Source organism: Methylobacterium oryzisoli, from assembly GCF_046557895.1.
GTDB lineage: Bacteria > Pseudomonadota > Alphaproteobacteria > Rhizobiales > Beijerinckiaceae > Methylobacterium > Methylobacterium oryzisoli.
In genome coordinates this window covers 1-57,671 of the sequence record NZ_JBKIBX010000035.1, presented here as the reverse complement: position 1 = coordinate 57,671, position 57,671 = coordinate 1, and the positions used below count along the sequence as shown (strand labels likewise).

Genomic DNA, 57,671 nt, shown 5'->3' with positions numbered 1-57,671 from the left:
GCAGCATGGTGCCGCGCTTCCTGATGCCGCCCTGGCTGCAATCCCTCGGCTGGCTCACCCCGAACGCCTGGGCGATCGAGGCCTACCAGACCGCGCTCGGCGAGGGCGCAGCCGCGGCGTGGCCGTCCTGGGCCGTGCTCGCCGGGATCGCCGCGGCGGGCCTGGGCGCGGCGGTGGCGCTGGTGTCGCGGCGGACCGCATGAGGATGGCGCGATGATCCGAACTCTCACGCTCGCCCTGCTCGTCGCCCTGCAAGTGCTCCCCGCCCGCGCCACGGACCTCGCTTGGCAGGCCCTCAAGACCGACGGCGCCGTCGCGATCCTGCGGCACGCCCGGGCGCCCGGGACCGGCGATCCGCCGGAGTTCCGGCTCGGAGAGTGCGCGACCCAGCGCAACCTGTCGGAGGAGGGTCGCGCACAGGCGCGGCGGATCGGCGCGGCCTTCCGCCAGGAGGGCGTGCGGGTCGGCGCGGTACTGTCGAGCCGCTGGTGCCGGGGCCTCGACACGGCGCGCCTCGCCTTCGGGGAGGCCACCCCCTTCCCGCCCCTCGATTCGTTCTTCGCCGCGGGCGACCGCGCGGCGCAGACGGCGGCCCTGCGCGAGCGCATCGCCGCCTGGAACGGCCCGGGCGCCCTCGTCCTCGTCACGCATCAGGTGAACATCACGGCGCTCACCGAAATATTTCCGTCAGAGGGCGAGGTGCTGGTGCTGCGTCCCCGTCCGGACGGCAGCGTCACCGTCGTCGGGCGGGTCACGCCATGAGCCTGCGCGACCGGGTGTAGCGTTGACCGCGCCCGAGGGCGGTCTAGCTTTTCAGGTGTGCGACGGCCCCGAGGAGCGGGCCGCCGCCGCGGGAGACGTCGGTGATGCGGTCTGGGTCGGCGGTGGCCGTGGTCGGCGGGGGATTGGGCGGTCTGGCGGCGGCCTGCGTGGCGGCGGCCCGGGGCCATACCGTGACGCTCTACGACAAGAACGCGTGGCTCGGCGGCAAGGCCGCGGTGCTGCACGAGGGCGGCTTCCGCTTCGACATGGGGCCGACCATCCTCACGGTGCCGCGGGTGCTGGAGCGCATCTTCGCCGAGGCGGGCCGGTCGGTGCACGATTACATGGACCTGCGCCGGCTCGACCCGCAATGGCGCTGCTTCTTCGAGGACGGCAGCCGCATCGACCTCCAGGAGGACGTCACCGCGATGGCGGCGGCGATGGACCGGTTCGTGCCGGGCGCCGGGGCCGGCGAGGGCTACAAGCGGTTCATCGGCGTCTCGGAGCACCTGCACGGCATCTCGGAACGCTTCTTCTTCTGGAAGCCGGTCGAGGATTTGTTCGACACCATCAACATCCGGGCGAACATGAATCCCGGCACGCTGCGCGACGTGCTGTCCCTGCGCATGCACGCCTCCGTGGCCAGCACCATCCGCGGCAAGGTGCGCGACGCGCGCCTCGCGCAGATGCTCGACCACTTCGTGCAATATGTCGGCTCCTCGCCCTACGGAGCGCCGGCCGTGCTCTGCGCCATCGCCCACATGCAGACCGCCGAGGGCGTCTGGTACCCGATGGGCGGCACCCGGGCGGTGGCCGAGGGCCTGATGCGGCTCGCCACCGAACTCGGCGCCACCCTCAAGCCCGACAGCGAGGTCGAGGGCGTGGCGGTGGAGAACGGCGCGGTCGCGGGCCTGCGCACCCGCGACGGGCTCGTGCGCTACGACCGCGTGATCTCGAACATGGATTCGGTGCGTACCTACCGCGAACTCGTCGGCGGCGAGGTCGGCCGGGCTTACGAGAAGAGGAGCTTCGAGCCCGCCTGCTCGGGCGTGGTGCTCTACCTCGGTCTCAACAAGCGCTATGACCACCTCGCCCATCACGACTTCGTCTTCTCGCGCGACCCCGAGGAGGAATTCGACGCGATCTACAAGCGCGGCGAGCCGGCCCCCGACCCCACCGCGTACCTTGCCGCGCCGAGCGTCACCGACCCCTCGGTGGCGCCCGAGGGCGGCGAGGCGCTCTACGTCCTCGTCCACACCCCCTACCTGCGGCCCCACCACGACTGGACGCAGATGCTGCCGGCCTACCGGCGCACCATCCTCGACAAGCTCAAGCGCACCGCCGGCCTGCACGACATCGAGGAGCGCATCGTCGTGGAGCGCCACCTGACGCCCGCCGACATCCATTCCCGCTACAAGGTGCTCAACGGCGCGATCTACGGGCTGGCCTCGCACGGGCGCATCATGGGGGCGTTCAAGCCCGGCAACCGCTCGCGGGAGGTGCGCGGCCTCTACCTCGCGGGCGGCGCCGCGCATCCGGGGCCGGGCATGCCGATGGTGATGATGTCGGGCTGGATCGCCGCCGACGCCATGGACCAGGACGCCCGAAATGTCGGTGCGCGCGACCAGGATGCGCGCGCCGAGGCCACGCGCGGCGAGGCCCTGCGGACCGCGTCGTGAGCGGCCGGGCGCGACCCGATCCGACCGTCCGGCGCTCGCCCGCCCTCTGGCGCTTCATGGCGGATTATTTCGGCCGCTACCTGCGCCGGCACATGAACGCCCTGCGGGTGAGCCGGTGGGGCCTGCCCGAGACCGGCGGCCTGCCCGGGCCGCTGGTGGTCTACTGCAACCATCCGGCGTGGTGGGATGCGGCGGTGATCATCGTGCTCGGCGCGCGGCTGTTTCCCGACCGGGAGGGCTACGCGCCCTTCGATGCCGCGATGCTGGAGAAGTACCGCATCTTCGGCCGGATCGGCGCCTTCGGGGTCGATCTCGACGCCCCGCGCGGCGCGGCGGATTTTGTCCACGCCGCCCGCGCGATCCTCTCGCGGCCCGAGCGCGCCCTGTGGATCACCGCGCAGGGCCGCTTCAGCGACGTGCACGAGCGCCCGCTCGGCCTGCGCCCCGGCGTGGCGCGGCTGGCGGAGATCGCGCCCGACGCCGTCTTCCTTCCGCTCGCGCTCGATTACGCGTTCTGGGAGGAGCGGGGCGCGGAGGCCTGCGCCGCCTTCGGGCCGCCGCTGCGGGCGCGCGACCTCCTGGCGCTGCCGCGGCCCGCGCGGCTCGCGCGGCTCGAAGCCGATCTCACCGCCACCCTCGACCGGCTCAGCGCCGACGTGCGCAGCCGCGAGCCCGGCCGCTTCGTCGCCCTCGTGGACGGGCGCCGCGGCGTCGGCGGCCTCTACGATGCGTGGCGCCGGGTCGGGGCCGCGCTCGCCGGCCGCCGTTTCGAGCCCGGCCACGGCAAGGAAACACCCTCGTGACCGCCCTCGCGCTCGCCGCCCTGGTCCTGGCGCTGATCCCGGCCGCCCTGGCGCTCGGCAACCTGATCGTCCTGCGGGCGCCGAGGCGGGCGGCAGGGGGCGACCTCGTGTCGATCCTGATCCCGGCCCGCAACGAGGCCGCCAACCTGCCCGAAACGCTCGCGGCGGCGCTCGCGAGCCGGGGCACGTCCGTCGAGGTCATCGTGGCGGACGACCACTCGACGGACGGCACGCCCGACATCGTCGCCGCCCTCGCCGCCCGCGATCCGTGCCTGCGGCTCGTGGCCGTGCCGCCCCTGCCCCCGGGCTGGACCGGCAAGAACCACGCCTGCCACGTGCTGGCGCAGGCCGCACGCGGGCGCCGCCTGCTGTTCATCGACGCCGACGTGCGCCTCGGCCCCGACGCCGCCGCCGCGCTGGCCGGCGCGGCGGAACGAAGCGGCACGGCCCTTCTCAGCGGCGTGCCTCGCCAGATCACCGGCACCCTCGGCGAGGGCCTGACCGTGCCGATGATCAACCTGCTGCTCCTCGGATACCTGCCGATCCCGCTCGCGCGCCGCGTGTCCCATCCGGCGCTCGGCGCCGCCTGCGGGCAGCTCGTGCTGATCGACGCCGACGCCTATCGGGCCACGGGCGGGCACGCGGCGGTGCGCCGGAGCCTGCACGACGGCGTGCAGCTGCCGCGCCTGTTTCGCCGGGCGGGCCTGCGCACCGACCTCATCGACGGCGCTCCGCTCGCCACCTGCCGGATGTACACCTCGTTCGGGCAGGCCTGGGCCGGGTTCTCGAAGAACGCCCACGAGGGCATGGCGACGCCGCGCGCGCTGCCGGTCTGGACATTGCTCCTGTTCGGCGGGCACCTGCTGCCCTGGCTGCTGGTGCTGGCGGGCGACACGGCGGGGCTGCCGGCCCTCCTCGCCACGATGGGCACCCGCGCGGCCGTGACCCTGAAGGCCCGCGAGGCGTGGTGGACGATCCCCCTGCACCCGCTCGCGGTCGCGACCACGCTCGCCCTGCAGTGGAACGCGCTGCTGCGCCCGCAGCGGGCCGGCGTCTCGACCTGGAAGGGGCGGACCTATCCGGCCGCGTGAGGAGCCGGGGGCATCCGCCTGGCCCGCAAGCCACCATCGTGACACCGTGCGGGGAGAGGAGACGCGCATGACGGACATCCGGCATCTCGACGGGACGGCCCTCATCGCCGCCTACCGCGCGCGCAGGCTCTCGCCGCGCGAGGTCGTGGCCGACGCGTTGGCCCGCATCGCCCGGCACGAGCCGGCCGTGAACGGCTTCATCCTGGTGGACGGCGAGGCCGCGCTCGCGGCGGCCGCCGCCTCGGAGGCGCGCTGGGCGGCCGGCACGCCGTGCGGTCCCCTCGACGGCCTGCCGATGACCATCAAGGACAACATCGCCTGGGCGGGCCACCCGATGCGGCGCGGCTCGCGCACGACGCCCGCGACGCCGCTCGCCGAGAACGCCCCGGCGGTGGACCGGCTCCTGGCGGCCGGCGCGATCCCGCTCGGCAAGACCACGATGCCGGAATTCGGCTGGAAGGGCCTGGGCGATTCGACGCTCACCGGGATCACCCGCAACCCCTGGGACCTGTCCGTCACCACCGGAGGCTCCTCGGCCGGCGCGGCGGCCGCGGCGGCGCTGAATCTCGGCATCGCGCATCTCGGCACCGACGGGGCGGGGTCGATCCGCATCCCGGCCGCCTTCTGCGGCGTCTTCGGCCTCAAGCCGAGCTACGGCCGCGTGCCGGCCTATCCCCCCTCCCCGTTCGGGCCCGTGGCCCATCTCGGCCCGCTCGCGCACCGCGTCGCCGACGCGGCGCTGATGCTGCAGGCGATCGCGCAGCCGGACGCCCGCGATATGCTGGCGAATCTCGCCGCCCCACCCGATTACGGCGCCGCGCTGGAGGACGGCGTGAAGGGTTTCCGGGTGGCCTGGAGCCCGCGGCTCGGCTTTGCCGCCACGGTCGATCCCGAGGTGGCGGCCCTGACCGAGCGGGCGGTGGCGGCCTTCGCGGATCTCGGCGCCACCGTGGAGGAGGCCGATCCGGGCTTCGCCGATCCGGTCGAGACCCTCAACGGCATCTGGCTCGTCGGCGCCTGGAGCGTGCTGCGCAGCCTCCCGGAGGCGAGCCGCGAGGCGGTGGAGCCGGCCTTGCGCGCGGCGGCGGAGCGCGGCCGCCGCATCGACGCCCCGGACTTCCTCGCGGCGCTCAACGCCCGCGCAGCGGTTTTTTCCGTGATGGCGCGCTTCCATGCCCGCTACGACCTGCTGCTCACCCCCGCCGTGGCCACGCCCGCCTTCACGGCCGGACATCTCACGCCGCCGGACGGCCGCTTCGGGGACGACTGGCTCGCCTGGACGCCCTTCTCCTACCCGTTCAACCTCACCGGCCAGCCCGCCGCCACGGTGCCGTGCGGGCTGACCCGGGCGGGACTGCCGGTGGGCCTGCAGATCGTCGGACCGATGGGCGAGGACGCGCGGGTGCTCGCCGCCGCGCGCGCCTTCGAGGCGGCCCGGCCCTGGCCGGCGCTCGACGCGCCGCGCGGGGCGTGAGGCGCCCGCATGCCCAAGGCATGACCCCATGCTGGCGCTCGCCGCCGCCGTGATCCCCTTCGCGGTCTCGACCTCGATCAGCCCCGGCCCGAACAACGTCATGCTGGCGGCGTCCGGAGCGAATTTCGGCTTCGCCCGCACGATCCCGCACATGCTGGGCGTCGCGCTCGGCTTCCCGCTGATGCTCGTCGCGGTGGGGCTCGGCCTCGGCAGCGTGTTCGCGGCCGTGCCGGCGCTCCATCTCGTCCTCAAGGTCGCGGGCGCCGCCTACCTCCTCCACCTCGCGTGGCGCATCGCCACCGCGGACGCGAAGACCGGCCCGGCCGCGCGTCCGGCCGCACCGCTCACCTTCGGGCAGGCCGCCGCCTTCCAGTGGGCGAATGCCAAGGCGTGGATCATGGCGCTCGGCGCGGTCACGACCTACACGACCCCGCAGGGCGACGCGGTGACGGAGATCGTGGTGATCGCCGTCATCTTCGACCTCGTGTGCCTGCCGACCGTGGCGCTGTGGGCCGGGTTCGGCGTCGTCATCGGCCGCGTGCTGGAGCGCTCGCCGCGCGGCTTGCGGGCCTTCAACGTCGCGATGGGCCTGCTCCTCGTCCTCTCGGTGGTCCAAGTGTTCTGACGTCGTGGGCGCGGATGATCGGGCCGCCCTCAATCGGTGCCGACGGTGCCGAGCACGGCCTGGTTGCGGTACCAGCGGCTCGCCCCGTTGTGGAACGGCAGGAACGTGTTGCGCACGAAGTTGGCCGGCACCGTCTCGCCGGCGGCGGAGTGGATCTCCATCATCCGCTCGTGCTCCGCAAAAACGGCCGCCACGATCGCGTAGACCAGATCGTCCGGCAGGCTCTGGTGCGCCACCGCGAAGTTGTAGAGGCCGACCGTGACGTAGCGCTGCGGCAGCGAGGGATAGAGTCCGGCCGGCACGAGCGACAGCCCGAGTTCCGGGATCGCGAGGCGCAGGTCGACGATCTGGCTCGGCGACAGCGTCAGGAAGCGCACCCGGCTCTTGCGCTCCAGCTCGGTGAAGGCCGGGAACGGCACGCCGGCGGCGACCGCGAGCGCGTCGAGGGTGCCGGCCTGCACCTGTGCCGCGAGGCTCGCCCATTCCCCGTGGACGAGGGTGGCGTCGATGCCGAGCGTGCGGAAGATCTGCGGGACGTAGGTGCCGGCGGTGCCCGTCTCCGGACCGACGCCGACGCGCCGGCCCTTGAGGTCGGCGAGCTTCTGGATGCCGGTATCCTGCAGGGTCATGAACTGGAACGGCGTGTCGTACATCGGAAACATCGCCCGCAGGGAGCGCATCGGCTTGCCGACCGCCCCCGGGGCGGCTCCGTTCCAGGCCTGCTGCGCGGCGCCGAGCGTGACGAAGGCGATCTGCACCTCCCCGTTCTCGAGGAGCTGGATATTTTGGCTCGGTCCCTCCGTCGACCGCGCGACCACCGGCAGCCGTAGCTTATGGGTCAGGATCTTCGCGAGACCTTCGCCGTAGGCGTAGTAGGTCCCGCCGGGCGAGGCTGTGCCGATCGTCAGCGTGGCGGGCCAGTGAGCCTCGCCCGCGAGGAGCGCCGCAGGCCAGAGCAGCAGGGCCGCGACGATGGCGGCCAATCGGGACACGCGTCTCATTCGTCACCTCCGTGCCATCGGCTTCCGTTCGGTGAGACGACGTCATGGTAGACGAGACCTGGTCCGTCGACCATGGAAGACTTGGCACCGCGCAACAACCGGCCGGCGGCATTGTCGCGGTCCTTCCCCGAGAGCACGATGTCGGCGCCTCGCCGAAGGCGCGCGGTGCTGAGCCCCACAGGAACAGCGCCGGAAGCGGCACGTTGCGGTCCGACACCCCGGAGCCGCCGCATGAAGCTCGACAACCAGATCGCTCTCGTGACGGGCGCCGATTCCGGCATCGGTCAGGCCATCGCGGCGCTGTTCGCCGAGGCCGGGGCCGATCTCTGCATCACCTACCACACCGACGCGGAGGGGGCGGCGGAGACGCGGCGGCGGGTCGAGGCCGCGGGACGCCGCGCCTTGGTCGCCCAGCTCGACGTGCGGGACGCAGCCGCCGTGAACGCCCTGTTCGACCGGGTGGCGCGCGAACTCGGCGTGCCGGACGTGCTCGTCAACAACGCCGGCAAGGGCATGGGCGCGCAGACGCCCGTCGCCGACCTGCCCGACGCGCAGCTCGACCTCATCCTCGACACCAACCTGAAGGGGCCGCTGCACTGCGCCCGGGCCTTCGTGCGCCAGCGCCGCGAGCGGGGCGGCGGGGGCCGCATCGTCACGATCTCGTCGGTGGCCCAGCACCTGCCGACCCCGCACTCGGCACCCTACGGCATGGCGAAGGCCGGCCTCGGCTCCCTGACCCGCAGCCTCGCGATCGAACTCGCGGAGCAGCGGATCAACGTCAACAACATCGCGCCGGGCCTGATCGCCACGCCGATGACGCAGGAGCGGCTCGACGATCCGCAGAAGCGCGAGGCCTCGATGAAGGAGATTCCCTGGCACCGGCCGGGCGAGCCGATCGAGATCGCGCGCCTCGCCCTGTTCCTGGCCTCCGAGTACGGCGACTACGTCACCGGCCAGACCTGGGTGATGGATGGGGGACTCACCATGAACTGGGGCGGGGCGTAAAGCTGGCGGCGTGGCTCTGCGACGAGATGCTGGGCCGGCTCGCGCGCCTGTTGCGCGCGGCCGGGCATGATACCGCGCTCGCGGCGCCCGGCACTCCCGACGCCATCCTCGCCGCCGCGACCCGGCGGGAGGGACGCACCCTGCTCACCCTCGACCGCCGCCTCGCCGAGACCGCGGCGGATTGTGGCCTCCGCCTCCCCGAGGACCGGCCCGAGGCCCAGGCGCGGCACCTGTCCCGGCTGCGCCTGGTCGACTGGCGCCTCGCGCCCTTCACCCGCTGCCTCCTCGACAACGCGCCGTTGCGCGACGCGGGAGCAGGCGAGATCGCGGCCCTTCTAGCACCGAGCCGGGACGGGCCCGGCCCGTTGAGAATCTGCCCGGCCTGCGGGCGGGTCTACTGGCCCGGAAGTCACGTCCGGCGGATGAGCGCGACCCTCGACCGCCTCGCGGCCGCTACCAGCCCATCGTCCCCGGACCGCCCTTGAACGGGCCGACCACGCGCGCCGTGATCCAGCCGCCGTAGAACGCGCCCGGCTGCGGCTCCGCCCGCTCGTCGCCCACGTAGCAGGCATCCATCGGCGCGGCGTAGAAGGCGACGTGGTCGGCGATCGGCCGGAAGCCCGGCGTGGGATCGGGATAGGCCCAGGCGGCCCCGGGCGCCTGCCGCCCGCCGGCCGTCACGTCGAACAGGACGGCCCGGCCCTTCCACTCGCAGATCCCGGCCAAGCGCGGCGGCCCGAGCACGCCGGGCCGGACGGCGTCGGGCGGAAAATAGTAGGTCGGCGGATGGCTCGTCTCCAGCACGCGCCAGCCGGCCCGCGTATCGGCGATGGTGACGCCGCCGAGCACCACGTGCAGGCGCGCCTCCACCGGCTCCAGCCGCGGCGGACGGGGATAATCCCACACGCTCTCCTGGCCCGGCTTAGGCCGAATCGGCTGCGGTCGCATGGCGCCTCCTGTCGTCGACGCCGAGGATGGCGCGGGCCGCGCGGCCCCGCATTGCGGCATGCCGCCCCGCGGCGATTGCGTCGGGGCGGTGCTTGGCTCTAAGCCGGGCCGGGTCCCTCCCGTCGCACGGCCGTCGCCGGCCCGGGGGCAGGATCGGACCCCGACGCCTCCGGAGTGCCGCGCCGTGACCGATTCCGCCTACGCGCTATTTCTCGACTTCGACGGCACGCTCGTCGACATCGCCCCGCGGCCGGACCAAGTCATCGTCCCGCCCGCCCTGCCGCCGGCCCTGGCGCGCCTGCGCGCGCGCCTCGGCGGCGCGCTCGCCATCGTCACCGGGCGGCCGATCGCCACGATCGACGGCTTCCTCGCGCCGGAGCGGTTCGATGTCGGCGGCCTGCACGGGGTCGAGCTGCGCCGCGGCGGCGCGGTGGCGGGCTGCGAGCCCGACGCGCATCCGCGCCTGCGGGCCGGGGTGGCGGCGCTCCAGCGCGCGGTGGCCGACCTCGACGCGGTGCTGATCGAGGACAAGGGCTGCTCGGTGGCGGTGCACTGGCGCCTCGCCACCCCGTCCGATGCCGGCAAGGCCCAGGCGGCGGTGGAGGGCGCGGCGCGCGACCTCGGCGAGGAGTACCGGCTCCAGCTCGGCAAGGCGGTGGGCGAGATCCTGCCCGCCACCGCCACCAAGGGCCATGCGATCCGCACGTTCCAGCAGGAGGCACCCTATGCGGGCCGCCGCGCGGTTTTTCTCGGCGACGACCTCACCGACGAAAAGGCCTTCGCGACGGTGAACGCGGATGGCGGCCTCAGCGTGCGCGTCGGCGGCGGCGAGACCATCGCCACCCATCGCCTGATCGAGCCGGAGGACGTGCGCCGCGTGCTGCTCGGCTGGGCGGACGGCGCCCCGATCGACCCGGAGGCGCTGCCCCGCGCCTGATCCACGCGCCTTGCCGCGATGCTCCGGGGCCGCTGCCCTCGGCAGGGCGGCGCGCCCGTGCTAACGCAGGCCCCCGACCCTTGAGAAGACAGGACCCGCGCCCGCAATGCGCCTCTCCCCTCTCCTGACAGCCGGAGCCGTGCTGATCGCCATGACTGCTGCCGCTTCCTCCGCCGACTTCGTCACCACTCCCTCGGGCCTCAAGTACAAGGACGAGGTGGTGGGCACCGGACCCCAGCCGAAGGCCGGGCAGACCGTGAACGTCCACTACACCGGCTGGCTCGACGACAAGGGCAAGAAGGGCAAGAAGTTCGACAGCTCCGTCGACCGCGGCCAGCCGCTCGGCTTCGCGGTGGGCACCGGCCAGGTGATCAAGGGCTGGGACGAGGGCCTGTCGACCATGAAGGTCGGCGGCAAGCGCACGCTGCTGATCCCGCCGGACCTCGGCTACGGCGCGCGCGGCGCGGGCGGCGTCATCCCGCCGAACGCCACGCTGATCTTCGACGTCGAACTGCTCGGCGTGCGCTAGAGCCGCATCCGGCCTGATTGCATCAGGCCGGCGTCTCCAGATCGTTCTTTTGATGCGCAGGCCCGCGTGGGCGGCTCACACTTCGAGCCACTCCCGCCGCACGGCCTCGTTCGCCATCAGGTCGGCGGGGGTGCCCTCGAACATCACCCGCCCGTGGCCCATCACGTAGAGGCGCTGCGACAGCTTGAGGGCGATGGTGAGTTTTTGCTCCACGAGCAGCACCGCCACGCCCCGGGCCGCGATCTCGCCGATGAGGTCGCCCACGCGCGCCACCATCTGGGGCGAGAGCCCCTCGGTCGGCTCGTCGATCATGATGAGGTCGGGGTTGCCCATCAGGGTGCGGCAGATGGTGAGCATCTGCTGCTCGCCCCCCGAGAGGACGCCGCCGGGCGTGTCGATGCGCTCCTCCAGCCGCGGAAACAGGCGGAAGATCTCCTCGTAGCTCCAGCGCGCGCCCGTGCCGGGTTTCTCGCCCAGCGCGAGGTTCTGGCGCACCGTGAGCTTGGGGAAGATCGCGCGCTCCTCCGGCACGTAGCCGAGGCCGCGGCGGGCCACGACGTGCGGCCGCAGGCCCGCGATGGGCTGGCCCTTGAAGCGGATCGTGCCCCGCGGGGGCACGTCGCCCATGATCGCCTTCAGGGTGGTGGAGCGGCCGACGCCGTTCCGGCCGAGGATCGAGACGATCTCCCCCGCTCCGACCCGGAAGTTCACGCCCTGGAGGATGTGGCTCTTGCCGTAGAAGGCGTGCAGGTCCTCGACCTCGAGCAGGGCCGGGCCGGTCGCGGGCGACACGGCCCGCGCCGGCGGCGGGCTGGCGACGGCGGCGCTCATGCGGCGGCGACCCCCAGATAGGCTTCCTGCACGGCGCGGTTCTCCCGGATGCGCTCGGGGACGTCGGTGGCGATGATGCGGCCGTAGACCAGCACCGAGATGCGGTCGGCGAGCCCGAACACCACCGCCATGTCGTGCTCGACCATCAGGAGCGTGCGCCCGGCCGTCACCTCGCGGATCAGCGCGGTGGCGTGCTCGCTCTCGCTGTGGCTCATGCCGGCCATCGGCTCGTCGAGCAGGATCACCCGGGCGTCGCTGGCGATGCTGATGCCGATCTCCAGCGCCCGCTGCTCGGCGTAGGCGAGCATGCCGGCCGGCATCGCGGCCCGGTGGCCCAGGCGGATGCTGTCGAGGATCTCGGCCGTGCGGGCGGCGACGCCCGGCAGGCGCTCGATGCCGCGCCAGAAGATCGGCCGGTAGCCCATCGCGCGCAGCACCGCGCAGCGCACGTTCTCCCACACGCTGAGTTTGGGGAAGATGTTCGTGACCTGGAAGCTGCGCGCCAGCCCCCGCCGATTGATGGCGGCCGGGCGCTCGCCGGTGATGTCGGTGCCCTCCAGGCGGATCGTGCCGCTCGTCGGCGACAGCCGGCCGCTGATCAGGTTGAACAGCGTCGACTTGCCGGCCCCGTTCGGCCCGATGATGGCGTGGCGCTCGCCCGCGGGCACCGCGAGGTCCACGCCCGCGATGATCTGCGTCGCCCCGAAGGACTTGGTGACGCCCGAGAGTTCGACGGCGGGGGCTGCCATTCAGACCTCCTTGGCGGCGGCCGAGGCCGCGTCCCACGCCTCCGCCACCCGCGGCCACGTCGCCCGGAAGGCCAGGAAGCCGCCGCCCGCGACGAGGAGCGCGACGATCCAGGGCAGCGGGCCGGCGACGTCGAGGGGGATCCGGAACAGGGTCATGGCGGTGCCGTCGCCCGCCTTCACCAGGGCCCGGAACGCCATCTCGATGAGCGCGATGAGGCCGGCCAGCATGACGAGCGCGGGCACGAGCGCCAGCAGGTAGGACGGGATCAGCCGGTTCACGGTGCCGGCCCGGATCAGCGGCCCGTGCATCATCGCGAGGCCCGCGATGCCGCCGGGGGCGAACATCACGATGGCGATGAACATCAGCCCGAAATAGAGCTGCCAGATCTCCGTCAGGTCGCTCAGCGAGACCTGCAGCAGCGTCACCACCACGGCCCCGATCACCGGCCCGACGAAGTGGCCGATGCCGCCGATGAAGGCCGCGAGCAGCACCACGCCGGACTGGTGCAGGCTGAGATACGACACGTTGACGATCTCGAAGTTGATGGCCGCGAGCGAGCCCGCCACGCCCGCGAACATCGCCGAGAGGCAGAAGGCGATCAGGCGCACCGTCTGCGGCTCGTAGCCGATGAACTCGACCCGCTCCGGGTTCTCGCGCACCGCGTTGCACAGCCGCCCGAGCGGGGTGCGGGTGATCGCGTACATCAGGATCGCGCAGATCAGGCACCACGCCGCGATCAGGTAGTAGACCTGGATCTGCGGCCCGAAGTTCAGGTCGAACAGCCGCATCATCTTGGTGCGGTTGGTGGTGATGCCCTCCTCGCCGCCGAAGAAGCTGTGCAGGATGTGCGAGCCGGAGGCCACCAGTTCGGCGAGGCCGAGCGAGATCATCGCGAACACGGTGCCGGCCCGGCGGGTCGAGACCGCGCCCAGCACGATGCCGAAGGCGAGCCCGGTGACCGCGCCGACGAGCGGCAGGGCGGCGAGCGGCACCGGCAGGCGCCCGGCCGCCACCACGTTCATGGCGTGGACCGTGAAGAAGGCACCGAGCCCGTAATAGACCGCATGCCCGAAGGACAGGAGTCCGGTCTGGCCGAGCAGCATGTTGTAGGACAGGGCGAACACGATCATGATGCCCATCAGGCTCATCATCGTGAGCGAGGTGCCGCTCGTGAGGATCTGGGGCGCGGCGAAGAGGATCGCCGCGGCGATGATCCAGGGAACCACGTGGCCCAGTCGCCCGCCCGTCCGCGGGCGCACCGCCTTCTCGGTCTGACCCCCGGCCCAGTCGCCGGCCGGCGCGCGTTCGACGAGGTCCGTCATGCTTCACGGTTCCCGAGGAGCCCGGTCGGCCGCGCGATCAGCACGATGACCAGCAGAAGGTAGGGAATGACCGGGCCGATCTGCGCGATCGTCACCGTCCAGAGATCGCCCAGCACCCCGCCCGAGGGCTGCGCCGTGATGCCGAGCGCCTGCGCCACGCTCGACACCGACACGTCGAGGGAGACCGCGAAGGTCTGGACCAGCCCGATCAGCAGCGAGGCCACGAAGGCGCCCGTGAGCGAGCCGAGACCCCCGACCACCACGACCACGAACAGGATCGGCCCGAGCAGGCCCGCCATGTTGGACTGGGTGACGAGGGACGGCCCGGCGATGACGCCCGCCACCGCGGCGAGGCCGGTGCCGACCCCGAAGACCAGCATGAACACCTTCGCGACGTCGTGGCCGAGCATCCCCACCATGTTGGGATGCGTCAGCGCCGCCTGGATGATCAGCCCGATCCGCGTGCGGGCGAGCACGAGCAGCAGGCCGAGGAAGATCGCCACCGACACGGCCAGCATGAACAGCTTGTAGGCCGGGTAGTTGGTGTCGAAGATCGTAAAGGCCGGGAAATCGAGCAGCGGCGGCACCCGGTAATCGACCGGAAGCTTGCCCCAGATCATCTGCACCACCTCCTCGATCACGTAGGCGAGGCCGAAGGTGAAGAGCAGTTCCGGCACGTGGCCGTGGCGGTGGACGTTACGCAGGCCGTAGCGCTCGACGAGCGCCCCGATGCCGCCCACGACCAGCGGCGCGGCCACGAGGCCGATCCAGAACCCGGTGTAGCGGCTGATCTGGTAGCCGAAGAACGCCCCGAGCATGTAGAAGCTCGCATGGGCGAAGTTGAGCACGCCCATCATGCTGAAGATGAGCGTCAGCCCGCTCGCCATCAGAAAGAGCAGCATGCCGTAGAGCACGCCGTTCAGGGTCGAGACGATCAAGAGTTCAAGCAACGGGCGGCCTCCTGAAGCGAGGTCGGCGGATGACGATGGGCGGATCGGCGGCGGGTTGCGCGGGATACGCCACGGAACCCCTCTCCCGTTCGGGCTAGCCTATTNAGGGTCGAGACGATCAAGAGTTCAAGCAACGGGCGGCCTCCTGAAGCGAGGTCGGCGGATGACGATGGGCGGATCGGCGGCGGGTTGCGCGGGATACGCCACGGAACCCCTCTCCCGTTCGGGCTAGCCTATTCACACATCGCCGAATGAGGCGCGGGATCCCCTCTCCCGTGCGGGAGAGGGGTAGGGGTGAGGGTCCCGGGAGGGAGCAGCAAGAAGGCGGAACGCTGGCGCTACCAGCATTGAGGTTGGTCGCTGAACCTGAAGCGTTCCGCTCCCCGCACGACGGTCTCAGCTTCGCTGCGGCACCCTCCCGGGACCCTCACGCGGGATCTTCGATCCCCTGCCCCTCTCCCGCACGGGAGAGGGGTTCCCGTGAGCCTCCTGTCGGTGTCGAGAGGAGGATCCTCAGCTCGGCCGGTCCATCTTGCAGGTGGTGGGCACCACCGTGTCCTTGGCGCTGATCTCGCCGATGCCCTTCCAGCCCCAGCCGGTGTTCTCGCTGTCGAAATCCTTCGCCGTGTCGATCGGGCCGAAGTTGGAGATGTACATGGTCTGAAAAAGCTGGTGGTCGTCCGGCCGCATGAAGCTGTCCTTGCCGTAGAGCGTATCGTTGTGGATCGACTCCATCGCCTTGGCGATGGCCTTCGGATCCGTCGACTTTGCCTCGGTGGCGGCCTTGACTAGGATGTTCATCAGGTTGACGACGCGCGGATAGGTCAGTTCCTGGCCGATGCGGGCCCGGAAGGCCTTCTCGAAGTCGTGGCCGGGCGGATAGGGAATGTTCGCGTAGCCCTCGGCGATCTGGAAGACGCGATCGCCCAGGTTCGCCTGCTTGATCGCGGTCGGGGCGCCCGCGCCGCCGCCGTAATAGGTGTAGAAGTTGGCCTGGAGACCCGCGTCGGCCGCTGCTTTCAGCAGCAGCGACATGTCCTGGCCCCAGTTGCCGGTGATGACCGTGTCGGCGCCCGACGCCTTCACCTTGGCGATGTAGGGCGAGAAGTCGTTGACCTTCTGCAGCGGGGCGACTTCGTCACCGACGATCTGCACGTCGGGACGCTTCTCCTTCAGCATCGCCCGCGCGGCCGAGCGCACCGCCTGCCCGAACGAGTAGTCCTGGTTGATCAGGTAGACCTTCTTCACCTCGGGCTTGCCCTTGATGAAGTTGGTCAGGGCCGCCATCTTGATATCGGAATTGGCGTCGAACCGGAAATGCCAGTAGTTGCACTTCGCGTTGGTGAGGGCCGGGTCGACCGCGGCATAGTTGAGATAGAGGATCTCCTTGCCGGGATTGCGGTCGTTGTACTTGGACACGAAGTCGATGATCGCGGCCGCGACGCTGGAGCCGTTGCCCTGGACGACGACGCGGGCGCCGGAGTCGATCGCTTTCTGAAGCTGGACGAGGCTTTCCTGCGGGTTGAGCTTGTTGTCGTAGCCCGTCACCTCCAGCTTCAGGTCGGCGTTCTTGGCGTTGTTCTGCTCCGCCATGTACTGGAAGGTCCTGAGCCCCGCCTCGCCGGTGCTGGCGCCGCCGCCCGAGAGGGGGTCGACGAAGGCGATCTTCAGGGTGGCGGGGGCGGCGAGAGCCGACGGGCCCGCGAGGGCCGCGCCGAGCACGAGCAAGCCGGCGAGCGTACGGCCCGCGATCGATCCGTTCACTGTTTCCTCCTCGATCTCGGCAATTCGAGTCGTTGGCGTCTGCGCGCCGTGTTCGGCGTCGCCGGCGGAATCTGGCGCCGCCGCGCCTCGCCCGCGAGGACGGGCGGCGCGTTGTGCCCACCGCCTCCCGCGTTCGTCCCGAAACGTGCCCGCGCCGCCGGATCGGGTCAAGTAGCGAAATGCCGATCCGCATCGCGAAACATGTTGCCGAACCGGCCGGAGCCCGGCACGGTGCGGAGAGAAGAGGCCGCGCCGCACGCGGCGATCGATGGGACATGGGGAGCATCATGCCAGAGGCCCTCGCGCCGACGCATATGCCGCGCCGGACGGGCGCAGCGGCGCCGCAGGAGGCCGGGCTCGTCGATCTCGACGACGGCGACCGGCAGTTCGTCACGGCACTCGCCAGGGGCCTGCAGGTGCTGCGCGCCTTCCGGGACGCCTCCGAGATGCTGGGCAACCGGGAGATCGCCGAGCGCACCAGGCTGCCCAAGCCGACGGTGTCGCGGCTCACCCACACGCTGCTCAGCCTCGGCTACCTCGTGCACGGGCAGGACGGCGAGCGCTACGGTCTCGGGCCGGCGGTGCTCGCCCTCTCGGCGGCGTTCCTGCGCCAGAACTCCTTCCCGCAGATGGCAAAGCCCTACCTGCAGGACCTCGCCACCGCCGTGCAGGCGCACGTGGCGCTCGGGCTCCTCGACGGGCTGCACTGCGTCTACGTCCAGCTCTGGCGCGGCAAGGGCCAGACCATCACCCTGTCGAGCGAGGTCGGCTTCCACCTCCCGCTCGCGCGCAGCGTCATGGGCATGGCGACCCTCGCCGGCATGGACGAGGAGCAGCGCGGCCCGCTGATCGAACGCCTGCGGCGGGAGAGCGGGGCCGAGTGGCCGGCCCTGGAGCGGACGATGCAGCGCTGCTTCGCCGAGATCGCCGAGCACGGCTTCTGCGTCGGCGTGGGCATCTGGCGCTCCGAGATCAACGCCGTCGCGGCCCCGATCCACAGCCCCGGCGCGCGCGGCATTTTTTCCGTGAACGTGAGCGGCCCGGCCTTCCTGATGACCGAGCCGGTGCTGCGCCGGGAGACCGGGCCGAAGCTGATGGAGACGATCGCCCGCATGCGCGCGCTCGGCATCGTCGATTAGAGGCGCCGGCCGGCATGCGGGCGCGATGACCGAGCAGGATCTGGTCGAGACCTATCCGCGCCTGTGGCACATGGCCGAAGCGGGAAGCTGGGCCTCGATCCGCGCGAACGGGCTCCTCAGCACCCGCGCCCTCCTCGATCTCTACGGGGTCGCGGGTGCGGCCCGCGAGGCCATCCTGTCGCGGCGTCGGCCGGATTCCGTGACGCTGCGGCGGGCCGGCCTGCCGGACGCGGTGGTGCGCGACCAGAAGCCGATGTCGGATGCCGGCCTGCGCGCCTGCCTGGACGACGGGCTGACGCCGGCGCAATGGTACGAGATCCTGAACGAAAAAGTCTTCTTCTGGCCCTCGCGCGAGAGGCTGCGGCGCCTCCTGGCGGCGCGCGCCTACCGCGGCACGCCGCATCTCGTTCTGACGCTGCGCACCGCCTCGCTCGTGGCCGCCCATCGCGACCGCGTCCTCATGAGCCCGATCAACAGCGGCGCCACCATCATGCGACCGCAGCGGCGCGGATACGCCACCTTCCGGACGATCGCCGATTACCCCGTCGCGGAGCGCCGCCGCCGTGCGGCCGACGCCGTGGCGGAGGTGGTGGTGCGCGACGGCGTGCCGGACGTGGCGGACCACGTGCTCGCTGTGCACCGCTGCCACCTCGGCGAGGCCGAGACGATCTGGCGCTCGCCCGAGGCCGGGCCCGACGACGGTCCCTGAGGGACGAGAGCGAGGCGTCCTCCGAACCCGTCTGTCGCGTTCAGACTCGATCCCCAGCCGCCAGGGTCGAAACGAGCCGATCTCCTCTCGCAAGGTCACCCTCGCTTGCGCGACGGGCTGCGTCGATGCCGGACACGCCAACGGCACGTTGGAGGCCCGGTCCCCTGCGTGAGAGGATGCCGCCGGAGATGCATTCGGCCGCGGCGGCGATCCGTGGCCGTGGATCCGTCGAGAGCGCCTGCAGACCATGGAAGTGAAGTGGATCGAGGACTTCCTGAGCCTCGCCGAGACGCGCAGCTTCTCGCGCTCGGCGGAGGAGCGGCACGTGACGCAATCGGCGTTCAGCCGGCGCATCCGCTCCCTGGAGGTCTGGCTCGGCACGGTGCTCCTCGATCGCTCGACCTACCCGATCACGCTCACCGCGGACGGGCGCCGGTTCCTGGAGACCGCCGAGGAGGTGGTGCGCCTGCTGACCGTGAGCCGGGCCGAGTTCCGCACCCGCAGCGAGCGCTCCAGCCTGCCGGTGGTCACGATCACGGCGCTGCACTCGCTCTGCCTGTCCTTCCTGCCGGGCTGGCTCGGCGCGATCCGGGAGGCCGTCGGACCGCTGAACAGCCGGGTCCTGCCTGAAAATTTCAACATCTGCCTCCAGGCGCTGGTCGAGGGCGGCTACGACCTGCTGCTGACCTACCATCATCCGGGCATCCCGATCCCGCTCGATCCGACGCGCTACCCCTGCCGGTTGGTGGGGCGCGACAGCCTCGCGGCGGTGGCGGCGCCGCACGGTCTGACTCCCGACGGCGAGGGACGGCTGCCCCTGCTGCAATATTCCCGCGGCTCCTTCCTCGGCCGCCTCGCCACGATCGCGCAGGCGCGGGACGGCGCGCCGTCGACCTACCCGGTCCACACCAACGAAAATTCCATGGCGGAGGCCCTGCGGTCGATGGCGCTCGCGGGCCACGGCGTCGCGTGGCTGCCGCGCAGCCTCGTCGCCGCGGAGATCGCCTCCGGCGCCCTCGCACTCGTCAGCTCCGAGATGCCGATGGAGATCCGGCTCTACCGCAGCGGCGGGCGGGCGCGGCCCTTCCTCGACGCGATCTGGGAGGCCGCGGGAGCGCCCGAGCCACATTATGCGGAACCGGAATAACCTTGGTCCGACTTAGCATTGGCCTCTCCGGGCGTCCGGGATTATCCCGCCGCCCACGGTGAATGCAGTCGTCGCAGCGGTCCTTCGCCGACGCGACCTGCCCCCGTCACCCGATGATGCGCGCGAGGCTCCCACCGAGGGGGCAGCGCGGCCGCCCTGCCCGTCCGCCTGCAACAGCGCGCCGGATCGTCTCCGCGCGCGAGGAGAGAGCTGTGTCCAGAGCCACGACCCGCACCGAGCACGACCTTCTGGGCGACCGGGAGGTGCCCGAGGCGGCCTATTACGGCATCCATACGCTGCGCGCGGTCGAAAACTTTCCGATCACCGGCACGATTCTGGCGAGCTGCCCGGACCTGATCCTCGCGCTCGCGGCGATCAAGCAGGCGGCGGCGCTCGCCAACCATGACCTCGGCCTTCTCGACCGAGCGCGGTGCGAGGCGATCGTCACGGCCTGCGAGGAGATCCGCGGCGGAGCGCTGCACGACCAGTTCGTGGTCGACCTGATCCAGGGCGGGGCCGGCACCTCGACCAACATGAACGCCAACGAGGTCATCGCCAACCGGGCGCTGGAGCTGCTCGGCCACCCGCGCGGCACCTACGGGCAGCTGCACCCGAACGAGCACGTCAACATGGGCCAGAGCACCAACGACGTGTACCCGACCGCCCTCAAGATCGCCGCCTCCGGCGCGATCCGCCGCCTCGTCGCCGCCATGGCGGCCCTGCGCGGCAGCTTCGAGGCGAAGGCGGCTGAGTTCGCCGACATCCTCAAGATGGGCCGCACCCAGCTCCAGGACGCGGTGCCGATGACGCTCGGCCAGGAATTCGGCACCTACGCGCGGATGCTCGGCGAGGACGAGGCGAGGCTCGGCGAGGCCGAACTGCTGATCCACGAGATCAACATGGGCGCGACCGCCATCGGCACCGGCATCACCGCGCACCCGGCCTATGCGGCTTTGGTGCGCGACCGGCTCGCGGCGATCACCGGCATCCCGCTCATCACGGCCGAGGACCTCGTCGAGGCGACCCAGGATTGCGGCGCCTTCGTGCAGCTCTCGGGCGTGCTGAAGCGGGTCGCGGTCAAGCTCTCCAAGACCTGCAACGATCTGCGCCTGCTCTCGTCGGGGCCGCGCGCGGGCTTCAACGAGATCAACCTGCCGGCGCGCCAAGCTGGCTCCTCGATCATGCCGGGCAAGGTCAACCCGGTGATCCCGGAGGTGGTCAATCAAGTGGCCTTCGAGGTGATCGGCAACGACGTCACGATCTCCTTCGCGGCCGAGGCGGGGCAGCTCCAGCTCAACGCCTTCGAGCCGGTGATCGCCTACAGCTTGTTCCGCAGCCTCGCCCATCTCGAAGCCGCCTGCCGCACCCTCGACGCCCACTGCGTGCGCGGCATCACGGCCAACCGCGAGCGGCTGCAGCAGAGCGTCGAGCACTCGATCGGCCTCGTCACGGCGCTCAACCCCTATATCGGCTACCGCAACGCCACCGCGGTCGCCCTGGAGGCACACGCCACCGGCCGCGGCGTCTACGAGCTCGTCCTGGAGAAGGGCCTGATCGCCAAGGCCCAGCTCGACGCCGTGCTCCGGCCCGAGCGGCTGACCTGCCCGCAGGCCGCCATCGCCCCCTGATCCGGGCACACCCCATCCGAGGTCCGGGATCCCGCGCCACCGCGCCAGTGGAGGGATCCCGCACGCCGATGCGAGGGCCTCAGGCCTCGCATCGTCCCCGCACGACCCACGGCAATACCCAAGGGAGGACACCCCATGACGAATGTCGACGCGGCTCCGAGATCCGGCCGCCTCACGCTCTACACCGGCATCGGGCTCGTGCTCGGCATCGCGGTCGGCGCGGTGCTGCACGGGCACGCGACCTCGCCGGCGGAGGCCAAGGCGCTCGCCGCACACTTCACCCTCGCGACCGACATCTTCCTGCGCCTGATCAAGATGATCATCGCGCCGCTCGTCTTCGCCACGATCGTCGCCGGCATCGCGAGCTTCGGCGACACGCGCTCGGTCGGCCGCGTCGCCGCGCTCGCGATGGGCTGGTTCCTGACCGCCTCCGTGGTCTCGCTGACGCTCGGCCTCATCGCCGCGAACCTGTTTCAGCCGGGGGCGGGCCTCGCCCTGCCGCTGCCGGATGCCGGCGCACAGACCGGCCTGAAGGCCGCCTCCCTCAACCTGCGCGACTTCCTCGCCCACGTCTTTCCCACGAGCATCGTCTCGGCGATGGCGGGCAACGAGGTGTTGCAGATCCTGGTGTTCTCGATCTTCTTCGGCTTCGGCCTCAGCGCCATCGACCGGCGCTACGCCGACCCGATGGTGCACCTCCTCGAAGGGCTGGCCCGGGTGATGTTCAAGATCACGGACGCCGTGATGCGGCTCGCGCCGCTGGCGGTGTTCGCGGCGATCGCCGCGGTGGTCACCGTGCAGGGCCTCGGCGTGCTCGTCGATTACGGCAAGTTCATCCTGAGCTTCTACGCGGCGCTCGCCGTGCTGTGGGCGCTCCTGATCGGGGCCGGCTGGCTCGTGCTCGGCCGCGACACGCTGCGGCTGCTGCGCCTGCTGCGGGCGCCGATGATCGTCGCCTTCTCGACGGCGAGCAGCGAGGCAGCGTTCCCGCGCACCGTCGAGGTGCTGGGCCGGTTCGGCGTGCGCCCGCGCGTCACCGGTTTCGTGCTGCCGCTCGGCTACTCGTTCAACCTCGACGGCTCGATGATGTATCAGGCGCTCGCCGCCCTGTTCATCGCCCAGGCCTTCGGCATCCCGCTGGGCTTCACCGAGCAGGTGATGATGCTCCTCGTCATGATGGTGACGAGCAAGGGCATCGCCGGGGTGCCGCGCGCCTCGCTGGTGGTGGTGGCCGCCACCGTGCCGATGTTCGGCCTGCCCTCCGCCGGCATCCTGCTGATCATGGGCATCGACCAGATCCTCGACATGGGCCGCACCGTCACGAACGTCCTCGGCAACGGGCTCGCCACCGCCGCGGTCGCCAAATGGCAGGGCGAGATCGATCCGAGCGTGTCATCGGAGGATCGGGTTCGACCGGCGGACCGTCCCGTGAGCGACGCGCTCGCCGTCAAGGCAGCCTGAGCCGGACCGGCGACGCCAGGAAGGCCGAACAGGCTCGGTCAACGGCCCGCCACGCGAGCAAGGCCGAGCCGGACCGAGAGCGGACGCCGAGGAGGCTCGTGCGCGACGCACACCGGAACAGGCACGCACGCCGCCGCGGAGGTCCCATGCAGGGCGCCTCCGCGGCGGCGTGCCCAGGTCTCGCGCTTCGTCGAGCGGCATGATCCGGTCGGATTGCGGCGCGACCCGATCGGCGCGTGCGTCTGTCGTGCCTCGGCCAGATTCTTTCGATTGCTGAGCGAGCAGGGAGGGTGCTCACGCAGTGTCTCAACCCGAACTGCCGCGAAGTCGGCCGTTGCATGCGAGTGCTTCTCAGGATAAATTCCTTAAGAAGAAGATAAAATTCGCAACTATTGGCGTCGCGCATCGAACCGTTCGGCTGGATGGCAGGACGCGGACGTCATCGTCCAAGTCGATGGCAAGTCGGATGCTGGCTGTGGGGTCCTCCCGAAAGGCTGAACCGGCGCCCGACCTGATCGATATTGCGACATGAGCCCAGTGAGCCGATCCCGGTGAGCCAAGATTTCGGCACCGCGGCTCTCGCACCCCAACGTTGCGCCGATGCACGAAGCAGGATGATGTGGCAATTCGTGGGGAGCGGAAAACAACTGGAAACAATAGATCACAACCACGTGAGCAATTAAGCTTCCTAATGACGCAAAGGAACTAAGCGATTAGCTCTCAGACGCGTCACGTCTCTTCGAAGCCAGATCTCCCATGGAGCCGACTGGGATGCCGTTGAGCCGCTTTCTCCCGACCGTCCTCTTCTGCGTCGCCGCTCCGGCCCTCGCCCAGGCCGGTCCGACATTCACGACCGAGCGCATCGTCGGCGCGGGCCGGACGCAGAAGATCGCGTATTTCGCCGCCGTCGACCCGGCCTGCCATTCGATGGGACCGGTCAGCGTCAACCTGCTCGACACCCCTCATGTCGGCCAGGTCGAGGTCGCGCAGGGCCGCGAGTACCCGAACTTTTCCACCTTCAACCCCCGCGCACGCTGCACCACGCAGAAGCTGCCGGCCACGCAGATCCTCTACACCGCACCGCCCGGCTATGCTGGCGAGGACGACTTCACGATCGAGATCGTCGGTCCGCTCGGCGGGGTGCAGCGCTGGCGCTACCGCCTCACCATCCGCTGAGACGCATCCGGGCGCGTCCCGCGCCCGGTTCCAGCGCACGATCCACCGCCCCTCACGCCCGCCCGGCCCGCAGGCCGACCGCGCCCGCATGGGCGCGGGCGGCCCCGTCGCGTCGGTCCCGATCCATGACGGGAGATGCCCGTGTCGGCTCAGACGATCAGCCTGGCGTCCTCGGCGGCTCCGCCGGCGCCGATGCCCGACAGCGGGGCCGCGGCGCTCGCCCTCGTCGCGGCCCTCCACCGGCGCGCCCTCGACCTGCCGCGCCTGCTGCACGAGCACGGCCGGCTCGGTCAGCCGCTCGCCCTGGGCGACCTCGTCCTCGCCGCCCGCCGCAACGGCTTTCGCGCCCGCGCCGTGCGGACGACCGCCGATCGCCTCGCCCGCACCCCGCTGCCGGCGATCGGCCGCGACCGGGCCGGCCGATTCTTCGTCCTCGCCCGCCACCAGCCCGGCCGCACCCTGATCCAGCGGCCCGGCGAGGCCCCGACCGTCTGGAATGCGGCCGAGCTCGCGCAGGCCTGGTCCGGCGAGCTCGTCCTGCTCAGCCCGCGTGAGGCGGCGGCGACGGGCGGGCGCGCCCGCTTCGATCTCGCGTGGTTCCTGGCCGCGGCCGGCCGCTTCAAGGCCCTGTTCGGCGAGGTGCTCGCCGTCTCCTTCGTCATCCAGCTCCTCGGCCTCGTCACGCCGCTGTTCTTCCAGGTCGTGGTCGACAAGGTCCTGGTCCACAAGGGCCTGACCACGCTCGACGTGCTGGTCCTCGGCCTCGCCGTGGTCACGGCCTTCGAGGCCCTGCTCGGATACCTGCGCACCTACCTGTTCGCCCACACCACCAGCCGCCTCGACGCGGTGCTGGGCGCGCGCGTCTTCGGCCATCTGCTCGCCCTGCCGATCGCCTATTTCGGCGCAAGGCCCACCGGCCAGACCGTGGCGCGGATGCGCGAGCTGGACAACATCCGTCAGTTCCTGACCTCCTCGGCGATGACGCTGACGGTCGACCTCTTGTTCTCCGGCCTGTTCCTGGCGGTGATGCTGGCCTACAGCCCGTTCCTGACCCTGATCATCGGCGTGAGCCTGCCGCTCTACGTGGCCTTGAGCCTGACGCTGACGCCGCTGCTGCGCCGGCGCGTCGACGAAAAATTCCGCTGCGGCGCCGCCCAGCAGGCCTTCCTGGTCGAGAGCCTCGCGGGGATCGAGACGCTGAAGGCGATGGCGGTCGAGCCGCAGGCGCGCCGCCGCTTCGACGAGGGACTGGCCGCCTCCATCGCCGCCTCGTTCCGGGTGGTGTCGCTCGCCGCCGCGGGCAGCCAGGCGATCCAGCTCGTGGCCAAGCTCACCACGGCGCTGGTCCTGTGGTTCGGCGCGCAGGCGGTGATCGCGGGCGACCTGACGATCGGCGCGCTGGTGGCGTTCAACATGCTGGCCGGCCAGCTCAACCAGCCGGTGCTGCGGCTGGCCCAGCTCTGGCAGGATTTCCAGCAGTTCCGCCTCTCGGTCGAGCGGCTCGGCGACATCCTCGACAGCCCGAGCGAGTTGGCGCAGGTCAGCGCCCGGCAGGACCTGCCCCCGATCGCCGGCGCGATCCGCTTCGAGGGGGTGAGCTTCCGCTACCGCCCGGACGGGCCGGAGGTCCTGCGCGGGGTCGATCTCGCGGTGCGCCCCGGCGAGGTGGTGGGGGTGGTCGGCCGCTCCGGCTCCGGCAAATCGACGCTGACGCGCCTGATCCAGCGCCTGCACGTGCCGGAGCGCGGCAAGGTAATGGTGGACGGGGTCGACCTCGCGCTGATGGATCCGGCCTGGCTGCGCCGGCAGGTCGGGGTGGTGCTGCAGGAGAACGTGCTGTTCGCCCGCACGGTGCGCGAGAACATCGCGCTCGCCGATCCCTCGCTGCCGATGGAACGCGTGATCGCGGTGGCGCAGCTTGCCGCCGCGCACGACTTCATCCTGGACTTGCCGCAGGGCTACGACACGGTGCTGGAGGAGCGCGGCGCCAATCTTTCGGGCGGGCAGCGCCAGCGCATCGCCATCGCCCGGGCGCTCGCCACCGATCCGCGGATCCTGATCTTCGACGAGGCGACGAGCGCGCTCGACTACGAATCGGAGCGGGTGATCCAGGCCAACATGCGGGCGATCTGCCGGGGCCGCACGGTGCTGATCGTCGCCCACCGCCTCTCGACGGTGCGGGGCGCCGACCGGATCCTGGTGATGGAGCGCGGGCAGCTCGCCGAGGAGGGCAGCCACGCCGACCTGGCCGCGCGCCCGGGCGGGCTCTACGCCGGCCTCGTCGCGGCGGCGGGAGTGTGACGATGGGCGAGCTGATCACCCTCGATGCGCCGCCGACGGGCGCGGGTCGGATCGAGCGGGCCTTCCTGCCGGCGCATCTGGAGCTCCTGGAGACCCCGCCCTCCCCGACCGTGCGGGCGACCGCCTGGACCGTGATGGCGCTGGTGGCCGGGGCGGTGAGCTGGGCCTCGTTGAGTCGGATCGAGATCGTCGCCACGGCCTCGGGCCGGCTGGTGCCGGTGGGCGAGGTGAAGCGGGTGCAGCCGCTGGAGACCAGCGTGGTGAAGGCGATCCACGTCGCCGAGGGCGATCACGTCGCGGCGGGCGAGGTGCTGATCGACCTCGACCCGACCGAGGCCTCGGCCGATCTCGAAGCGACGCGCACCGAGCGGATGCAGGCGCTGCTCGACGCGGAGGCGGCGCGGCTGCTCCTGGCGGAGGCCGAGGATCCGGTGATCGCCCCCCTGCCGGAGGTGGAGGCGGGCCTGCTCGCGGCCACCCAGACCCAGGTGCGGCTGCAGCGCGCCGCGCACCGGGCCGAGCTGGCCGAACTCGCGCAGGAGCTCGCCGACAAGCGCGCGGCGCTGGCCGCCAAGGCGGTGGCGATCGGCCGCAACGCCGAGCTGACGCCGCTGGCCACCGACCGCTACGAGACGCAGAAGGGGCTGTTTGCGCGCGGCAACACCTCGAAGCTGAACCTGCTGCAGGCGCAGACCGACCTGATCGACAAGCAGGCGGAGGGGAAGAGCCTGCCCGAGGAGGACCTGCAGCTGCGGGCGGAGATCGCCGGGCTGGAGCAGAAGCGGGCGCAGGCCCGGGCGCAGTTCCTGCGGCAGGCCGCCGAGCAGCGGGTGAAGGCGCTGCAGCGGCTGGCGCTGGCCGAGCAGGCGTTGCGCAAGGAGCGCGAGCGCGAGGCGCAGCGGCACCTGCGGGCACCGGTTTCGGGGGTGGTGCAGGATCTCACCGTGCACACGCTGGGCGGGGTGGTGAGCGCGGCCGACAGCCTGGCGACGGTGGTGCCGGACGCCACGCCGCTGGAGCTGGAGGCGGTGCTGCCGCACCGGGAGGCGGGCTTCGTGCAGGAGGGCCAGCGGGCGGAGACGAAGCTGGAGGCCTTTCCGTTCACGCGGTTCGGCACGCTGCCGGGCACGGTGCGGCTGGTGAGCCGGCAGGCGAGCGGCGGGCTGGTCCCGCCGGGCCGGGAGCGTCAGCCGCCCGAGAGGGGCGCACGGCCGAGCGCCGACGAGGGCGGCTACCGGATCGCGGTGCGGCTGGATCGGGCGAGCGTGGACGTTGCGGGGCGGTCTGTGCCTCTGCGGGCCGGTATGGCGGCACAGGTGGATGTCGTGACGGGGCGGAGGCGGGTGATCGCCTTCCTGTTCGATCCTATCGCCAAGCATCTCACAGAGGCAGGACATGAGAGATAAGACCGCAGCTAACTTCTCTAGAAAAATAATTAATTTGATATGTCTAGAAAGGAGTATTAACACAGTACCAATCTTAGCTACAGTCTTGGCGTTCTTTTCATTAGAGCTAGTATCAAATGCGTTAGCAGACGACATTAGATCTAATTTAAATAGAGACGAGATAGGTTCAATTATATATCAGCAGAGATACGATTCAAATACAAAACGAATCGATTCGCGGATAAAATCACTCATATCCGCGAACAATAGACAATATAAATATGAAGGGCTCAAGAAATATATGAAATATATATGTACAGAAATAAATCCAAAGTACCGCATTTGCTATACGAACTACTACATGACCGGTCCGGCGTATGCGCAACCAAGTCATGAGCACAGGACCGAATGGAGTTTAATTATAGTTTTTATTAAGAGAGGAGCAAATCAGGAGATTGTAGACAAAGTACATGTTGAAAGCAGAGCAACGATAGAGTGAATTGATTTCATTTTAAAGCATAAATGGAGAGATTATCATGATGCAATCTATCCTGTATGGTGAATATCATATCCTCAGCCAATCGTTCACGGTTTTATAATTGTACGGAATGACGACACGGGCGAAATTATCAAATCATATGAAGGTCTTGCTACCGGATCTAACGGAGAAACAAAAAAGATTGGTGTCCTCCCAGGCGACGTCATTAAAGTCTATTCGAACGATGGTCTTCCAAGGCTGTATTCAGCAGACGGAGACGACGCTGGAGGCCTTTCCGTTCGCGCGCAGCGAACAGGCTTTGCCGAGCGCCGACGCGGGCGGCGATCGGATCGCAGTGCGGCTGGACCGGGCGAGCATGAACGTCGCGGGACGGTCCGTTCCTTTGCAGCTCAGCATGGCGGCACAGGCGGATAGTGTCACCGAAACAGGTAGGATCATCACCTTCTTGATCAAGATCATCGCCAATTTTCTTAAGGAGAAAAGGCATGAAACGGAATAAATTTCGTCTAGTTGAAAGTTACCCAATAGTTTTGTTTGCATGCCTTGTAATTATAGTTCTTCCGACAAGCGCACGCGCATCATGCGACACTAACGAAAGTGCAATTTTTTCTTCTTTTGATGGAAGGATTTCTCAGTCAACTCCGACTGACTATGAAGATTCAAGGGGAGAGATGCATACAATTGTTCCAAATACTTTCATACTTCATCTATATTTCTCAAAGAAATCAGCAAATGATCTATATAATTTTGCAGAATCTCATCGCAATTGCTATGTGTCTCTATATGCAAATAACGTATTCATCGCAAGAAAATCAATCAAAATTGCATTCATGCTTGACGAATGGTCCAAATACATCGACCAATTCATCGTGCTAGTCGATAAATCTAAATCCGATGAAAAACTGATCGGTGACGCTATTCAGCACCGCCCGATCGATTTTCAGGTTCAAATTCAGCAGGAGATGTAAGATGGCTAGCAGCAGCGTTCCCGGCGGTAGGATCAACATCAACCCCGGACAAACAGGTTCATTTGCATACACGGCAACAGGAGCCCGAACGGGCGCTCTCGTATTTGTTCCAAACGGCGACGGAACTACGTTTGCTGGAGGCTCCTACACGAACGTCAATATATCAACAGTTGGACCTGATGGAAATCCGACTACCATTAAGCAAATCATTCCAAATAATCAGACAAGCATTCTAAACATACCATATAATTCTCCAGGCCTCGGAATGGGGGAGGTAAAAGTAACTCTCACCCCAGTACAGGCAGATACTACGTCGCTCGATCCGATTAGTTCTTCTATAGCGAAATCGATCCCTGGATTATCAACGATAGCGGGATTTGTGTCCGATGTAGGCAAGAGCGTCAAAGTTATGAATATAATAAATCAAACAGGATTCAATATTTCTATGGAAGATGTCACCAACTCTAGCGAAGCATCATCGAGTCAACCACCACAGAATCTACCAACATTTGCCACAGATCCGAATGCAAATTTGGATATATTTATTCAGCCGTCAAATTCAGGAGTTAATATACTACCAAACACAAATGTTCCTAAAAATATTACGGATCTTCCTGTAAGCTCGGAACTGGGTGGCACAGTCACAACAGACAGCACAGGAAATCGCCGTACCGAGCTATTTGGGACAGATGATGGAAAAAACATCAAATATACGTCACTTATTGACACTGATACAAATGGGAATCAATCTATAAATCTTTCCGGATCCGATTTCAATGAAACAGCAAATAACTCTACTATTTACCTGCAGAGCGCTCAGAACGGAAATTTGCAAGCCACCGGATCGATTATAAACTTCGACGAAAACTCGAGCTCAAATGTAAATGGTTCAAACAATACAATAAATTTGCAGCAAAATTCCAATGATTATGTTGGGGTTTTCGGCCAGAATCAGACCGTAACCGGCGACAGCGGCAGCAACAGCGTCAACCTCGGCGGGGATGGCACATCAGCCACCGTCTACGGCAGCAACGGCGTCGGAGGCTATGTCGGGCTGGTCGCCAACAACCAGAGCCTCACCGTTCCCAACTGGGCGTCGACCGTCGTCACCGCCGCCGGCGTCACCGGCGAGACCATCAGCGGCTCCCACGAGAGCGTCAAGCTCGGCGATCACGCCTCGGCCAACCTCACCGGCGACAGCAACACCCTCGGCTTCAGCGGCGCGAACGGCTTCGTCGGCCTGCAGGGCACCGGCGAGACCATCAGCAACAACGACGCCTCCAACCTCGTCAACCTCAACGGCGACGGATCCTCCGCCACCGTCACCGGCGATGTCGGCATCGGCCTCTACGGCTCGAACCAGTCCGTCACCCTCGACAGCACCGGCGACCACCTCTCCGTCTATGGCGGCTTCACCGGCGAAAACATCACCGCCACCGGCGACACCGTCTCGCTCGGCGCCAACGCCAGGGCCAACGTCTCTGGCTCCGGCGACACCATCCAGCTCCAGGCCGACGGCGGCGCCTATGTCGGCGTCTTCGGCCAGAGCCAGACCGTGACCGGCGACAGCGGCAGCAGCACCGTCAATCTCGGCGGAGACGGCACCTCCGCCACGGTCTCGGGCGGCGGCTATGTCGGCCTGTGCGGCAACAACGAAACCCTCAGGGCCGAGGCCGACCAGAGCTTCACCATCGCCACCGCGCCCGGCGTCACGGGCGACACCATCTACGCCGACAACTCGACCATCAGCCTGACGCCGGGCTGGTCGGGCAGCATCTACGGGCACGACCTGACCATCGCCATGAGCCCCGACAGCGGCTCGGACGTCATGGTCTACGGCTACGGCGACCAGGTGAACGGCAGCCAGGGCGATACGGTGCAGGCCGACGCCTACGATCCCACCGACCGCAGCGATCCCTACGCGCCTTACGAGCCCGGCGATCCCGCTCCGGGCACGCCCTACGATCCGGGCGACGGCACGCCGAACCTTCCCGAGGACCCGGGCGACCCGGAGGAGTTCGGCGACGAGGAGATCGCCACGACGGCGAAGGCGAAGCCGTCTCACGCGAGCGGCGCCCCGGCCACGGACGCCCGCGCCCCAGCTGCCAGCCGCACGCCGTCCTTGGCCTCCCCCACCCCGCCCGCGGCGAATCACGGCGCGACGAGCTCCGGCTCATCGGCGGAGATCGCCACCCAGGCCTCGCAGCTCGCCTCCGCCATGGCGGCCTTCGGCGGGAGTTCGGCCAGCGACACCGGCCACCAGACCGCGCCGCCGGCCGCGCAGGCCACGCTGACGGTCGATCCGAGCCAGCACGGGCACACGCTGCGCCACGCGGCCTGACCCATCGGCGGTCCGGGGGCCGAGCTCCCCGGACCGCCCTGCCGTGACATGCCGGATCTCTCCGGCGTCGGCTCGGGTCCGCCTTCGCGATGCCGGCCCTGGTCGGTCGGCTCGCGTCGGAGCCGGGCTCGGCTTCAAGCCGGCTCGCTGACCGAAGGTCCACCGTCGCTTCGAGCGAGGCCGTCGATGAGCCACCTCCTGTCTCGCCGTCGTCGGACGCGACGCCGCGATCGGCATTGGACGAGCGGTCGAGCGCTCCGCCGCTCGTGTCGCTGACGCGTTGTATCGCTCCGCAAGAAAACCTAGGATGGCGAGACTGAGCGGGGCTCATCTCTTGGCGATCACGTGAGGTCAATCGTTCGATCCACATCTGCGAGGCATCAAGGCTGACCAGCGACGTGAGAAGCAGGAGCCATTTGTTCGTCCGATGATGAGTGGACGCCGTCGTGTTCAGGAGGCTCTCCTCGACAGGCTGATCGCCTTGATCGTTTCCGGTCACTATCCGGAAAGCGCCACGTTGCCCAACGAGCGGGAACTCGCGCTCGAGTTCAACGTGAGCCGGACTGCGCTTCGAGAAGCGATGCAGTTCCTGAACGCTCAGGGAATGGTGAGATCGAGGACGCGTGCCGGCACAGTCGTACTGCCTCGTGAGAATTGGAACCTGCTCGAACCGACCATCCTCGGCGCGGCCATGCAGCACGGGGCGGGGCGCGGCCTCTACCCGGCGCTTCTTGAGGCTCGCATGCTCCTGGAGCCTGAGGCCGCCGCGAAGGCGGCGGAGCGTGCGACGGCCCGACAGCTGTCGGCGATCGAGGACGCCTATCTCGGCATGGTGGCGGCGGAGTCTCGCAGCACTGACGACTGGAGCAGCGCCGATCTCGGGTTTCATACCGCCATCATCGAGGCGAGCGGAAATCCGATCTATCGCCAATTCGGATCCGCCATCCGGGCCGCCCTGCTTGCGAGCTTTCAGCTCACCAATCGCATCACACCGTCCCATGCGGAGGTGCTACGGCTGCATCATTGCGTCCTGGACGCCATTCGATTGAGGCGCCCTGCCGAGGCGCGTCAGGCCATGGTGACGCTGATCGCGAAAGCTCAGGCCGACTTGAAGGACGCGTGACGCGCGATCACCGCGTGCAGCCGGCCGGCCGCCGCGGCGGTCGCTCGACCGCACGAGGCGGAGCGCCAAAGAGGCCGTCTTGACACCGGGTATAAATCGTACCAATTCTCGATAACATCATACAAATAGCACGCGGTCCGCCGCCGGCGCGGACCCAGGGGGCGGCGCATGAAGATCGTGCGGGTGAAGGCACGCGTCGTGAATGCCGACATGCGCAACTGGGTCTTCGTGAAGGTCGAGACCGACCGGAGCGGTCTGTTCGGCTGGGGTGAAGCCACACTCGAATGGAAGACCAAAGCCGTCGTGGGTGCCATCGACGATCTGGAACCCCTCCTGATCGGCAAGGATCCACGCGACATCGAGCAGATCGTCCGCGTTCTCAAGAAGCACTCATTCTGGCGCCTCGGGGTCATCGGGATGAGCGCGGTGTCCGGCATCGAGATGGCCCTGTGGGACATCTTCGGTAAGGATCTGAACCTGCCGGTCTGGCGCCTGCTGGGCGGCAAGGTTCGCGACAGGGTGTCGGTCTATACGCAAGTCGGCTTGGGCGACATGCGTGCCGTCTACGAGACGCTGGACGCGATCCCCCTGGTCGACCGGGCGCAGGAAGTCGTCGCCAAGGGCTACCGCGCCTTCAAGGCGGTCTTCATTCCCTACACGCACTACCACGCGCCATTTGCCGAGGTCGACAAGGTCTTCCGGATGATGGACGCCCTGCGCAAGGCCGTCGGACCCGACATCGAGGTCATGGTCGATTTCCACGGCAGGCCGGCCAGTGTCTCCGCTGCCCTCGCCTACATCGAGGCGCTCGCCCCGGGTTGCCCGATGTTCGTCGAGGAACCCCTGCCGCCCGGTGAGACCGCAGCCCTCAAGGCGCTCGCGGCCAGGACCTCCGTACCGCTGGCGACGGGCGAACGATTGGCCGATCGAGCGGAGTTCGCGGATCTCCTGGCGACACAGGCGGTGAGCATCATGCAGCCGGACATCTGCCATTGCGGCGGCCTGAGCGAGGCGAAGAAGATCGCCGCCATGGCCGAAGCCGCCTCCGTCGGCGTGGCCCCGCATAACCCGCTCGGCCCGATCGCCGGAGCGGCGGCTCTGCATTTCGCTGTTTCGACGCCCAATCACGTCATCCAGGAAGAGATGGTCGGCGCGGTCGACTGGTATTTCGACGTCGTCCAGGGACCCATCAAGATGACTGATGGCTTCTGGGAGGTTCCGGATGCACCGGGTCTCGGCATTGCCGTCGATGAAGCGGAATGCGACCGGCATCCGTACGCACCCGAGATCATCCATACCCGACACGCCGTCATGAGCGACGGGACCGTCGTCGGCTGGTAGTCGAAGATCCCAGTTTTCTGCAGGTGCGGATTGAAGTTCTTTCCGCCAGGAAAAAAAGATAGAGCTATCGCGAGGGTACGCCCATGATCGTGGCGGCTCTGCTCGTGTTCCTCTTCTGTTGAAACACGCTGGGGAGCAATGTTGCGGCATGGACGAGAGAGGCTCTTGGTCGACGCTGCTCCGATGGCCCCGGCACGGTCGACGAGATGTTCGGTCACGGTATGTGATGTGACGGACCGAGCCTCAGCCAGGCAGGCTTCCGGGTGGCCGCCTGGAGCCGCCCGGCCCAAGGCTGGTAGGAACCGCAGCGAGCTACGCGGCCTCACGCCCGACGAAGCCATCTGCAAAGCCTGGACGGACGAGCCATCCAGGTTCATCCACGACCCACACCATCGAATCCCGGGACCATACATCCAGCTGGCGTATCGTCCTGGCGGCTGTGAGCGCGTCATGCACTCGCGTCAGACGACACCGGAGCCAGGCAACCCGCCTTTCTCGGATCCCAGGCTGCGATGACATGCCGATCATGTGTCCAATCATGTCCCGCTTAATTTACCGGCCCAGAGCGGGTGCCTTGCGGCTGCTCACTTTCTGACAGTCTTCGCGCCTGCGAACGCATCACGATCGTCGTCGCCAGCCATAGAACAACGCCGATACCGAGCAGAATGCCTGCGATCGTGTACTGGATCGCGGCGCGGCCGGTCCACGGTCCGACCAGAAATGCGCACGAGACTGCCCCGAGAATCGGCAGGATCGTCGGAGTTCTGAAGTGTTCGTGGTCGACTCTGTCTCCGCGAAGTGCCAGCACGGCGATGTTGACTATGGCGAAGACCCCGAGAAGGAGAAGCGCCGTCGTGCCGCCAAGGGCCGGCACCGCACCGACGAAGGTGATGAGTCCGATCGCCAGAACCGACGTGAAGGCGATTGCAACGTACGGGGTGCGCCGGCTGTGATGCACCCGCCCCAGAACCGATGGGAGCACACCTTCACGGCTCATGCCGTAGACGAGGCGACTGGCCATCAGCATGTTGATCAAAGCCGAGTTGGCCACCGCAAACATCGTGATCGCACCGAAGATGCCGAGCGGGAAACCGGGCGCACCGGCTGAAACGACCTTGAGGAGTGGTGTCTCGCCCTCGGCCAACTCGGCCGCTGGAACCAGGGTGATGGCTGCGATCGATACCAGAACGTAGATGAGCCCGGTCGAGACAAGGCCGGTGAGGAGCACTTTCGGGAAGATCCGAGACGGGTCCTTGCATTCCTCGGCCATGTTCACCGAGTCTTCGAATCCGACCATGGCGAAGAAGGCCAGTGTCGTGGCCGCTATGACGGACCAGAACACGCCTCGGTCACCCGCCGGCTCGAAGACGAGGACACGAGAGATGTCGCCTCGTCCTGCGCCGAGCGCCCAAAGGCCGATGGCAACGATGATCAAGAGGCCGGTAAGCTCGATGCAGGTGAGCACCACGTTCGCCTTGACGCTTTCGCCGACGCCGCGAAAATTGATGATCGCGACAAGTGCCATGAACAACAGACCAACCAGCGTGATGCCTGTGCCCTCCAGTCCGAGGCTGAAGCCGGACGAAAAATTCGCCGCGAAGGCTCTGGAGGCAGTCGAAGCGGAGGTGATGCCAGAGCACATCACGGCGAATGCGACCAGGAAGGTAACGAAGTGAATTCCGAAAGCCTTGTGAGTGTAGAGGGCAGCGCCTGCGGCTTTGGGGTACTTCGTCACGAGTTCGAGATAGCTGAAGGCGGTGATCAGCGCGACGCCGAAGGCGACCAGGAAGGGAAGCCAGACGACTCCGCCCACCTGCTTCGCCACTTGGCCGGTGAGCGCATAGATGCCGGTGCCCAGTATGTCGCCCACGATGAAGAGCAGCAGCAGCCCCGGCCCCATCACGCGATGCAGGCTAGGCTCCAGTTCCGACTGACCAGCCGCTCTGCCGATTGCTGCTTGATCGCTCATCATGACAGCCCTCTCCACGAAGCATCGATAGCCGGGATCGAGAAACCGTTCCAGCAAGGATGGCCGCTGCTCGTGCCGCCCTCATTGTCCTTGCTCACCAGTGCATCGTCTGCCGCGTCCAGCACGGCGAATCGCGCCTCAGCGTGCGATGATTGTCGGTGATCGCCAGACCAGCTCACTGCGGCATTGTTCCTGAAGTCATTCTCCGGGGTTACGTGATCGCCGCGTATGGACGTGCACCTGTCAGCCGAAGGCGCAACGCATCACTCCGACACCATCCTGAACTTGATTGCGACTGGCGAGGTTCGCCCGCCGGGCTATGCTTGTGCTGAGCACCTGTTGCACTTTGTCAAGCCGCATATGGCGGCACGGAATCGAGCCGGCCGTAGAACGCCGAATGTCATCGCCGCAGCGTCGGAGCTCATCTCGCCACGTGATGCGGCGAGATGGTCGGATCCGCCCGCATCGGAGTTGTCGGATCCACTCAAGGTCATTGTCCTGCACCCTTTCGCAATGGCCACGGTTCAAGCCCGGCTCTTCGGCCACCCCGCTCGAGCGCGTACAAATACAATTTCCAGTTGTCTTCGTGATTGCATATGACATAATGGCCACGATTCATTCAACGACGAAAAATGACGGGGAAGCAGATGATGTCCCAGTCTCGAACGTTGCGTGCTCTCGGTCTGAATTTGCGAAAAAGTCCGGCGCAGATTGCCACGATCGCTTCAGCTGGAATGCTTTCCGTGATCGGGTCCGGCGGATCGCTGGCGCAGGACGACGCCCGCGTTGCACGCGATCCGCCTGTCGCGCTCATGCGCGGCGCCGCGGAAAGCTCTCCTGCCGCGACCATGCGCGCCGAAGCTGCTTCCCCTGCCGCTCGCGGCCGTCGCGGAATCGGCAACGAGATCTTCTATGATCTCGAAGTGCGCTACGAGAAAGGTTCGATCTACAACCCTGCCACCGGCAAGCGCGACAAGGTCGAACTCCGCTCCTATGTCGGCCCGGCGGCCGATCAGCGGATTCCCTTTGTCGGGCCTCTCGTCGAGCTGTGGCCCGGCGAAACGTTCCGCATGGGATTGTTCAACAACCTGCCGGTCGCCGATCCGAGCTGCACCGGCTCGGAGGCGACGAACACGCTGCGTTGCTTCAATTCGCTCAACAACCATGCCCACGGGCTCTTCGTCAGCCCGTCTGGCAACAGCGACAACGTCCTCCTGACGATCCGGCCGGGCGTGCGCTTCCAATACGAGTACAACATCCCGTCGGACCATCCGGCCGGCACATTCTGGTACCATTCCCACCTGCACGGCTCGACCGCCGTCCAAGTCTCAAGCGGCATGGCCGGTCCACTGATCATCAGGGGTGACCGACCGCCAGCGCTGCAGGCGGACGGCTCGATCAGTCAGGGCGATATCGACACGCTGCTGCGAGAGCCCGGCGGCAAGCCGTTCCGCGAGCGGGTCGTGCTCTTCCAGCAGATCGCCTATGCCTGCCGTGACGCGACCGGCATCAAGCGGAATCCCGACAATTCCTGGCGTTGCGACGAGGGCGATGTCGGCACGATCGAAAAGGCCGACCAGCTGGCTCCCACCGCGTGGCCAACCTCGCGCCGGCACACGGCGCTCAACGGCGAGGTCCTGCCGACCTTCCGGGGAGCGAGCGCCAACACGATCGAGCGTTGGCGCGTCATCCATGGCGGCATTCGCAACACCGTGCGGCTTCGGTTCCGCAAGCTGGCGCCGGACGCCGAGGCGGCGGTCGCCGCGTTTCGCGCAACCTCCGAGGCTGCTCAGCAAGCCTTCGTCGACCAGCATTGCACAGGCGCGCCGCTCACCACCTTCAGCATCGCGACGGATGGACTGACCCGTCCCTTCATCCACGAGCGCATCGACACCTATTTCCAGCCGGGCTATCGCGAGGATCTGCTCATCAGCTTCCCTGAGAAGGGAACCTATTGTGTGATCGATGGCGAGCTGGAACCGGTCCAGGTCGTCAACGGACAGCCGCACGGACGGGAACTGCTCGGCTACGTCCGGGTCGGTGACGGACCGGGCAACGATGGGATGACGGCCCGTGATCGCATCCTCTCGGCGCTGATCCTCGCGGCTGCCGAGCACATGCCGGCCCCTGTCCGCGGCCGGGTGATCAGCGATCTCGCGAGCGGCCTCAAGCTGACGGGCTTCATGCACCATGCCCCCATTTCGACGGTCGACGGGAACCAGAGCGTGGGTTTCAACATCGCGCCGGGGCCTCGTTTCGTGGTCGGCGAGATCGACGCGGGCGGGGCGCTGATCAATGCCGAACCCTACGATCACACGAAGTACCGGGTGCTGGTGCTCGGCAAGGCCGAAGAATGGAAGCTGCGCTCCTTCGGAGGGGGAGGCCATCCCTTCCACATCCACGTCAATCCGTTCGAGATCGTCTCCATCATCCGTGAAGCCGACGGCGTCGATGTGAGCGCTCTCACTGACACGGGGCTGAGCCAGTTCGCGGGGATGAAAGGCACTTGGAAGGATACGATCTTCCTGCAGCCCGGCCACCTCGTCACCTTCCGGACCCGCTACGAGCGCTACATCGGCGATTTCGTCTTGCATTGTCATATCCTCGACCACGAGGATCAGGGCATGATGCAGAATGTTCGGGTAGCGATCCCGGACTCCACGGGGGCGCCAACCGGCGATCACCATTGATGACGCGGCCGTGTGCGCCGTGAACGGCCAACAAGTCGATGGTGGACGCCCGGCGAACGTCGTGGGTGTGCGGCTCGGGCCGGCCGGGCTGCCGCGGGAGCACGGGCGCGCCGGACCGGTGGCTGACCGACGCTGCGACGGCGCGCGTCCTTCCAGGTCGGGGCGCTCAGCGGCGCACAGGTGAAGCTTGGTGGTTTCGGAATGCGGGCAATCGGCACCTTCGTGCAGCGAACGCTGTCACGTGGGAGCCAATCCCCCGTCTGGGAGACGGTGATCCGCTCCGAAGAGCGTGCCACCGCTTGAACCGAGGCGCCCACCCCCTCTGCACCACGGGAACGACGGACCCCGCTCGGCGTCATCGCGTGACGGAGTTCGCTGTCCCGCGAGAGAACCGATGAGCCGACCGTCCCGGCGCCTCATTCGCGCCGCAACCGCCCTCGTCGCGGCCGCGGCGATCGGGCTCGGTCTCCTCATGCTGCTTCGCCAACAGGCGGGGCTCGGCATCGAACGCGTCGTGATCGGCACGACCCCCGCGACGGTGTATCGCCCCGAGGGCGGCGGACCGGCGCCCGTCGTCGTCCTGGCGCATGGCTTCGCGGGCTCGCAGCCGCTCATGGCCGCCTTCGCCACCACCTTCGCCCGCAACGGCCTCGTCGCGATCACCTTCGACCTCCCCGGCCACGGCCGCAACCCGCGGCCGCTCCCGGGCGACGTCACGCGCGAGGGCGGGACGACCCGGGCGCTGGTCGACGAGACCCTGCGCGTCCTCGCCGTCGCGCGGGCCTTGAGCGACGGGCGCATCGCCCTGCTCGGCCATTCCATGGCCTCCGACATCGTGATCCGTGCCGCGCAGCAGGTGCCCGATGCCGGCGCCACCATCGCCGTCTCGATGTTCTCGCGCACCGCCACGGCCACGAGCCCGCGCAACCTCCTCGTCATCGCCGGCGACTGGGAGGGGCGGCTGAAGGCGGAGGCGCTGCGCGTGGTGGGGCTCGCCAGCGCTCCGCTGCCGCCGCAGGCGGGCGTGACCTACGGCGACCCTGTCCTCGGCACTGCCCGGCGCGCCGCCTTCAGCCCGAGCGTCGAGCACATCGGCGTCCTGTTCAGCCCGCGCTCCATGGACGAGGCCCAGGGCTGGCTCGACGCCGCCTTCGATCGGCCGGGGCGCACCGCGCGCGCGCTCGATCATCGCGGCCCATGGATCGTGCTCCTGCTCGCGGGATCCGTCCTGCTGGCTTGGCCGCTGTCGCGGCTCCTGCCGGTAGTCGCCGACCCTCCCGCCGGCGCCGGATTGCCGGGGCGTCGGCTGTGGCCGTTGCTCGTCGGCCCGGCCGTGCTGACGCCGCTGATCCTGCGCGTCGTGCCGACCCACTTCCTCCCCGTCCTGGTCGCCGACTACGTCGCGGCCCACTTCGCGCTGTACGGGTTGCTGACGGCCGGCGGGCTGCTGCTCGTCCGCTCGCGGCCGGCGGGCTGCGCCCCCGCGCCGCCGCGGCGGGCTGCCCTGGTCGGCGCGGCGCTGGCCGCGACCCTGTACGCGGTCGTGGGTCTCGGAGGCCTCATCGACGCCTGGGTCGCCTCCCTGGTGCCGGCGTCCGGGCGGGTGCCGATCATCCTGGCGATGTTCGCGGGCACGCTGCCCTACTTCCTCGCCGACGAGTGGCTGACGCACGGGGTGGGCGGCGCACGCTGGGCCTACCCGGCCTCGAAGCTGGCCTTCCTGCTGTCGCTCGCGGTGGCCGTCGCTCTCGACCCGGGGCGGCTGTTCTTCCTCGTCATCATCGTGCCGGCGATCGTGGTCCTGTTCCTGATCTACGGGGTGCTCGGCACCTGGGCCTACCGCCGGACGGGGCACCCCGCGGTCGGCGGGCTCACCAACGCGGTCGCCTTCGCCTGGGTCCTCGGGGTCACGTTTCCCCTGCTGGCCGCCTGAGGCCCGGGACGTGGCTGCCCACGGCGGTGGCGGACGGCATTATGGTCGCGGAGGCGATCGTGGGGGGAACGATGGCGCAAGGGTCCTTCGGCCATCGCGGGCGGCGGGTCTTCCTCGTCGGCGCGACGGGCACGATCGGTCGCGCAACCGCGCGGGCCCTGGTGGCGCGCGGTCACGAGGTGGTCTGCTTCGTCAGGTCCGGCCCAGGCCGGTCGCCCGGCTCGGATGCCGCCGCGCGCCTCGGGCTGCCCGCGGGCGCCGTTGTCCGGTTCGGCACCGTGACCGATGCCGACTCGCTCGCGCGCGACGGCCTCTGCGGCGAGCACTTCGACACGCTGCTCTCGTGCCTCGCCTCGCGCACCGGGCGCCCTCGCGACGCCTGGGCGATCGATCACGACGCCCACCTGGCGCTGCTGGCCGCCGCCAGGGCGTCCGGCATCGGGCACATGGTCCTGCTGTCGGCGATCTGCGTCCAGAAACCGCTGCTCGCGTTCCAGCAGGCCAAGTTGGCCTTCGAGCGCGCCCTGATCGCCTCGGGGGCCGACTACACGATCGTCAGGCCCACGGCTTTCTTCAAGTCGCTCTCCGGGCAGTTCGAGCGCGTCAGGCGGGGCAGGCCGTGGCTGCTGTTCGGCGACGGCGCACTCACCGCCTGCAAGCCGATCAGCGACGACGACCTCGCCCGCTACCTCGCCGGGTGCATCGAGGAGCGCGAGCGGCGCAACCGTGTCCTCCCGATCGGCGGACCGGGCGAGGCGATCACGCCGAAGGCGCAGGGCGAGGCGCTGTTCGCCCTGCTCGGCCGCCCCCCGCGCTTCCGGCACGTGCCGGTGGCTCTGCTGGACGCCGTTGTCTGGGGCCTGTCCGCGTCCGGACGCGTGGTCCCCTCGCTGGCCGACAAGGCCGAGCTCGCGCGGATCGGGCGCTACTACGCCACGGAGTCGATGCTCGTTCTGGACCCCGCCTCGGGCCGGTACGACGCGGCGGCGACGCCGAGCACCGGGTCCGAGACGCTGTTCGACTACTACGCGCGCCTGCTCCGGGGCGAGGCCGAGGCCGAGCGCGGCGACCACACCGTGTTCTGACCGCGCACTCCCTGCCATGTCTGCTGCCTCTCGCTCAGGTCATGGATCGGCTCCGAAGCGCGACCGCGGCCAGGCAACACCCGTTCGAGCGACGGGAACGGAGGCCGAGGTGGCGGTGCTGACGACAGCGGCAGCTGCTTTCTGGCCCGCGAGACGCGCCGCTTGGCCCGCGAGATCGGCTTGGTGCCGAAGCGTCGGTCGCCTTCGCGCGCTTCATCATCGCCATCGTGTGGCAGTTCCAGTTCGTCCCGGCAGCGCAGGGAATGCCTGCCTAATAGGAAAAAACCGAAACGGGGTACCTCCGTTCCAGCGTACATGTTAGTGTATGTCGTTGGCATTGCCGATGATGCCAGGCGTCAAGAGCGATCTGCTCTCACGATAACTGTCGGCATCGTCTTGTGACGGAGGCGCGGCGCGCCGGGAGGAGATGATGAAAGCTTTTCTCGGAGCGCTCATCCTCGCATGGGCCCTCGGCTCGGTTGATGCAGCCGCTCGGGCACTTGAACAGCCGGCCGCCGAGCGCTCCGCCCGACAGGCGGAGTGCCTCAAGAAGGCGAAGCTGCAACGCTTCGGTCGGCAATTCGCGGCCCGAAACCGTTTCATGAGACGATGCATGGCACGGGCCTAGTCGGCGGCAGCTGAGGCGGGAGTGCTCACCGCAGAAGCGGATGCCGGCTCGGCATCGGTGAGCGCGTCATCAAGGATCTGTCAGAGGCAGCGGGCCCAGGCGACCCGTTGTCGGCTGTCGAAGCCGTTGACCACGGCGGGTCACTCTGTTGGTAAGCCGACCAGATCCAACCGGTTCGGAGGTGCGCCGGCCGCTCCCGACTGCGCATCATGGCGCGCGCTTCAGCGTCAAAGGATAAGACTGGTTGTTCTTGCAGCGCATCATGCTGCCGGGCTCGCTTGGCAGTGAGCCCGTGAAGCTGCAAGCCTCGAACAGTGCGCTGCTCAACCCGACCGCGATGCGGTCCCTCCGAGAGGGGCGCACGTTGACTTCGCCAGTGAACTCCGCCGGTCCTGACGGCGTGCAAAGCCCGGTATGTCGAATCATCAGCGGACCGCGAAACTCAGCCCCGCTGCCCGGAGTGGCGACCGGCTGGAGCGTCGCGGACAGCGACCATTCTCCGAGAAACCCGGCGGTCCCGACCAAGCGGAGCGGATCGGCGACGGCTGCTGGTGCAAGCGGGAGAGCCAGTCCGAGGACTGCCAGAGTTGACCAGCGCACGATATCCCTCTGAAGGCAGGGAGCGGCACCACTCTATGCTTGCTGCTGATCGGCGGGTTTGTCCAGGCGGTTCACCGGGCGGCGGCGGCCTCGCATGCCTGTCCGGTATCCTTCGCCGGACGTCGCCCTTGTGGCCATGGAGGTGCGTCGGGGAGCCCTCTGATCTCATGCGCCGCTCCTACGCCCATAGGATGAGGGCTGACGTCACTGCGCGCGGAGTCGAGAGCGTCGCTCTTGGCGCATGACGCCAAGCATCCAAGAGCGTGCCGTGATTCGTCACCTTGAAGCAGGGCTCCACGCCGGGGTGACGGGATGGATGCGCGGCTGGGTGCGAATGCGTCGCCCGGCTCACGCGTGAGACGGACGACACGTGCGGACGACGGTCAGGATTGCAGGACGTAGGTGCCCGGCGCGTCCCCGAGCGGCGGGTGCCGGTCGCTGCCCAATGTCGGTCGTGCCGTCAGAGGGCCGGACCGTGCCGCGAGCCACGCCGACCAATCCGGCCACCAGCTCCCGCTGTGCCGTTCAGCGCCCTTCAGCCAGTCCTGCGGCGTCGCGGCCTGCGGCTCACCATCCCGCGCGGTCCGGTACTCGCCCTTCCCGCCCGGCGGGTTGATGACGCCGGCCACGTGGCCGCTCGAAGCCAGGACGTAGCGCACGGCTCCGCCGAACAACTGCGAGATGCGCCACGCCGAGTCCCACGGCACGATGTGGTCCTTCTCGCACCCGACCGCGTAGGTGTCCTGCCGGATCCGCCCGAGATCGATCGCCACCCCTTTGAGGCTGACCTTGCCCGGCTCGATCAGGTTGTTCTCCACGTACGTGTTGCGCAGGTACCAGCTATGAGCCGCCCGCGTCATCCGCGTGCTGTCACTGTTCCAGTAGAGAAGATCGAAAGCAGGCGGTCTGTTGCCGAGCAGATAATTGTTGACGACATTCGACCAGATGAGGTCGTTCGAGCGCAGCAGATTGAACATGTTGCTCATGGCTCGGCTGTCGAGGTAGCCGCGCTCCATCATCTGCTGCTCGACGAGGTCGAGGGTCGGCTCGTCCATGAACACGGCCGTGTCGCCGATGCGCGAAAAATCCTGGGGCGAGACCATGAAGCTCGCCGCGTTGAAGCGCGCATCGCCTTTCGCCGCCAGGACCGCGAGGGTGAGCGTGAGCAGGACCCCGCCGATGCAGTAGCCCATTGCGTTCACCGTCTCACTGCCGGTGATCTCGCGGATGACGTCGCTCGCCGCCAAGGGACCGAGATCGACGTAGTCCTCCATGCCCGTCCCGTCCATGGATGCATCCGGGTTCCGCCAGGAGATCAGGAACACCGTGAAGCCCTGGGAAACCAAGTATCTCACCATGCTGTTCTTGGGCTGCATGTCGAGGATATAGTACTTGTTGATCCAGGGTGGGATGATGAGGAGCGGGATCTGCCGGACCTGCTCGGTGGCGGGCGTGTACTGGATCAGCTCCATCAGCGCATTGCGGTGGACGACCTTGCCGGGCGTGAGGGCGAGATTGCGGCCCGGAGCGAAGGCGTTCGCGTCGACCATGCTGAGGCGGCCGGCCGCGAGGTCCTCGGCGAGGTGGCGGGCTCCGTCGATGAGGCTCGCGCCGCCGGTTTCCAGGGCTTTGCGCAGGGCCACGGGATTCGACATCAGCACCAGCGCCGGGCTCATCGCATCGACGAACTGCCGGAGATGGAAGGTGAGGCGCTGCCGCTCGGCCGGATCGAGGTCGTCGATCTCGCCCCGCTCCAAGAGCCAGTCGGAGGCCAGGAGGTAGAGCTCCTTGAGGGCGAGGTAGGCCGGGTTCGTCCGCCATTCCGGGGCGGAGAACCTCTTGTCCGGCCGGCCCGTCGGGGCCGGTTCCGTGGCGAGCCCGAACAGGCCAAGCCAGCTCCGCCCCGCCTCGTCCCAGGTGGTGAGCAGCGATTGCCACACGCCCTGCCCGAGATCCATCAGGGACGTGGCGGCCTCGGACCTGTTCATCGAGCGCAGCCAGACCGTGCGCAATGCCCACGCGATCCCCGCCCAGTCGATCGGCACCACCTCCCTCAGCGGATTGGCGTTCCAGATCTGGTCGATCGACCGCAGCAGGGGATCCTTGGCCAAGTGGCGGGCGAGTGCGTCCTCGGCCAGCGGTACGTGTGGCATGGGGGTGGGCCAAGGGGTCGGCCAAGCCGCACTCTGCAGCACCTGCGGCGCCGTCGACATCTGCTCCATCCATCCCGTCCAGAGGCTCAGCATCTGGTCGGGGCTGTACTGCAGCGGATCGCTGCCGCTCGTGACGGCCGCGGACGATGGCGTCGTCCCCGTCCCGGTGGTCGGGTCGGCCATGGCATCTCCTCCGTTCTTTGTCGTGTCTTGGAGCCGCATCCGACCTGACTGCATCAGGCCGGCGTCTCTAGGTTGTTGTTTTGACGCGTATTCTTTCGACGAACCGGTGACCACTTCGTCGGAATGCACTCCAGGCCCGTTCGCGCGAGGTTGATCGCTCCTCCCTGGATGGGACCACCGGCCCGTGCCGATCCGGGCGGGCCGCACGCCGCGTGCTCACCGCGCGGAGCGATCCACCGCTCCGGATGGGTCACTTCCGTCGGACCGGCCCGCACGAGGCGGACGGGGCCGGCGCAATCTGAACAACTGCGTGACAGCGGTGATCGTTGCGGCGCATCGGTGCGGGGCCACGGGCCCCCGGCGGGACCATCCGGCTCAAGGCTGGGGCGCAGCGTGGCGGCATCGTCTCGCCGGAACCGCCATCGCGACGATCGTGCGAATCCTGGATGTGTCGAAGCATGGAGACACGTGCGTCCCGCGTCGAGGCAAGGCTCGACGCATCGGCATCATCGACGATCACGGTACTCGGCAGGTTCGAGATGCCGACATCGATGCCGCGGTCGGCGCCGACCTCGCCGTCCGGGCCGACGCACCGCAGGTCACGGGGGGATGACGTGCCGGCGGACGCGGCTAAAGGCGATCAGGGCCAGCGCAGGCTCAGCGCGCCACGGAGACGGAGATCCGCGTCCGGCTCACGAAGGCCCGCGGGCCCCGGCCGGCGTAGTGGAAGAGTTCGCGCAGCACCGTGACCGTCCGGTCGGACAGCTGCTTGCGGCATTCCTCCTTCACGAAGGTGTCGCCCAGCGGCACCTCATCGCCGGCAGCCTGTTGGGCGGCGCAGGTCCAGCCCTCCTCGCCCCAGTGGCCTCGCGCCTGCAGGCCGAGCAGGTGGCCCTTCTTGCGCAGGTAGAGCGGGACCTCGTCGTCGGTCTCGATCACGAGACCCTCGACCCGCGCCTGCTCGCCCACGAGGAGTGTCAGGTGAGCGGGATGGCCGCCGACCCGAGTGCCGTTGCGCGTCGTTCCCTCCGCGAACGCGAACCCAATGGCGTGGCGGCCGACGGCATCCGCCGGGCAGATCCGCCACTCGTCCCAGCCGGCCAGCTTGCGCGGTGGGCCGTCCCGGCAGATCAGGTCGGCGTAACCGTTCGGCGAGATCTCCGCGATGGGCATGCCGACCTTGAGATCGCGCAGATCGGTGGGATCCGGTGCCGCGGCCGCGGCGGAGGCCAGTCCGACGCACACGGCCGCGATCTCAATGCGACGCGCTCTGAGCCCCATCGCTCGTCTCCTTCTTGCGGTAGATGTCGCAGGCCCGCGAGGTGGTGCCGAAGAAGGCGGTGCACTCGGCCAGCGTCGGCTCGCCCTTACCCTTGAGCCGCTCGACCGTGTAGGCCGCCACGGCGTCGATCTCCGCTGCCCGCAGGAAGGCGGCCGCCTCCGGTGGCATGGTGGATCCCATGTCGGCGCGCAGGGAATCGTAGCACCGCACGGTGTCATAGGCGCCGCGCTCGTGGAGCGGCATGCCCGTACCGGGCCGACCGCACCTCACGACCTCGACGATCTGCTCCTTGGTGAGATTCGTCCGGCGCAGCGACAAGGCCTCGCCGCCGTAGCCGCCGCCGCCGTCGCCATGCCACTTGTGGCAGCCGGCGCAGGCCTTCTTGTAGACTTGGAGGTCGTCGGTGCCGCCGCGTGCGCTTTGCGCCCATCCCGCGGCCGGGAGGAGCGCGAAGGTCGCCGCCAGCATCGTGACACGTCGCTTCATCATGCCGTCGTCCCCCGGGGCGGCGGGGCCGCCGAGGCCCCGCCCGATGCGCACCGGCTCAGAGCGCGAAGACGTAGAGCGTCGAACCGGGCTGGATGCTCTTCAACTCGGGCGTCGAGTCGATGAACCACTTGTCCCAGGCGCCGCCGAGGCCGACCAAGATGGCGATGTACTGCTTGCCGTCCACCGAGAAGGTCATCGGGGGGGCGTTGACGCCGCCGCCAGTCCGGAACTCCCAGAGCTTGTCGAGGGTCTTGGCGTCGAGCGCCATCACCCCGCCGGAGGGTTCGCCGGTGAAGACGAGGTCCGGCGTCGAGAGCATGCCCCCGAGCAGCGGGAACGGCGTCTCGTGCTTGCCCGCCACCTTGCCGGTCTTCACGTCGATGGCGGTGACGCTGCCGGTGATCCGGAATGGGTTGGTCGGGCCGCCGCCGGTGAAGAACTCGCGTGGCTTGAGGCTCGCCGTGGTCATTGCCTCGTGCGTGACTCGGTTGCAGCTCTCGATCACCGGGATGTACCAGAGTTGCAGGTTCGGATTGTAGGAGGTGGGCGGCCAGTTCTTCCCGCCCATGTTGCCGGGGCAGAAATCAGCGGTCTTGTTCTGGGCACTCGGCGTGTTCGCGGCGATGTAGGTTTGCACGTCCTTGGAGGGATCGTACTCGAAAGGCTTGCCGGTGTCGGGGTTGATGCCCCGGGTCCAGGTGACCTTCTTGACGAAGGGCGTGGCCCAGACGAATTGGCCGTTGGTCCGGTCCACCGCATAGGCGAAACCGTTGCGGTCCGCCTCGATGGCGAGCTTGCGCCCGCCCGCGTCGACGAGCAGGTTCTCGGACACGCTGTCGTAGTCGTAGGGATCGTTCGGCGTGTGCTGGAAGTGCCACTTGATCTTGCCGGTCGTGGCGTCGAGGGCGAGGGTCGAGTCGGTGTAGAGGTTGTCGCCGGGCCTGTACGCGTTGTCCCAGTCCGGACCCGGGTTGCCGATGCCCCAGATGATCAGGTCGGTGGCCGGGTCGTAGGTGCCGGTCACCCAGGTCGAGCCGCCGCCACTCACGGCCGCGTCGTTCGGCCCCTTCCATGTCTCGGAGCCCGGCTCGCCCTTGCCCGGGATCGTGAAGGTGCGCCAGACCTCCTTCTCGGTCTTGAGGTCGGTGGCCGCGATCCAGCCGCGGATGCCGTACTCGGCCCCGCCGACGCCGCTGATCGCCATGTCCTTCACGATCAGGGGCGCACCCGTGATGGTCTCGCTCTTGTCGGGATCCGCGACCTGGCGCTGCCACGCCACCTGGCCGGTCTCCTTGTTGGTGGCGATGAGGCGGCCGTCGAGGGTGTGGCTGACGACGAAGTCGCCCCAGAGCGCCACGCCGCGGTTGTTCACGCCGCAGCAGGCCACCGCTCCGGCCCATTCCTTGTCGGTCTTGGGATCCATCTTCCAGAGAAGCTTCCCGTCGCCCCCCCGCGTGTCGATCTTGTAGACCGACCCCCACCCGTCCGTGACGTACATGAAGCCGTTCTCGACGATGGGCGTGCCTTCGAGACCGCCGTGGCTCCAGATGCCGCCGCCCTCGATGCCGCCGAGCTGCAGCGTCCAGGCGACCTTGAGGTTCTTGACGGTGTCGCGGTTGATCTGCGTCAGCGTCGAGAAGCGATGGCCCGCGAAGGACTTGTGGTGATGGATCCAGTTGCCTTCCTCCTTGTCGGCGTTGAGGAGGCGGTCCTGCGTGACGGTGTCGGCGGCGCGGACCGGAACGGCGGCGAGCGCCAGCAGCGAGGCGGCCGCGAGAAACCGCCGCGACCACGGCGTGCAGGGTTCGATCATCTCGACATCTCCTCCAGGCGGCCGCCATGATCCGCGTGGTCGCCCCGCCCCGTGCGGCCATGGGCGGGCGATCCGAAACGGGGCGAGCCCCGGTCACCGGCCCGGTGGGCCGCGGCGGACATCCACCGCCACCTCCATCGGGCCCGCCTTCCGGAAGCTCGCCGCGCAGACGAAGCGCTCACCCTCCGCGAGGGGCTGACGGGTCTGGAGCAGCATGACGTGGACGCCCTCGGAGGTGAGCGCCGTCTCGCCCGCGGCCTTGATCGCGATGATGGGGATCGGGCGTCGGGCCGGAGGCCCCTCCCCGCCCCGATCGACCGTCACCTTCTCGCTGAAATTCGCGAAGGGGCAGCGCAGGCGCAGGAGGGCGTCGGCCTCGTTCGCCCGGTTGAGGACGGCCATCTGGAGCGGCACGTCCGATCCCGTCTGCGCCGTCGGGGCGATCCAGGCGTTCACGATCTCAAGATCGCCCGCGAGGCAGGCCGCCGAGGAACCGGCCAGACCGGCCATCCCTAAGGCAAGATGGCGTATAGAGCGAAGAGCAGAAGTGTCCATCAGCCGAGCTCGGCCGTAGGGACGGAATAAACCGATCCAGATCCCGGCATCTGCTTCCTCCCGGGTTCTTTTGTGCGTCGTCTTGACGACGCATTTACAACTAAGGGTAACGGGCATCAGCGGGACGTCAAGAGCCTTCGCCACGCACCGCCGCATGCTTGCTTGACGGCCGGCGCAGACCTTGCCGGCGTTCGCCGCACGCAGACGCCTCCTCGTCGATGTGTTACGCTTGGGGACCAATGACCGGCTCGCCCGTTCGGCCGGCCCGGGAGGAATGCCGCCCCATGGATGGAGCCTTGTGCGCGCTCATCGTCCGGCGCGGCGTGCCGACCCTGCCGGGAGCCCGTGCGGACGATCGCTGGCGGGGCGGCGGACCGGGAGCGGAGCGCCGCGTTCGGTCGGATCGCGGTTCGGCAGGCCAGCCGCATGCCGGCCACGGTCCGCGCTCCCCCTGCGTCCTCCCGGATGTGCAACGCTTGCGGGGTCCAGCGAGGGTCTCATGACGATCACCAAGTTCGGCATCGGCCAGCCGCTGCGGCGGATCGAGGATGCGCACCTTCTCACGGGGGCGGGACGGTACGGCGACGATCACGCGCCCGAGGGCTGCCTGCACGCGGCCCTGCTGCGCAGCCCGCACGCCCATGCCCGCCTCCGCATCACCGACGTCGCCACCGCCCGCGCCATGCCCGGCGTGCACCTCGTCCTCACCGCCGCCGAGGTGGCGAACCTGGGCGAGATCAAGTGCCAGGCACCGGTCCCGAACGACGACGGGAGCCAGAACCATCTCGCGCACATCCCGGTGCTCGCGAAGGACACCGTCAAGCACATCGGCGATGCCGTCGCCTTCGTGGTGGCCGACACCGTCGCGCAGGCCCGGGACGCCGTGGAGGCGATCGGCATCGCGTACGAGGTCCTGCCGGCCGCCATCGGAATCCGCAACGCCCTGGCGAGCGGTGCGGCCAGCGTCTGGGAGGCGGCGGCGGACAACGTCGCCTTCGACGCCAGCCTGGGCGACAAGGCGGCCACCGATGCCGCCTTCGCGGCGGCGGAGCGGGTCGTGCGCATCGCGGTCGAGAACCAGCGCGTCGTGACGAACTACATGGAGACGCGCAGCGTCGTCGCCGAGCCGGACGGGGCGACGGGGGGCCTGACGCTCACCATCCCGAGCCAGGGCGTGCACGGCCTGCGCGACACCCTGGCGGGCGTCCTCGGCGTCGCGAAGGAGAGCCTTCGCGTCATCACCGGCGACGTCGGCGGCGGCTTCGGCACGAAGACCTTCACCTACCGCGAGTACCCGCTCGCGGCCGAGGCCGCGCGCCGGCTCGGACGGCCGGTGAAGTGGGTCTCGGAACGGGGGGAGCACTTCCTCGCCGACTCGCAGGGGCGTGACAATCTCTCGATCGGCGAGGTGGCGCTCGACGGCGAGGGCCGCTTCCTCGCCATGCGCTTCGACGTGATCGGCGATCTCGGCGCCTACCTGTCGCAGTTCGGCCCCTACATCCCGTATCTCGGCGCCACCATGCTCACCGGCGTCTACCGCACGCCGGCGCTGCACGTGAGGGTGCGGGGCGTCTACACGAACACGGTCCCGGTGGATGCCTACCGCGGCGCGGGACGCCCCGAGGCGGCCTACCTCGTCGAGCGGCTCGTGGACCGGGCCGCGCGCGAGACGGGCCTGGGCCAGGACGAGATCCGCCGGCGCAACTTCATCCCGCCGAGCGCCATGCCGTACACGACGCCGATCGGCGATCGGATCTACGACACCGGAGACTTCGCGGCGCATATGGGCCGCGCCCTGGAAGCCTCCGAGTGGGCGGGGTTCGAGGCGCGCCGGGAGGAATCCCGCCGCGCCGGACGCCTGCGCGGCATCGGCCTCGCGACCTACATCGAGTGCACGGCGTGGGGCGAGGGCGAGGACGTGAGGATCACCCTCGACAAGGACGGCGGCGTCACCGTCTACGTGGGAACCCAGTCGAACGGTCAGGGGCACGCCACGGCCTACGCGCAGTTCGCGGCGGAGCAGTTCGACCTTCCGCCCGATCGGATCCGGGTCGTGCAGGGCGATACCGCACGGGTCGCCACCGGAGCCGGCACCGGCGGCTCGCGCTCGATCCCGGTCGGCGGCATCTCGGTCGACGCCGCCTCGAAGGACCTCGCCCGCAAGCTCAAGGACCTGGCCTCCGAGGAGTTCGAGGCCGGCATCGGCGACATCGAGATCGTGCAGGGCGCCGTCCGCATCGCCGGTACGGACCGGAGCATCGACTTCGCGACGCTGGCCGCGCTCCCGCGCGCCACCGAGGCGATGCTGACAGGCAGGGGCGACTTCGTGCCCCCGAGCGCGACGTATCCCAACGGAACCCACGTCGCCGAGGTGGAGCTCGACCCCGAGACCGGGATCACGCGCATCGTGCGCTACACCGTGTGCGACGATTTCGGCATGACGGTGAATCCGCTGCTTCTCGCCGGCCAAGTGCACGGCGGGGTGGCTCAGGGCATCGGACAGGCGCTGCACGAGCGCACCGTCTACGACGCGGAGGGGCAGCTCCTCACGGCCAGCTTCATGGATTACGGCCTGCCGCGGGCCGAGGATGTCCCGTTCTTCTCCTTCGAGACGAAGAACGTGCCCTCGACCACGAACCCGCTGGGCATCAAGGGAGCCGGCGAGGCGGGTTCGATCGGCTCGTGTCCCGCGATCATGAACGCGGTCGTCGACGCCCTCGACCGGGGCGTGGGCATCCGGGACATCGACATGCCCGCGACACCCGCCAGCATCTTCGCGGCCCTGCGGGCGAGGCGTCAGGCTGCGGAGTGACGCGACCGCCTGCCTTACCGATGTGAGAAGGTCCGCTGTCGCTCGATGAGGGGGCGTTCCGGCGCGTGCCAGCGATGGCTCGCCCCGTCTCCGAGAGGCTGGTGAACGCTGCCCGTTCCGGCAGAAGCCCTCGGAGGTGATGGCGTGCGGCTCTCTGGCGAACGCGCGCGCCGGCAGCTCGTCCTTGAGGCAAGGGTCGAGGCGTCTCGGGTCGGTTCGGGATCGCGGGTGCCCGGCGATCCACGCTCGCATGCCTCGTTGCTCACGATCTCGCTCGTCGTCGCTTGGCTCGCCTGAGGCGGCGTGCCTCAGCGGCTGACGCGGCGGCGGCGGGTCTCCTCGGCCGAGGTGTCCTCCTGCGCGCGCAGGCGGGCGACGAACACCGTGGCGGCCCGCGAGATGTGCTGCTGCGCGAGCCGGTCTGCCCGGTCACCGTCGCCCGCCATGACGGCCTCCAGGATGGCGGCGTGCTCCTCCCAGATGCGCCCCGGCATCGTCTCGTCCTCGCGCAGCACCTCGCCCATGATCCGCTGGAGGTGGTTGAAGTGCGGGGTGACCGTCTCGACGATGATCGGGTTGTCGGCGATCTCGCCGAGGAAGCGGTGGAAGGCGATGTCCGCCGCGATCAGCTGCGAGACCGAACCGGATGCGATCGCGGCGCGCCCCGCGGCGATCAGGGGCGGTCCCTCCCGCCGCGCGCGCTCGGGATTGCGCTGCGCCGCCAAGCGGCTCGTCAGCCCCTCCAGCACGCCCCGGACCTCGTAGAAATTGTGCACGAAGGAGGCTTCGAGCGGCGAGACGATCAGGCCGCGCCGCGGCGCGTCGCGCACGATGCCGTGGTTGCGCAGCAGGAGCAGGGCCTGCTGCACCGGCTGGCGCGAGACCCCATACGCCTCGGCCAACTCGTCCTGGATCAGGCGCGTGCCCGGCGCCAGGCGCCCCTCGGTGATCTCGTTGAAGATCGCCTCGTAGACCTGCTCCACCAGCCGGTGGCGCGTCACGCTCGCCCGGCTCTTCGCGTCGCTGGCCACGGCCGGAACTCTCTCGGACAGATTCATGGAACGCCGTGTTGCGCAAAGCGGCCGGCCGTGCAATAGCGAACACCAAATTCGAATTCCGAATTCAAAAACCGGATCCCGAGGCCGGGGTCTCGGGTAGGATTCAAGTCAGGGAGAGAAGCGATGACGGGTCTCACTCGGCGACACCTGTTCGCGTCCGGCCTCGGCGCAGCGGCCATCGCGGGCCTGGGCGGGTTCCCGCGCCCCGCACTCGCACAGGGCACCAAGCTCAGCTTCAAGCTCGGTACCGATCTTCCGGTGCCGCATCCGGTGAACGTGCGCATCAAGGAGGCGATCGCCGCGATCGCCAGCGAGACCAACGGCGCCGTCGAGATCGCGCTGTTTCCCTCGAACCAGCTCGGCAGCGACTCGGACATGCTGTCCCAGATCCGCTCCGGCGCTCTCGAACTCGCCACCTTCCCGGGCACCGTGGTCTCGACCCTGGTGCCGGCGACCTCGCTCACGGTGCTCGGCTTCGCCTTCCCGAACTACGACAGGGTCTGGGCGGCGATGGACGGCGAGGTGGGGGCCTACATCCGTCGCGCGATCGAGAAGACCAACCTCGTGCCGTTCGAGGCGACCTGGGACAACGGCTTCCGCCAGATCACCACCAGCACGAAGCCGATCCGGACACCGGCCGATCTCAAGGCCTTCAAGATCCGCGTGCCGGTGGTGCCCCTCTGGGTCTCGATGTTCTCCGCGCTCGGCGCGGCGCCCGTCAGCATCCCGCTGAGCGAAGCCTATTCCGCCCTGCAGACCAAGATCGCCGACGGCCAGGAGAATCCCCTCGCGCTCATCAACTTCGCCAAGTTCTACGAGGTCCAGAAATTCTGCTCGCTGACGAACCACGCCTGGGACGGCTTCTGGATGATGGCGAGCGGGCGGGTCTGGCGCGGCGTCCCCGCCGACGTGCAGGCGATCATGGTCAAGCACTTCAACGCCGCGGCGCTGAAGGAGCGTGACGACATCGCCAAGGCCAATATCGACCTGCAGAAGGACTTGGAAGCCAAGGGACTGGTCTTCAACACCGTCGACCCGATGGCCTTCCAGACGGCCCTCAAGGGCACGAAGTTCTACTCGCAGTGGCGGGAGAAGTTCGGTGCCGACGCCTGGGCGCTGGTGCAGAAATACGCGGGCGACATCGGCTGACGGGCCGCACCCGGGCCGGACCCGGGTCCCTCGGCAGCGCGGCCGGATGCGCCCCGCCCGCGGCCATTCCAACGGGAGCGATCGATGAGAGATGTGCTGACGCCCGGGCAGATGCTCGCCGTCCAGGCGCGCCTGCAGCCCGATCGGATCGGCGCGCGCGACCTCGAGCGCGCGATGACGTTTCGGCAATGGAACGCGCGGGCCTGCCGCCTCGCCAACGGGCTCCTCGGCCTCGGGCTCGCCAAGGGCGACCGCGTCGCGGTGCTGGCCTACAACTGCGTCGAGTGGCTGGAGATCTACGCCGCGGCCGCCAAGGCGGGCCTCGTCGCGGTGCCGATCAACTTCCGGCTGGTCGGGCCGGAAGTCCGCTTCATCCTGGAGGATGCCGAGGTCGCAGCCCTGATCGTGCAGGACCAGCTGGCCCCGACCCTGGAGGAGATCCGCACCGATCTGCCGGTGCCGGAGGGGCGCGTGGTCTGGTTCGGGTCGGCCCCCTGCCCGGCCGGCCTGCGCGGCTACGAGGACCTGATCGCGGGCGCGAGCGAGGCCGAACCCGGCCTCGCGGTCGATCCCGCCGACCCCTGGATGCTGATGTACACCTCAGGGACGACCGGGCGCCCGAAGGGCGCCATCCGCAGCCATCGCGGCGCCGCGATGCTCTCGCTCGTGACCGAGATCGAACTCGGCATCCACCGCCCCGACGCGGCCCTCCTCGTCATGCCGATGTGCCACGCGAACTCGCTCTACTTCTTCGGCGCGTTCAGCTATTGCGGCGCGACGACCAGCGTGTACTCGCGCAAGAGCTTCGACCCCGAGCATTGCGTGCGGGTGCTGGCGCAGAGCGGCACCACCTTCACCTCGCTCGTGCCGACCCACTACGCGATGATGCTCGGCCTGCCCGCGTCCGTGCGCGAGCGGGAGGATCTGAGCCGCGTCACGCGGCTGATGATCTCGTCCGCCCCCGCGCGGCCCGACACGAAGCGGGCGGTGATGGAGATGTTTCCGAAATCCGGGCTCTACGAACTCTACGGCGCGACCGAGGTCGGCTGGGCGACCATGCTCCATCCCGAGGAGCAGTTCACGAAACTCGGCTCCGTCGGGCGCGAATGTGTCGGTTCCGCCCCGATCCGCCTCTTGGACGAAGCCGGACACGAGGTGCCGGACGGCGAGGCGGGCGAACTCTACTGCAGCAATCCGTACCTGTTCGACGGCTACTGGAAGCTCCCGGAGAAGACGCGAGAGGCCTTCCGCGGCGAGTACTGCACGGTGGGCGACATGGCCCGCCGCGACGCGGACGGCTTCATCCACCTCGTCGACCGCAAGAGCAACATGATCATCTCCGGCGGCGAGAACATCTATCCCTCCGAGGTCGAGGCGGCGATCGGCGGGCACCCGGCCGTGCACGACGTCGCGGTGATCGGCCTGCCCGACGAGACCTGGGGCGAGCGCGTCCACGCGGTCGTGGTGCTGCGGCCCGGCGCGGCGGCCGACGAGGCCGCGATCCTCGATTGGTGCCGCGAGCGGATCGCCGGCTTCAAGCGCCCACGCTCCGTCTCGTTCCTGGCCGACGAGGCCATGCCGCGCACGGCCACCGGCAAGAACCTGCATCGCAAGCTCAAGGAGCACCTCGTCGGCGCGCGCGCCTGAGCGCACCGACGCACGCACCATCGAGGGAGAAGAGAGATGAGCCAGTCGGCCCAGCCGGTCACGGACCTCAATGCGGACGAGCAATCCTGCGCGGCCTGGATCGCGCAGTTCCTGAAGGCGCGCGGCGTCGCGCGCATCTTCGGTCTCCAGGGCGGCCACATCCAGCCGATCTGGGACCACGCCGCCCGGCTCGGCATCCGGATCGTCGACGTGCGCGACGAGGGGGCGGCCGTGCACATGGCCCACGCCCACGCCGAACTCACCGGCGAACTCGGGGTCTGCATGGCGACGGCGGGACCCGGCGTCACGAACTGCGTCACGGGGATTGCCAACGCGGCGCTGGCGCGGGTGCCGGTGCTGCTGATCGGCGGCTGCACCTCGCGGCCGCAGGCCAATCTCGGACCGCTCCAAGACATCCCTCACGTCGACATCCTGCGGCCGATCACGCGCCAGTCGCGCACGGCGCGGGTCGCCGAGCAGGTGATCCGGGAACTCGACGAGGCGGTGAGCCGCGCCTTCGGCGATGCCGGCGAGCCGGGTCCGGTCTACGTCGAGATCCCCACCGACGTACTGCGGGCGCACGTGCCTCGCGCGCTCGTCCTCGACGACTGGATGCGCCCGAAGGCGCCGCGGCCGTTGCCGCCGGACCCCACCGCCGTGGCGGCGGCGGTGGATGTGCTCTGGTCGGCCAAGCGCCCCCTGGTGATCTCGGGCCGGGGCGCACGCCAGGCCGGCGGCGAACTGATCCGCCTGCTCGACGCGCTCGGGGCGGTCTACCTCGACACGCAGGAGAGCCGCGGCCTCGTCCCGCCCGATCACGCCGCGACGGTGGGCGCCATGCGCGCCGCCGCCATGAGCGAGGCCGACGTCGTCCTCGTGGTCGGGCGCAAGCTCGACTACCAGCTCGGCTACGGCTCGCCCGCGGTGTTCCCGCACGCGCGCTTCGTGCGCATCGCCGATACGGCGGGCGAGCTCATCGACAACCGCCGCGGCGAGCCGGAACTGCTCGCCACGCCGGCGCTCGCGCTCGCCGCCATCGTCGAGGCGGCGGGGAATCGCGAATCCGCCCTCGAGCACGCCTGGGCCGAAGGGCTGCGGCGCCGCCACCGCGAGCGCATGACGGGCGGCGGCCCCAAGGCCGCGACGGGATCGGACGGCCGCATCCATCCGAACGCGATCTTCGACGCGATCCGCGAGACCGCCGATCCGACCTACATCGCGGTCGCGGATGGCGGCGATCTCCTGAGCTTCGCCCGGATCGGCCTGGAGGCGCGCACCTACATGGATGCGGGCGCCTTCGGCTGCCTCGGCGTCGGCGTCCCGTACGCGGTCGCCGCCTCCCTGGCTCACCCGGAGCGGCAGGTCATCTGCGTGACCGGCGACGGCGCCTTCGGCATCAACGCCATGGAGATCGACACCGCGGTCCGGCACGGCGCCAAGGCGGTGATCGTGGTGTCGAACAACGCGGCCTGGAACATCGAGCGCTACGACCAGGAGACCAATTACGGCGGCCGGGTCGTCGGCACGCTGCTCGCCGATTCCGACTACGCCGGCATGGCGCGGGCGCTCGGCGCCCATGGCGAGCGGGTCGAACGTCCCGAGGATCTGCCGGCCGCGATCGCGCGGGCGCTGGCGAACGCGCCGGCCCTCGTCGATGTCGTCACATCGCAGACGGCCGTCTCCTCCGACGCCCGCAAGGGGCTCGGCTTCGTGCCCGACTACCAGCCGCTCACCGCCTGGGACGACGCCGAGAGGCGGCGGCGCGGCGAGCTGCCGTGATGCCGCGCCGCTGAGTGCGGACGCACCCGCGGCCTCGTGCAGGCCGCGAGCGCTCGGGAAGGCCGGCGCCGTGCCGCCGGCTTTCGACAAGGACTGGAAAGCCAAGTTCGGCGACGCGGCCTGGGGCCACCTGGAAGCCGCCTCCGGCAAACTGGCC

At 68.8% G+C, this 57,671-nt stretch carries 45 protein-coding genes and 1 pseudogene (1 of these 46 running past the window's edge); 32 read left to right on the top strand and 14 right to left on the bottom strand.

All coding sequences use genetic code 11. From position 1 onward, the window contains the following. The 7 genes from ACKUB9_RS25620 to ACKUB9_RS25590 all read left to right on the top strand — a co-directional run. Positions 1 to 203, top strand: the end of a protein-coding gene (locus ACKUB9_RS25620) for an ABC transporter permease (RefSeq protein ID WP_407528516.1). The gene continues 985 nt to the left of window position 1, outside the view; the window shows 203 of its 1,188 coding nt (coding positions 986–1,188); the start codon falls outside the window, past its left edge; it ends in the stop codon at positions 201 to 203. Between the two features lie 10 nt (positions 204 to 213). Next, a complete protein-coding gene (locus tag ACKUB9_RS25615) occupies positions 214 to 762 on the top strand; it encodes a histidine phosphatase family protein (RefSeq protein WP_407528514.1) in 549 nt (182 codons plus the stop codon). Positions 763 to 866: 104 nt separating this feature from the next. Next, on the top strand, positions 867 to 2,441 hold the full coding sequence (locus tag ACKUB9_RS25610; RefSeq protein WP_407528513.1) for a phytoene desaturase family protein: 1,575 nt from the start codon (positions 867 to 869) through the stop codon (positions 2,439 to 2,441). 56 nt (positions 2,442 to 2,497) lie between these two features. Beyond that, a complete protein-coding gene (locus tag ACKUB9_RS25605; protein WP_407528537.1) occupies positions 2,498 to 3,244 on the top strand; it encodes a lysophospholipid acyltransferase family protein in 747 nt (248 codons plus the stop codon). Continuing rightward, a complete protein-coding gene (locus ACKUB9_RS25600; protein ID WP_407528511.1) occupies positions 3,241 to 4,335 on the top strand; it encodes a glycosyltransferase family 2 protein in 1,095 nt (364 codons plus the stop codon). The genes ACKUB9_RS25605 and ACKUB9_RS25600 overlap by 4 nt, the downstream gene beginning before the upstream one ends. Positions 4,336 to 4,402: 67 nt before the next feature. Next, complete coding sequence (locus ACKUB9_RS25595) at positions 4,403 to 5,809, top strand: amidase (RefSeq protein WP_407528509.1); 1,407 nt, start codon at positions 4,403 to 4,405, stop codon at positions 5,807 to 5,809. Positions 5,810 to 5,837: 28 nt separating this feature from the next. After that, positions 5,838 to 6,434 (top strand): LysE family translocator, encoded by a 597-nt coding sequence (locus ACKUB9_RS25590; RefSeq protein WP_407528507.1) that lies wholly within the window; start codon positions 5,838 to 5,840, stop codon positions 6,432 to 6,434. 29 nt (positions 6,435 to 6,463) lie between these two features. Here ACKUB9_RS25590 and ACKUB9_RS25585 read toward each other — a convergent pair whose 3' ends face one another. Next, a complete protein-coding gene (locus tag ACKUB9_RS25585; protein WP_407528506.1) occupies positions 6,464 to 7,435 on the bottom strand; it encodes a TAXI family TRAP transporter solute-binding subunit in 972 nt (323 codons plus the stop codon). 231 nt (positions 7,436 to 7,666) lie between these two features. Here ACKUB9_RS25585 and ACKUB9_RS25580 point away from each other — a divergent pair, with 231 nt between their 5' ends. Both ACKUB9_RS25580 and ACKUB9_RS25575 read left to right on the top strand, forming a co-directional pair. Then, positions 7,667 to 8,440: an SDR family NAD(P)-dependent oxidoreductase gene (locus tag ACKUB9_RS25580; RefSeq protein ID WP_407528504.1), complete on the top strand. Its 774-nt coding sequence runs from the start codon at positions 7,667 to 7,669 to the stop codon at positions 8,438 to 8,440. A gap of 26 nt (positions 8,441 to 8,466) precedes the next feature. After that, a complete protein-coding gene (locus tag ACKUB9_RS25575) occupies positions 8,467 to 8,925 on the top strand; it encodes a Mut7-C RNAse domain-containing protein (protein ID WP_407528502.1) in 459 nt (152 codons plus the stop codon). On the opposite strand, the gene ACKUB9_RS25570 is transcribed toward ACKUB9_RS25575, so the two are convergent. Next, the gene (locus tag ACKUB9_RS25570) at positions 8,894 to 9,388 is read right to left on the bottom strand and encodes a DUF427 domain-containing protein (RefSeq protein WP_407528500.1); all 495 of its coding nucleotides are present in this window, start codon (positions 9,386 to 9,388) and stop codon (positions 8,894 to 8,896) included. The two genes, ACKUB9_RS25575 and ACKUB9_RS25570, sit on opposite strands and share 32 nt — an antisense overlap. A gap of 184 nt (positions 9,389 to 9,572) precedes the next feature. Between ACKUB9_RS25570 and otsB the strand changes: the two genes are divergently transcribed. Both otsB and ACKUB9_RS25560 read left to right on the top strand, forming a co-directional pair. Continuing rightward, positions 9,573 to 10,325 (top strand): trehalose-phosphatase, encoded by a 753-nt coding sequence (gene otsB, locus ACKUB9_RS25565; protein WP_407528499.1) that lies wholly within the window; start codon positions 9,573 to 9,575, stop codon positions 10,323 to 10,325. Between the two features lie 106 nt (positions 10,326 to 10,431). Next, on the top strand, positions 10,432 to 10,854 hold the full coding sequence (locus tag ACKUB9_RS25560; protein WP_407528497.1) for an FKBP-type peptidyl-prolyl cis-trans isomerase: 423 nt from the start codon (positions 10,432 to 10,434) through the stop codon (positions 10,852 to 10,854). Positions 10,855 to 10,929: 75 nt separating this feature from the next. Here ACKUB9_RS25560 and ACKUB9_RS25555 read toward each other — a convergent pair whose 3' ends face one another. The 5 genes from ACKUB9_RS25555 to ACKUB9_RS25535 all read right to left on the bottom strand — a co-directional run bounded on the left by ACKUB9_RS25555 (position 10,930) and on the right by ACKUB9_RS25535 (position 16,429). Continuing rightward, on the bottom strand, positions 10,930 to 11,622 hold the full coding sequence (locus tag ACKUB9_RS25555; protein ID WP_407528535.1) for an ABC transporter ATP-binding protein: 693 nt from the start codon (positions 11,620 to 11,622) through the stop codon (positions 10,930 to 10,932). A gap of 59 nt (positions 11,623 to 11,681) precedes the next feature. Beyond that, the gene (locus ACKUB9_RS25550) at positions 11,682 to 12,434 is read right to left on the bottom strand and encodes an ABC transporter ATP-binding protein (RefSeq protein WP_407528495.1); all 753 of its coding nucleotides are present in this window, start codon (positions 12,432 to 12,434) and stop codon (positions 11,682 to 11,684) included. Continuing rightward, positions 12,435 to 13,757: a branched-chain amino acid ABC transporter permease gene (locus tag ACKUB9_RS25545; RefSeq protein WP_407528493.1), complete on the bottom strand. Its 1,323-nt coding sequence runs from the start codon at positions 13,755 to 13,757 to the stop codon at positions 12,435 to 12,437. Next, positions 13,754 to 14,707, bottom strand: a complete 954-nt coding sequence (locus ACKUB9_RS25540) for a branched-chain amino acid ABC transporter permease (RefSeq protein WP_407528491.1) — start codon at positions 14,705 to 14,707, stop codon at positions 13,754 to 13,756. The genes ACKUB9_RS25545 and ACKUB9_RS25540 overlap by 4 nt, the downstream gene beginning before the upstream one ends. 513 nt (positions 14,708 to 15,220) lie before the next feature. Continuing rightward, positions 15,221 to 16,429: a branched-chain amino acid ABC transporter substrate-binding protein gene (locus tag ACKUB9_RS25535; protein WP_407528534.1), complete on the bottom strand. Its 1,209-nt coding sequence runs from the start codon at positions 16,427 to 16,429 to the stop codon at positions 15,221 to 15,223. Positions 16,430 to 16,758: 329 nt separating this feature from the next. Between ACKUB9_RS25535 and ACKUB9_RS25530 the strand changes: the two genes are divergently transcribed. From ACKUB9_RS25530 to ACKUB9_RS25465, 14 genes and pseudogenes are all read left to right on the top strand, one after another. Then, positions 16,759 to 17,610: an IclR family transcriptional regulator gene (locus ACKUB9_RS25530; protein WP_407528490.1), complete on the top strand. Its 852-nt coding sequence runs from the start codon at positions 16,759 to 16,761 to the stop codon at positions 17,608 to 17,610. A 25-nt stretch (positions 17,611 to 17,635) separates the two neighbouring features. Beyond that, entirely contained in the window at positions 17,636 to 18,319 is a 684-nt protein-coding gene (locus tag ACKUB9_RS25525; RefSeq protein ID WP_407528489.1) for a DUF7002 family protein, read from the top strand. Between the two features lie 247 nt (positions 18,320 to 18,566). Next, positions 18,567 to 19,466: a LysR substrate-binding domain-containing protein gene (locus ACKUB9_RS25520; protein WP_407528487.1), complete on the top strand. Its 900-nt coding sequence runs from the start codon at positions 18,567 to 18,569 to the stop codon at positions 19,464 to 19,466. A gap of 212 nt (positions 19,467 to 19,678) precedes the next feature. After that, positions 19,679 to 21,094, top strand: a complete 1,416-nt coding sequence (gene aspA, locus ACKUB9_RS25515; protein WP_407528485.1) for an aspartate ammonia-lyase — start codon at positions 19,679 to 19,681, stop codon at positions 21,092 to 21,094. Positions 21,095 to 21,229: 135 nt separating this feature from the next. Next, the gene (locus ACKUB9_RS25510) at positions 21,230 to 22,555 is read left to right on the top strand and encodes a dicarboxylate/amino acid:cation symporter (protein WP_407528483.1); all 1,326 of its coding nucleotides are present in this window, start codon (positions 21,230 to 21,232) and stop codon (positions 22,553 to 22,555) included. A gap of 777 nt (positions 22,556 to 23,332) precedes the next feature. Beyond that, positions 23,333 to 23,731, top strand: a complete 399-nt coding sequence (locus tag ACKUB9_RS25505; protein ID WP_407528482.1) for a hypothetical protein — start codon at positions 23,333 to 23,335, stop codon at positions 23,729 to 23,731. Positions 23,732 to 23,872: 141 nt separating this feature from the next. Continuing rightward, positions 23,873 to 26,032 (top strand): type I secretion system permease/ATPase, encoded by a 2,160-nt coding sequence (locus ACKUB9_RS25500; RefSeq protein WP_407528481.1) that lies wholly within the window; start codon positions 23,873 to 23,875, stop codon positions 26,030 to 26,032. A 2-nt stretch (positions 26,033 to 26,034) separates the two neighbouring features. Continuing rightward, on the top strand, positions 26,035 to 27,438 hold the full coding sequence (locus tag ACKUB9_RS25495; RefSeq protein ID WP_407528479.1) for an HlyD family type I secretion periplasmic adaptor subunit: 1,404 nt from the start codon (positions 26,035 to 26,037) through the stop codon (positions 27,436 to 27,438). 662 nt (positions 27,439 to 28,100) lie between these two features. Then, on the top strand, positions 28,101 to 28,415 hold the full coding sequence (locus tag ACKUB9_RS25490) for a hypothetical protein (RefSeq protein ID WP_407528477.1): 315 nt from the start codon (positions 28,101 to 28,103) through the stop codon (positions 28,413 to 28,415). Then, positions 28,402 to 28,884, top strand: coding sequence for a hypothetical protein (locus ACKUB9_RS25485; RefSeq protein ID WP_407528476.1), 483 nt, complete (start codon positions 28,402 to 28,404; stop codon positions 28,882 to 28,884). The genes ACKUB9_RS25490 and ACKUB9_RS25485 overlap by 14 nt, the downstream gene beginning before the upstream one ends. A 907-nt stretch (positions 28,885 to 29,791) precedes the next feature. Further along, the gene (locus tag ACKUB9_RS25480) at positions 29,792 to 31,225 is read left to right on the top strand and encodes a hypothetical protein (protein WP_407528474.1); all 1,434 of its coding nucleotides are present in this window, start codon (positions 29,792 to 29,794) and stop codon (positions 31,223 to 31,225) included. 427 nt (positions 31,226 to 31,652) lie between these two features. Next, positions 31,653 to 32,348, top strand: a complete 696-nt coding sequence (locus tag ACKUB9_RS25475; RefSeq protein ID WP_407528473.1) for a FadR/GntR family transcriptional regulator — start codon at positions 31,653 to 31,655, stop codon at positions 32,346 to 32,348. 168 nt (positions 32,349 to 32,516) lie between these two features. Then, positions 32,517 to 33,689, top strand: a complete 1,173-nt coding sequence (dgoD, locus tag ACKUB9_RS25470) for a galactonate dehydratase (RefSeq protein ID WP_407528471.1) — start codon at positions 32,517 to 32,519, stop codon at positions 33,687 to 33,689. Positions 33,690 to 33,986: 297 nt separating this feature from the next. Then, positions 33,987 to 34,103, top strand: a pseudogene (locus ACKUB9_RS25465) (IS481 family transposase); the annotation flags it as partial. A 133-nt stretch (positions 34,104 to 34,236) separates the two neighbouring features. Here ACKUB9_RS25465 and ACKUB9_RS25460 read toward each other — a convergent pair. Next, complete coding sequence (locus ACKUB9_RS25460; protein ID WP_407528469.1) at positions 34,237 to 35,661, bottom strand: APC family permease; 1,425 nt, start codon at positions 35,659 to 35,661, stop codon at positions 34,237 to 34,239. Between the two features lie 731 nt (positions 35,662 to 36,392). On the opposite strand from ACKUB9_RS25460, the gene ACKUB9_RS25455 reads away from it, so the two are divergent. The 3 genes from ACKUB9_RS25455 (at position 36,393) to ACKUB9_RS25445 (ending at position 41,366) form a co-directional block, all read left to right on the top strand. Beyond that, positions 36,393 to 38,348 carry a multicopper oxidase family protein gene (locus tag ACKUB9_RS25455; protein ID WP_407528468.1) on the top strand — a complete coding sequence of 652 codons (1,956 nt, stop codon included), beginning with the start codon at positions 36,393 to 36,395 and terminating at the stop codon, positions 38,346 to 38,348. 394 nt (positions 38,349 to 38,742) lie between these two features. Then, on the top strand, positions 38,743 to 40,281 hold the full coding sequence (locus ACKUB9_RS25450) for an alpha/beta hydrolase (RefSeq protein ID WP_407528467.1): 1,539 nt from the start codon (positions 38,743 to 38,745) through the stop codon (positions 40,279 to 40,281). A 71-nt stretch (positions 40,282 to 40,352) separates the two neighbouring features. After that, positions 40,353 to 41,366 (top strand): NAD(P)H-binding protein, encoded by a 1,014-nt coding sequence (locus ACKUB9_RS25445; RefSeq protein ID WP_407528533.1) that lies wholly within the window; start codon positions 40,353 to 40,355, stop codon positions 41,364 to 41,366. Between the two features lie 1,611 nt (positions 41,367 to 42,977). On the opposite strand, the gene ACKUB9_RS25440 is transcribed toward ACKUB9_RS25445, so the two are convergent. The 5 genes from ACKUB9_RS25440 to ACKUB9_RS25420 all read right to left on the bottom strand — a co-directional run bounded on the left by ACKUB9_RS25440 (position 42,978) and on the right by ACKUB9_RS25420 (position 48,970). Further along, positions 42,978 to 44,930 (bottom strand): PHA/PHB synthase family protein, encoded by a 1,953-nt coding sequence (locus ACKUB9_RS25440; RefSeq protein ID WP_407528465.1) that lies wholly within the window; start codon positions 44,928 to 44,930, stop codon positions 42,978 to 42,980. 657 nt (positions 44,931 to 45,587) lie between these two features. Beyond that, a complete protein-coding gene (locus tag ACKUB9_RS25435) occupies positions 45,588 to 46,211 on the bottom strand; it encodes a hypothetical protein (RefSeq protein WP_407528463.1) in 624 nt (207 codons plus the stop codon). Then, positions 46,186 to 46,701, bottom strand: a complete 516-nt coding sequence (locus ACKUB9_RS25430; protein WP_407528461.1) for a c-type cytochrome — start codon at positions 46,699 to 46,701, stop codon at positions 46,186 to 46,188. The genes ACKUB9_RS25435 and ACKUB9_RS25430 overlap by 26 nt, the downstream gene beginning before the upstream one ends. Positions 46,702 to 46,756: 55 nt before the next feature. Then, positions 46,757 to 48,514, bottom strand: a complete 1,758-nt coding sequence (locus ACKUB9_RS25425; protein WP_407528459.1) for a PQQ-dependent dehydrogenase, methanol/ethanol family — start codon at positions 48,512 to 48,514, stop codon at positions 46,757 to 46,759. Positions 48,515 to 48,607: 93 nt separating this feature from the next. Further along, on the bottom strand, positions 48,608 to 48,970 hold the full coding sequence (locus ACKUB9_RS25420; protein WP_410823877.1) for a copper chaperone PCu(A)C: 363 nt from the start codon (positions 48,968 to 48,970) through the stop codon (positions 48,608 to 48,610). Positions 48,971 to 49,568: 598 nt separating this feature from the next. Here ACKUB9_RS25420 and ACKUB9_RS25415 point away from each other — a divergent pair. Further along, complete coding sequence (locus ACKUB9_RS25415) at positions 49,569 to 51,881, top strand: xanthine dehydrogenase family protein molybdopterin-binding subunit (RefSeq protein WP_407528456.1); 2,313 nt, start codon at positions 49,569 to 49,571, stop codon at positions 51,879 to 51,881. 308 nt (positions 51,882 to 52,189) lie between these two features. Here the strand turns inward: ACKUB9_RS25415 and ACKUB9_RS25410 are convergent, their stop codons facing one another. After that, entirely contained in the window at positions 52,190 to 52,912 is a 723-nt protein-coding gene (locus ACKUB9_RS25410) for a GntR family transcriptional regulator (protein ID WP_407528455.1), read from the bottom strand. Between the two features lie 150 nt (positions 52,913 to 53,062). On the opposite strand from ACKUB9_RS25410, the gene ACKUB9_RS25405 reads away from it, so the two are divergent. The 3 genes from ACKUB9_RS25405 (at position 53,063) to ACKUB9_RS25395 (ending at position 57,514) form a co-directional block, all read left to right on the top strand. Next, positions 53,063 to 54,088: a TRAP transporter substrate-binding protein gene (locus ACKUB9_RS25405; protein ID WP_407528453.1), complete on the top strand. Its 1,026-nt coding sequence runs from the start codon at positions 53,063 to 53,065 to the stop codon at positions 54,086 to 54,088. A gap of 84 nt (positions 54,089 to 54,172) precedes the next feature. Next, positions 54,173 to 55,735 (top strand): class I adenylate-forming enzyme family protein, encoded by a 1,563-nt coding sequence (locus tag ACKUB9_RS25400; RefSeq protein ID WP_407528450.1) that lies wholly within the window; start codon positions 54,173 to 54,175, stop codon positions 55,733 to 55,735. 36 nt (positions 55,736 to 55,771) lie between these two features. Then, positions 55,772 to 57,514: a 2-hydroxyacyl-CoA lyase gene (locus ACKUB9_RS25395; protein ID WP_407528447.1), complete on the top strand. Its 1,743-nt coding sequence runs from the start codon at positions 55,772 to 55,774 to the stop codon at positions 57,512 to 57,514. The last annotated feature ends 157 nt before the right edge of the window (positions 57,515 to 57,671 follow it).

Excerpts from the sequence above, each read along its gene's own strand:
- ACKUB9_RS25615 (WP_407528514.1), top strand. The coding sequence starts at position 214 with ATGATCCGAACTCTCACGCTCGCCCTGCTCGTCGCCCTGCAAGTGCTC.
- ACKUB9_RS25610 (WP_407528513.1), top strand. The coding sequence starts at position 867 with ATGCGGTCTGGGTCGGCGGTGGCCGTGGTCGGCGGGGGATTGGGCGGT.
- ACKUB9_RS25605 (WP_407528537.1), top strand. The coding sequence starts at position 2,498 with ATGGCGGATTATTTCGGCCGCTACCTGCGCCGGCACATGAACGCCCTG.
- ACKUB9_RS25595 (WP_407528509.1), top strand. The coding sequence starts at position 4,403 with ATGACGGACATCCGGCATCTCGACGGGACGGCCCTCATCGCCGCCTAC.
- ACKUB9_RS25590 (WP_407528507.1), top strand. The coding sequence starts at position 5,838 with ATGCTGGCGCTCGCCGCCGCCGTGATCCCCTTCGCGGTCTCGACCTCG.
- ACKUB9_RS25585 (WP_407528506.1), bottom strand. The coding sequence starts at position 7,435 with ATGAGACGCGTGTCCCGATTGGCCGCCATCGTCGCGGCCCTGCTGCTC.
- ACKUB9_RS25580 (WP_407528504.1), top strand. The coding sequence starts at position 7,667 with ATGAAGCTCGACAACCAGATCGCTCTCGTGACGGGCGCCGATTCCGGC.
- ACKUB9_RS25575 (WP_407528502.1), top strand. The coding sequence starts at position 8,467 with ATGCTGGGCCGGCTCGCGCGCCTGTTGCGCGCGGCCGGGCATGATACC.
- ACKUB9_RS25570 (WP_407528500.1), bottom strand. The coding sequence starts at position 9,388 with ATGCGACCGCAGCCGATTCGGCCTAAGCCGGGCCAGGAGAGCGTGTGG.
- ACKUB9_RS25560 (WP_407528497.1), top strand. The coding sequence starts at position 10,432 with ATGCGCCTCTCCCCTCTCCTGACAGCCGGAGCCGTGCTGATCGCCATG.
- ACKUB9_RS25550 (WP_407528495.1), bottom strand. The coding sequence starts at position 12,434 with ATGGCAGCCCCCGCCGTCGAACTCTCGGGCGTCACCAAGTCCTTCGGG.
- ACKUB9_RS25545 (WP_407528493.1), bottom strand. The coding sequence starts at position 13,757 with ATGACGGACCTCGTCGAACGCGCGCCGGCCGGCGACTGGGCCGGGGGT.
- ACKUB9_RS25530 (WP_407528490.1), top strand. The coding sequence starts at position 16,759 with ATGCCAGAGGCCCTCGCGCCGACGCATATGCCGCGCCGGACGGGCGCA.
- ACKUB9_RS25525 (WP_407528489.1), top strand. The coding sequence starts at position 17,636 with ATGACCGAGCAGGATCTGGTCGAGACCTATCCGCGCCTGTGGCACATG.
- ACKUB9_RS25520 (WP_407528487.1), top strand. The coding sequence starts at position 18,567 with ATGGAAGTGAAGTGGATCGAGGACTTCCTGAGCCTCGCCGAGACGCGC.
- ACKUB9_RS25510 (WP_407528483.1), top strand. The coding sequence starts at position 21,230 with ATGACGAATGTCGACGCGGCTCCGAGATCCGGCCGCCTCACGCTCTAC.
- ACKUB9_RS25495 (WP_407528479.1), top strand. The coding sequence starts at position 26,035 with ATGGGCGAGCTGATCACCCTCGATGCGCCGCCGACGGGCGCGGGTCGG.
- ACKUB9_RS25485 (WP_407528476.1), top strand. The coding sequence starts at position 28,402 with ATGAAACGGAATAAATTTCGTCTAGTTGAAAGTTACCCAATAGTTTTG.
- ACKUB9_RS25475 (WP_407528473.1), top strand. The coding sequence starts at position 31,653 with ATGATGAGTGGACGCCGTCGTGTTCAGGAGGCTCTCCTCGACAGGCTG.
- dgoD (WP_407528471.1), top strand. The coding sequence starts at position 32,517 with ATGAAGATCGTGCGGGTGAAGGCACGCGTCGTGAATGCCGACATGCGC.
- ACKUB9_RS25460 (WP_407528469.1), bottom strand. The coding sequence starts at position 35,661 with ATGATGAGCGATCAAGCAGCAATCGGCAGAGCGGCTGGTCAGTCGGAA.
- ACKUB9_RS25455 (WP_407528468.1), top strand. The coding sequence starts at position 36,393 with ATGCTTTCCGTGATCGGGTCCGGCGGATCGCTGGCGCAGGACGACGCC.
- ACKUB9_RS25450 (WP_407528467.1), top strand. The coding sequence starts at position 38,743 with ATGAGCCGACCGTCCCGGCGCCTCATTCGCGCCGCAACCGCCCTCGTC.
- ACKUB9_RS25445 (WP_407528533.1), top strand. The coding sequence starts at position 40,353 with ATGGCGCAAGGGTCCTTCGGCCATCGCGGGCGGCGGGTCTTCCTCGTC.
- ACKUB9_RS25440 (WP_407528465.1), bottom strand. The coding sequence starts at position 44,930 with ATGGCCGACCCGACCACCGGGACGGGGACGACGCCATCGTCCGCGGCC.
- ACKUB9_RS25435 (WP_407528463.1), bottom strand. The coding sequence starts at position 46,211 with ATGGGGCTCAGAGCGCGTCGCATTGAGATCGCGGCCGTGTGCGTCGGA.
- ACKUB9_RS25430 (WP_407528461.1), bottom strand. The coding sequence starts at position 46,701 with ATGATGAAGCGACGTGTCACGATGCTGGCGGCGACCTTCGCGCTCCTC.
- ACKUB9_RS25425 (WP_407528459.1), bottom strand. The coding sequence starts at position 48,514 with ATGATCGAACCCTGCACGCCGTGGTCGCGGCGGTTTCTCGCGGCCGCC.
- ACKUB9_RS25415 (WP_407528456.1), top strand. The coding sequence starts at position 49,569 with ATGACGATCACCAAGTTCGGCATCGGCCAGCCGCTGCGGCGGATCGAG.
- ACKUB9_RS25405 (WP_407528453.1), top strand. The coding sequence starts at position 53,063 with ATGACGGGTCTCACTCGGCGACACCTGTTCGCGTCCGGCCTCGGCGCA.
- ACKUB9_RS25400 (WP_407528450.1), top strand. The coding sequence starts at position 54,173 with ATGAGAGATGTGCTGACGCCCGGGCAGATGCTCGCCGTCCAGGCGCGC.
- ACKUB9_RS25395 (WP_407528447.1), top strand. The coding sequence starts at position 55,772 with ATGAGCCAGTCGGCCCAGCCGGTCACGGACCTCAATGCGGACGAGCAA.